Below are 57,671 nucleotides of genomic sequence, written 5' to 3'. Positions count from 1 at the left end.
GTGGTGCTGATCGGCGGGCTGTACCTGTACTTCGATCGCTCGATCTCCGGCAAGGCTTTGCGCGCGACGTCCGTGAACCGGCTCGGCGCGCGGCTCGTCGGCATCGGCACGACGCAAGCGGGGCGCCTCGCGTTCACGCTCGCGGCGGGCCTCGGTGCGCTGTGCGGCATCCTTGTCGCACCCCTGACCACCATCTACTACGACTCGGGCTTCCTGATCGGTTTGAAGGGCTTTGTGGGCGCGATTATCGGCGGCCTGGTCAGCTATCCGCTGGCAGCCGCGGGTTCGATCCTCGTCGGTCTTCTGGAGTCGTATTCGTCGTTCTGGGCGAGCGCCTATAAGGAAGTGATCGTGTTCACGCTGATCATTCCGGTGCTGTTGTGGCGGAGTCTGGCCAGTCCGCACTCGGAAGAGGAAGAGGAGTGACACGATGAAACGGATCATGCAAAACAAGTTCTTCTGGTTGTTCCTCGTTGTGCTGTTCGCGTTGCCGGTTCTGCCACATCCGATTCATGTGCCCGAGTACTGGGTGACGCTGCTCAACTACATCGGCCTGTATTCGATCGTCGCGATCGGTCTCGTGCTGCTGACGGGGATCGGTGGGATGACGAGCTTCGGGCAGGCGGCGTTCGTCGGCATCGGCGCGTATGCGACCGCGTATCTGACGACGGCGTACGGCGTGTCGCCATGGCTCGCGCTGATCGCGGGCGTGGTGGTGACGGCGCTGATTGCGCTGATGCTTGGGCTCGTGACGATGCGGCTATCGGGCCACTTTCTGCCGCTCGGCACGATCGCGTGGGGGCTCGCGCTGTTCTATCTGTTCGGCAACCTGGAGATGCTCGGCAAGTACGACGGCATCAATGGGATTCCGGTGCTGAATGTTTTTGGTATCAATCTGGAGTCCGGCCGCCATATCTATTACCTGATCTGGGTGGTGGTGCTCGGCGCGGTGATTTCTGTTCAAAATCTGCTTAATAGCCGGCCAGGGCGGGCGATCCGCGCCTTGCGCGGCGGCGGCATGATGGCCGAAGCGATGGGCGTCAACACGGGCTGGATGCGTGTGGTGATCTTTGTCTATGCCGCGGTGTTGGCGTCGATTTCAGGGTTCCTGTATGCGCACCTGCAACGTGCGGTGAATCCCACGCCGTTTGGTCTGAACCACGGCATCGAGTTTCTGTTCATGGCGGTGGTGGGGGGCGTGTCGCATGTCTGGGGCGCTGTGCTCGGTGCGGCGATCCTGACCGTGTTGCAGGATTATCTGCAAACGCTGTTGCCGAAGCTGCTCGGCGAGAACGGCAACTTCGAAGTGATCGTGTTCGGCATTCTGATGGTGCTGTTGCTGCAATACGCTCGGCAGGGTGTCTGGCCGTTTGTCGCGCGATTTTTCCCGAAGGGACCGCGCGCGCACCTGTCGGATCATGCGGAGCCGTTGCCGCAACGCAGCAAGCCGGACGCAGGTGAAGATCTGCTGACGGTGAATAAGGCGCGCAAGCAGTTCGGCGGGTTGGTCGCGGTGAACGATGTCAGCTTCGAGGTGAAAGCAGGACAGATCATCGGTTTGATCGGCCCGAACGGCGCCGGCAAATCGACCACCTTCAATCTGGTGACGGGCGTGCTGCAGGCGACGAGCGGCGAAATCACCTTTCGCGGCGAGCGTATCGACTCACTGAGTTCACGTGAAATCGTCAAGCGCGGCATTGGCCGAACGTTCCAGCACGTCAAGCTGCTACCGGGGATGACGGTCTTGGAGAACGTTGCAATCGGCGCGCATCTGCGCGGCCAGGCTGGCGTCTGGCGCAGCGTCGCGCGCCTGAACGGTGCGGAAGAAGCGCGCTTGATGGCTGAAGCGGCTCGCCAGATTCGTCGCGTCGGACTCGAACAGCATATGTATGACGAGGCGGGTAGCCTGGCGCTAGGACAACAGCGGATTCTCGAAATTGCTCGCGCGCTGTGCTGTGACCCGACCCTGCTACTGCTCGACGAACCTGCCGCCGGCCTGCGGTACCAGGAAAAACTGCAATTGGCAGACTTGCTGCGCCGCCTCAAAGCCGAAGGCATGAGCGTGCTGCTGGTCGAACACGATATGGATTTCGTGATGAATCTCACCGATCGACTGGTGGTGATGGAGTTCGGCACGCGTATCGCCGAAGGCTTGCCGCAAGATGTCCAGCAGGACCCGGCTGTGCTCGAAGCGTATCTGGGCGGGGTGGAGTAATGGAGAACACGATGAATGATGCTGCGCCGATTCTCGACGTGAACGGTTTGTCGGTCCGCTATGGCAAGGTCGAAGCGCTGCACGGCGCGGCAATCAGGGTGCGGCCCGGTCAGATCGTCTCGGTGATTGGTCCGAACGGCGCGGGCAAGTCCACGTTGCTGAACGCGATCATGGGCGCATTGCCGACGACGGGCCATGCGAAGGGCTCGGTCCTCTATCAGGGTGAAGACGTCAGCGCGGTTCCGGTTGAAAAGCGGGTCGCGCGCGGCATGTGCCTGGTGCCGGAAAAGCGCGAGCTGTTTGCGTCGATGACTGTTGAAGACAACCTCGTCCTCGGTGCGTATCGGCGCAAACGGGCAGGAGAGCGCAACTTTCTCGATCAGCTCGAGCCGGTCTTTACGCTTTTTCCTCGCTTGAAAGAGCGACGGAAGCAGGCGGCCGGGACGTTGTCCGGTGGCGAACGGCAGATGCTTGCGGTGGGCCGTGCTTTGATGGGCAAGCCCGATCTGTTGATGCTCGACGAGCCGAGCCTGGGTCTCGCGCCGCTGATCGTGAAAGAAATTTTCCACATTATTAGTGCGCTGCGGCAGACGGGTGTGGCGACGCTGCTGATCGAGCAAAACGCACGCGCTGCGCTGCAGATCTCCGACTACGGCTATGTGCTTGAAACCGGAGAGTTGGCGCTGGAAGGGCCGGCCGCGGATCTGGCGCAGAATCCGCGCGTGATCGAGACGTATCTGGGGTTGGCCAAGAAAGTGGCTTAGTTCTCCATTTTCGTTCTGATCGCTGCGCTTCAAAGCGGTGTGTTTCACGTGAAACACACCGCTTTTTTCTTGTCTGAGCATTCGGTCGAAATTCGGGCCTAAACCGAACCCGTTATAATTCGCCCATACATTTTCCTTTGAAAGGCTCACGCGACGATCTGGCGTGAGATCCGCGATGCTTTTTCCCACAGAATTTGACGTAATCGTCGTCGGCGGCGGTCATGCGGGCACTGAGGCCGCCTTGGCCTCGGCACGCATGGGCAATACCACCCTCCTACTGACGCATAACATCGAAACCCTCGGTCAGATGAGCTGCAACCCGTCCATCGGCGGGATTGGTAAAGGCCATCTGGTGAAGGAGGTCGATGCGCTCGGCGGTGCGATGGCGGCCGCGACGGACGAGGGCGGGATCCAGTTCCGCATCCTCAATTCGTCGAAGGGGCCTGCCGTTCGCGCGACGCGTGCGCAGGCGGACCGTCTGCTGTACAAGCAGGCGATCCGGCATCGGCTGGAGAATCAGCCGAATCTGTGGCTGTTCCAGCAAGCGGTCGACGATCTGATGGTGGAAGGGGATCGTGTGGTCGGTGCGGTAACGCAGGTGGGAATTCGTTTTCGCTCACGCGCAGTCGTGCTGACGGCCGGGACGTTCCTCGACGGCAAGATTCACGTGGGTTTGAACAACTACACCGGCGGCCGTGCTGGCGATCCGGCAGCGGTGTCGCTGTCCGGTCGTCTAAAGGAGCTGAAGCTGCCGCAAGGCCGCCTGAAGACCGGGACGCCGCCGCGCATCGACGGTCGGACGATTGACTTTTCGAAGCTCGAAGAACAGCCGGGCGATCTGGATCCGGTGCCGGTTTTCTCGTTCCTAGGCCGCGTCGAGCAGCATCCGCGCCAGGTGCCGTGCTGGGTCACTCATACGAATGAGCGCACGCACGACATCATCCGCGGTGGTCTAGACCGTTCTCCGATGTACACCGGCGTGATCGAAGGGGTGGGGCCGCGGTACTGCCCGTCGATCGAGGACAAGATTCACCGTTTCGCATCGAAGGAGTCGCATCAGATCTTCCTCGAACCTGAGGGGCTGACGACGAACGAGTTCTATCCCAACGGGATTTCCACCAGTCTGCCGTTCGACGTGCAGTTGGAACTCGTGCGTTCGATGCGTGGTCTGGAGCACGCGCATATCCTGCGGCCGGGCTATGCGATCGAATACGACTACTTCGATCCGCGTGGGTTGAAGGCATCGCTCGAAACCAAGGTGATCAATGGGCTGTTCTTTGCGGGCCAGATCAATGGCACGACTGGCTATGAAGAAGCGGCTGCGCAAGGCTTGCTGGCGGGGATCAACGCCGGCTTGCACGTGCAGGGCAAGGATGCATGGTGCCCGCGCCGCGATCAGGCCTACCTGGGTGTTCTGGTCGATGATCTGGTGACGCAAGGGGTGTCCGAGCCGTATCGCATGTTCACGAGTCGAGCCGAATACCGTCTGAGTCTGCGCGAAGACAACGCCGATATGCGTCTAACGGAGATTGGCCGCGAACTCGGAGTAGTCGATGACGTCCGTTGGGACGCATTCAGCCGCAAACGTGATGCTGTTTCACGTGAAACAGAGCGCCTTCGTACGACGTGGGTCAATCCTAAGACGTTACCGGCTGAAGAAGCGACCGCATTGCTCGGCAAACCGATCGACCATGAATACAGTTTGGCCGATCTGCTGCGCCGCCCGGGCGTGACTTACGACGGTGTCTGCGGTTTGCGCGAGGGTGCATGTGCTGCGCGTGAGACGCTGGCTGAAGACGGCGTTCTGCTCGCCCAGATCAAGGAGCAGATCGAGATCGGCATCAAGTATCAAGGCTACATCGACCGCCAGGCCGATGAGATCGAGCGGAATGAATCGCACGAAAGCACGCGTTTGCCTGAGGGGTTGGACTACGCCGAGGTAAGGGGACTGTCGTTTGAAGCGCGTCAGAAGCTGACGCAATTCCGCCCTGAAACCATTGGCCAGGCGTCGCGTATCTCCGGCATTACACCGGCGGCGATCTCCTTGCTGATGGTCCACCTCAAGCGTGGCTTGGGACGCCGTTCGACGAAACCCGCCGAGCCCGGCACCGACAACACGCCGGTGGTGCAATGACGGTGGGTCAGAAGGGAAGCACTAGTGAGGCATTGGCGCCGCTGTTAGCGGACGGCGTCCGAGAGCTCGGCCTCGATCTCAGCGACGCGCAGCTCGGCAAACTGCTCGACTACGTTGCGCTGCTGTCCAAATGGAATGCCGTCTACAACCTGACGGCGATTCGCGATCCGCGGCAGATGCTTATCCAGCACATCCTGGATTCGCTTTCGATCGTGCCGCATCTCGCTACGCGCGGTGCGTCTTCGGTGCTGGACGTGGGCTCCGGTGGCGGCTTGCCTGGCATCGTGCTGGCCATCGTCCTGCCTGAGTGGACCGTCACCGTGAACGACATCGTGCACAAGAAGACGGCTTTTCAGGCCCAAGCCAAAGCGGAGCTCGGCCTTGCGAATCTGTCGGTTGTCACGGGCCGGGTCGAGACTTTGCGGTCGGGCGCCGAAGTACCGGCAAAGTTCGACGTAATCGTGTCGCGCGCATTCGCAGAGCTCGCGGATTTCGTTACACTGGCCCGTCATCTCGTTGCGGAGCAGGGTGCGATCTGGGCGATGAAGGGTGTGCGTCCGGATGGTGAAATCGAGCGCCTGCCAGCGGGTGCCCAGGTGGAACAGATCATCCGGCTGAATGTGCCGTCGCTCGACGCTGAGCGGCATCTGATCAAGGTGCGGGTGGACGAGGGCCGCTGAGGGCCGCCTCCAGTAGGTGCCAGGTACGCACCGCATACCACGAGCGCTTTCTACTTTATTCAAGCAGCAAAAGGGACACACCAACGATGGCAAAAATCTTCTGCGTTGCGAACCAGAAGGGCGGCGTCGGCAAGACGACGACGGCAGTCAATCTGGCCGCGAGCTTGGCAGCGCAGGGACAGCGAGTCCTTCTCATCGATCTGGACCCGCAGGGCAACGCCACGATGGGCAGCGGTGTCGACAAGGCTGCGTGTGCGAATACCGTCTACGAAGTGCTTGTGGACGGCGTATCCGTGGCGGATGCGCGAGTGCGCCCGGAAGCCGTCGGCTACGACGTGGTGCCCGCGAACCGTGAACTGGCGGGTGCCGAAGTCGAACTGGTCAGCGTCCAGCATCGCGAGCGTCAACTGAAAGTCGCCTTGGCGGAGGTCGAAAGCGAATATGAATTCGTGCTGATCGACTGCCCGCCGGCTTTGTCGCTGCTGACGCTCAATGGTCTGTGCGCCGCCCATGGCGTAGTGATCCCGATGCAATGCGAGTACTTCGCGCTTGAGGGGCTGTCCGACCTTGTCAACACGATCAAGCAGGTGCACGCGAACCTGAATCGCGACCTGAAGGTGATCGGCCTGCTGCGCGTGATGTTCGATCCGCGCATCACCTTGCAACAGCAAGTTTCAGACCAACTGAAAGAGCACTTTGGCGACAAGGTGTTCGATGTGGTGATTCCGCGCAATGTGCGCCTTGCCGAGGCGCCTAGCTATGGGTTGCCGGGCGTCGTGTTCGATAAGGCCTCGCGCGGTGCGCAGGCGTATGTGCAGTTCGGTGCAGAGATGATTGAGCGGGTGCGCACATTGAATGACGCGCCCCAGGCGTCCTAAGCGGATCGAGGAAGCACGATGAACGCAGTAGCAAGAAAGAAAGGGTTGGGCCGGGGTCTGGAAGCACTGCTGGGTGGCAGTGCGGATATTACCGAGGCCGTCGTGATCGAGGGTGCGCCGAACGTGCTGCCGCTCAGTAAGCTGCAGGCCGGCAAGTACCAGCCGCGCACGCGCATGGACGAAGGCGCGTTGCAGGAATTGGCCGCCAGCATCCGTGCTCAGGGGCTCATGCAGCCTATCCTGGTGCGGCCGGTATCGGCGGATAGGTACGAGATCATCGCCGGCGAGCGGCGCTTCCGCGCGGCACGCATCGCCGGTCTGAATGAGGTGCCGGTGCTGGTGAGGGACGTGCCGGACCAGGCCGCCGCTGCGATGGCGTTGATTGAGAATATTCAGCGCGAAGATCTGAATCCGCTGGAAGAAGCGCAGGGTATTCAGCGCTTGCTCGACGAGTTCAATTTCACGCACGAACAGGCGGCCGAATCGGTTGGTCGTTCGCGCAGTGCTGTATCGAACTTGCTGCGTTTGCTGAATCTGGCGTCGCCGGTGCAGACGATGCTGCTGGCCGGTGACCTCGACATGGGGCATGCGCGCGCGCTGCTGGCCGTCGATGCCGCGACGCAGATCACGTTGGCCAACCAGGTCGTCAACAAGCGTATGTCGGTACGCGAAACCGAAAAACTGGTGACGACGACGACCAAGGTTGCGCCTGCGGTCAAAGCGCGAGCGAATCAGGACGGCGGCCGCGATACGCGACGGCTTGAGGAGGAATTGTCCGATCTGCTCGCCGCAACGGTTAAGATCAAGCTCGGCCGACGCGGCCGTGGTCAGGTGCTGGTGGACTTCGGCGATCTGGACGCGTTAGAAGGGATTCTCGTCCGGTTGCGTGGTAACGCTACGGCCTGATCGTGGCGGGTTGATTGTTGAGGGATGTTGAGCATGCTTGCGGGCTGGCTGGGGGTGGTTGTCGGTTCTCGCCTCTCGCTCGCAAGCCGTTTGGCGCGCCTGGTGTGTTTTTCGGCGGTAGCGGTGGGGCAGCGGTCGTATCCGCCGCAAACATGGCTCGTTTGATGGTCTCCCTGTTCGACCGATAGCCCATGTGGATATCAGTTGGATACCTAACTATATGTCGCGTGTAATAATAAGGATTGCGATGTATCAGCTTCTGCGGATATTTCCGTGGTGACGCAGACGAGGCCGGGTTGTGCGGTGAGTTGAGCTGCTCGTGCAGGCTTGGCCTTACTGCTGCGATGTTGCAACGGGTTCCGCATGCTCCGTCCTTTCACGTGCCCGGATTCGGCAGCGGGTGTTAGGTGCCAACGCGGGGATTGTTAAGGTGCGAGGGCAGGGCGGGATCGGCATGAAGTGGCAGGCGCCTGACTGCACGTTGCGTCGACCGTCAGGACCGAGGGTGGCCTCCGGTGATGTTTGGTCACCATAGGAAGGACCACGGCCTGCAGTCGCCGTTGCGCTTCTACCCGGCGCCGTCCTTCATGTCTACCAAAGGTGGTAAAAAACATCGTCTGTTGCATTTTTGAGACGTCCGTAGCAGCGTCGAAACGACACATCCACGCGCTTCAAGCGACCTGATTCATCGCGCATGTTTTGCCATCCCCCGACCGCCTTACATTTGCCGTGTACACACCGCCCGAGATCGCGGTCCCGCATCGTGGCGGCCGTTTTCATGCTGGTTATTGAACGGCCTAAAGTCTTGAATTGCCTGCAACTATCGCTTACAATCGCCCGGATTTAATTGCACGGCAACCCCGTAAGCGCAGCGTAAGCTCGCGGGCTGGAACAAGACTTTCGGAACACTGCGATGGCGGTTAAAACGTCGAATCAAGCGCCGAAGAATGGGCGTGACGACCACCGCGCTGAACGCACCGTTTCCGATGCGTCCACCGGTCAGCACGTTACAACTGACGATGCGTGGGATGTCGAGCAACAAGATAACAATATCGTTCCGCTCACGCGGGTCGAGGCCGAAAAGCTGTTTGGCCCGAATGTGAGTCGTCCATCGCGCGTCACGCCTTTCAAGGTCGTGGTGGCGCAAATGGTTTTGTCCCTGGGTGCTACGCTGGTGTGGTGGCTGTTCTACAAGCCGCCGGGCGCTGCTGCGCTGTCCGCGTTCCTGGGGGGAGCGATTTGCTGGGTGCCGAGCGCGTTGTTCGCGGCACGTCTTAGAACGCTGAGCGGCGCCGAAACAGCGATGAGCTGGATGATCGGCGAAGCGCTCAAGATGGGGACAACGATCGCGATGTTTGTAGCCATCGCCTTCTGGTATCACGACGTACGCTGGGTGCCGCTGCTCGTGACTTACCTCATCGCGCTCAAGACCTACTGGATCGCCCTCGCGTGGCGCTAAGGTAGGAGCAGAGAGTAGCAACACAAAATTCAGGCTGGCGCGCAGCGCTGGCGTAAGGAGTGCGGATATGACACGATCCGCACCCGGCGTGTTCCCGCAATACAGAATTGCGGCGGGAACGGCCTAAGACGATTTTCGACAATTTGGGTGGCATTAACGATATGGCAGCTAGCGAAGGCACGCGCGCTCTGGATCCGTCCGAGTACATCGCGCACCACTTGCAGAACTTTTCCACCGCGCACCAGACGTCGATTTTCGACATTCACGTGTGGAATCTGGACACCCTTTTCTGGTCGATCGTTTGCGGTCTGGCCACGATCGCCATCCTGCATCTGGCGGCTCGCAAGGCGACGTCCGGCGTGCCGGGTCGTTTCCAGTGCGCGATCGAAATGCTGGTCGAGATGGTCGAAGATCAATCGAAGTCGATGATCCACGGCACGCGTACCTTCATTGCACCGCTGGCACTGACCGTGTTCGTCTGGGTCGCGTTGATGAACTCGCTCGACTTCATCCCCGTCGATCTGCCGGGCCGCGTAATCGGCTGGCTGGGTTTGTCGGAAGCCATCCCCCACCATCGCATCGTGCCGACGGCCGACCTGAACGGTACGCTCGGTATCGCACTCGGCGTGTTCGCGCTGATGATTTACTACAACTTCAAGATCAAGGGCGCAGGCGGCTTCGTGCATGAACTGCTGTCGGCTCCGTTCGGCGCGCATCCGCTGCTGTGGATCCCGAACCTTGCATTGAACATCATCGAGTTCGTCGCAAAGACGGTTTCGCTCGGCATGCGGCTGTTCGGCAACATGTACGCGGGCGAGCTGTTGTTCCTGCTGATTGCTCTCCTCGGCAGCATGTGGGGTTTCGGCGCGGACGCGTCAGTGCTCGGCTTTATCGGCCACGTCATTGCAGGCACGGTCTGGGCGATCTTCCACATCCTGATCGTTCTGCTGCAAGCGTTCATTTTCATGATGCTGACGCTGGTGTACATCGGACAGGCACACGACAGCCACTAATCACGGCGTGTCGAACGACGAATTGTTTTAGTTTTGTTTTTATTAAATCCCAGTTCCAACCAGTTCTAAAAGACTTTTCACAAAGGAGTGATCATGCAAGCTTTCATCGCCAACATCCAGGGTCTGACCGCCATCGGTATCGGCATCATCATCGGCCTGGGTGCAATCGGCGCCTGTATCGGTATCGGCCTGATGGGTGGCAAGTACATCGAAGCATGTGCTCGTCAACCGGAACTGATGAACCCGCTGCAAACCAAGATGTTCCTGCTGGCTGGTCTGATCGATGCTGCGTTCCTGATTGGCGTTGGTGTGGCAATGCTGTTCGCGTTCGCGAACCCGCTGCTGTCGAAGCTGGCAGGCTGAGGTTCCTCGGAAGTTTGCGCCTGAGCTATAACTGGTAAAGGCGCAGGGCGGAACGGGCACTTGGGCGCTGATCGAATACAGAATCGATGAGCGCCTTGCCGTTTCACTTTCCGAACTAGCAACGTTTAAGGAAACACCGTGAATCTCAACGCAACCCTGTTTGCGCAAATGGTCGTGTTCCTGATCCTCGCGTGGTTCACGATGAAGTTCGTGTGGCCGCCGTTGATCAACGCCCTCGACGAGCGCTCAAAGAAGATTGCTGACGGTTTGTCTGCCGCTGAAAAGGGCAAGGCTGAACTCGAAGCCGCCCACAAGCGCGTCGACCAGGAACTGGCTCAGGCACGCAACGACGGTCAGCAACGTATTGCTGAGGCAGAAAAGCGCGCAGTGACAGTCGCCGACGAAATCAAGGCTCAAGCACAAGCTGAAGCCGCTCGCATCATCGCGCAAGCGAAGGCCGACGCGGAACAGCAAGTCGTGAAGGCCCGCGAAACGCTGCGCGGCGAAGTTGCCGCGCTGGCAGTGAAGGGCGCTGAACAGATCCTGAAGCGCGAAGTCGACCAGGCAGCTCACGCTGACCTGCTGAATCAACTGAAAGCCGAGCTCTGATCATGGCCGAACTTGCAACCATCGCCCGTCCGTACGCAGAAGCGCTGTTTGGCGTGGCCGAAGCTGGTGACATCGCCGCCTGGTCCACGCTCGTGCAGGAGCTGGCACAGGTTGCGCGTCTGCCCGAAGTGCTGTCGATCGCCTCGAGCCCGAAAGTGAGCCGCGCACAGGTCAGCGATCTGCTGCTGTCCGCGGTCAAGTCGCCGCTCAAGGACAATGCGCAAGCGAAGAATCTGGTGCAAATGCTGGTCGATAACCATCGTCTGCAATTGCTGCCGGAAATCGCCACGCAGTTCGAAGAGTTGAAGAACGCCCGCGAAGGGGCGGCAGATGTGCTGATCGTCAGCGCATTCCCGCTCGAAGGCGCGCAGTTGAACGAACTCGTCGCAGGTCTCGAACGCAAATTCAAGCGCAAGCTGAAGCCGACGGTCGAAGTCGACTCGTCGCTCATCGGCGGCGTGCGCGTGACGGTCGGCGACGAAGTGCTCGATACCTCGGTCCGCGCGCGGCTTGCCAGCATGCAGACGGCTCTGACGGCCTGAAGCGCCCAAGGCGCTGAAGCGGCTGGCACGCAACAGAATTGACTATCAGGAGCGAATAATGCAACTCAATCCCTCTGAGATCAGCGAGCTGATCAAGAGCAGGATCCAGGGCCTTGAAGCGAGCGCAGACGTTCGCAACCAGGGCACTGTGATCTCCGTGACCGACGGTATCGTGCGTATCCACGGCCTGTCGGAAGTGATGCAGGGCGAAATGCTCGAATTCCCGGGCAACACCTTCGGTCTCGCACTGAACCTCGAGCGCGACTCGGTCGGCGCCGTGATTCTGGGTGAGTACGAACATATTTCGGAAGGCGACATCGTCAAGACGACGGGCCGTATTCTCGAAGTGCCGGTGGGTCCGGAACTGCTCGGCCGCGTGGTCGATGCACTCGGCAACCCGATCGACGGCAAGGGCCCGATCAACGCGAAGAAAACCGACGCAATCGAAAAGATTGCTCCGGGCGTGATCTGGCGTAAGTCGGTTTCGGAGCCGGTTCAAACCGGTCTGAAGTCGATCGACGCGATGGTGCCGGTTGGCCGTGGCCAGCGTGAGCTGATCATCGGCGACCGCCAGTGCGGCAAGACCGCAGTCGCAGTCGACGCGATCATCAACCAGAAGGGCAAGAACCTCTTCTGTATCTACGTCGCGATCGGTCAGAAAGCTTCGTCGATCATGAACGTGGTCCGCAAGCTGGAAGAAACCGGCGCGCTGGAATACACGATCGTCGTGGCCGCTTCGGCTTCGGAATCGGCTGCGATGCAATACCTCGCACCGTACGCCGGCTGCACGATGGGCGAATACTTCCGCGACCGCGGTCAAGACGCCCTGATCGTTTATGACGATTTGACCAAGCAAGCTTGGGCATACCGTCAGATCTCGCTGCTGCTGCGCCGCCCGCCGGGCCGTGAAGCGTATCCGGGTGACGTGTTTTATCTGCACTCGCGTCTCCTGGAGCGTGCTGCTCGCGTCTCGGAAGAGTACGTCGAGAAGTTCACGAACGGCGAAGTGAAGGGCAAGAGCGGTTCGCTGACGGCACTGCCGGTCATTGAAACGCAAGCAGGCGACGTGACCGCATTCGTTCCGACGAACGTGATCTCGATTACCGACGGCCAGATCTTCCTGGAAACCGACCTTTTCAACGCAGGTATCCGCCCGGCAATTAACGCCGGTGTGTCGGTCTCGCGCGTGGGTGGTGCGGCTCAAACCAAGGTTGTGAAGAAGCTGTCGGGCGGTATCCGTACCGACCTGGCGCAGTACCGTGAACTCGCAGCGTTTGCGCAGTTCGCATCTGACCTCGACGAAGCAACCCGCAAGCAACTGGAGCGCGGCCGCCGCGTGACGGAACTGCTGAAGCAGCCGCAGTATCAGCCGCTGCAAGTGTGGGAACTGGCTGTCGCGCTGTTCGCTGCGAACAACGGTTACCTCGACGACCTCGAAGTCGCGCAAGTGCTGCCGTTCGAAAAGGGCCTGCGCGATTACCTGAAGTCGAAGCACGCAGACCTGATCAAGCGCATCGAAGACACCAAGGAACTCTCGAAGGACGACGAAGCCCTGCTGCACACGGCTCTCAAAGACTTCAAGAAGTCCGGCGCTTATTGATCCGCGAGTGACCCGCAAGGCATAAACGGACCTTGAAGCGGCGCGGGCCGCAGGCAACTGAACTCGCGCTGCTTCGATCGCTTTGCATGGGACCCGAGTAACCGCTAAAGCGCTGACTCGGGCCGACAAGGAGTAAGCAATGGCTGGAATGAAGGAAATTCGCGGCAAGATCAAGAGCGTGCAAAACACGCGCAAGATCACGAAAGCGATGGAGATGGTGGCCGCATCGAAGATGCGCCGCGCTCAGGAGCGCATGCGCGCTGCTCGCCCGTATGCCGACAAGGTCCGCGATATCGCTGCGCACATGAGCCGTGCGAACCCGGAGTATCGTCACCCGTTCATGGTGTCGAACGAAGGCGCGAAAACGGCCGGCATCATCCTCGTCACGACCGATAAAGGTTTGTGCGGTGGTATGAACACCAACGTGCTGCGTGCGTCGCTGCAGAAGTTCAAGGAACTGGAAGGCCAGGGCAAGACGATCGAAGCAACTGCGATCGGTACCAAGGGTCTGGGTTTCCTGAATCGTCTGCGCGCCAAGGTGGTGTCGAATGTCGTGCATCTGGGCGACACGCCGCATCTGGAAAAGTTGATCGGCGCGGTGAAGGTGCAGCTCGACCTGTACTCGGAAGGCAAGGTTTCGGCGGTGTACCTCGCGTACACGCGCTTCGTCAACACGATGAAGCAGGAGCCGGTGATCGAGCAACTGCTGCCGCTGTCGGCAGACCAGTTCGAGCGCAAGGACGAAGACGGCACGACGCCGAGCACGCAGTGGGACTACATCTACGAGCCGGATGCACAGGCAGTGGTGGACGAACTGCTGGTGCGTTATGTCGAAGCGCTGGTCTATCAGGCCGTCGCGGAAAACATGGCATCGGAGCAGTCGGCACGGATGGTCGCAATGAAGGCCGCTTCGGACAATGCGAAGACGGTCATCAACGAACTACAGCTCGTGTACAACAAGAGCCGTCAGGCCGCGATCACGAAAGAACTGTCGGAAATCGTCGGTGGCGCGGCGGCAGTCTGACCATAAAGGTCAGGTACGCCGCTTCGTGTGCGCCCTGTGAGGCGCACCCGGCTGGGCGCCCCCACCAAAACTGCGCCTTTGCGCGAGTGAAGAATTGAGTATCTAAAGGAAAAGCGATGAGTACTACTGCTTTGGTAGAAGGCAAGATCGTACAGTGCATCGGCGCGGTGATCGACGTGGAATTCCCGCGTGACCACATGCCGAAGATTTACGACGCGCTCATTCTCGAAGGTTCGGAACTGACCCTCGAAGTCCAGCAGCAGCTGGGCGACGGCGTCGTCCGCACCATCTGTCTGGGTGCATCGGACGGTCTGCGCCGTGGTACGACGGTGAAGAACACCGGCAAGCCGATCAGCGTGCCGGTTGGCAAGCCGACCCTCGGCCGGATCATGGATGTGCTGGGTCGCCCGATCGACGAAGCCGGCCCGATCAACTCGGACGTGGTTCGCGGTATTCACCAGAAGGCCCCGGCGTTCGACGAACTATCGCCGTCGACGGAACTGCTCGAAACCGGCATCAAGGTTATCGACCTGATCTGCCCGTTCGCCAAGGGCGGTAAGGTTGGCCTGTTCGGTGGCGCCGGTGTGGGCAAGACCGTGAACATGATGGAACTGATCAACAACATCGCTAAGGAACACGGTGGTTACTCCGTGTTCGCCGGTGTTGGTGAGCGTACCCGCGAAGGGAACGACTTCTATCACGAAATGAAGGACTCGAACGTTCTCGACAAGGTCGCGCTGGTGTACGGCCAGATGAACGAGCCGCCGGGCAACCGTCTGCGCGTCGCGCTGACCGGTCTGACGATGGCTGAGCACTTCCGTGACGAAGGCCTCGACGTGCTGTTCTTCGTCGACAACATCTACCGTTTCACGCTGGCAGGCACGGAAGTGTCGGCACTGCTCGGCCGTATGCCGTCGGCAGTGGGCTATCAGCCGACGTTGGCTGAAGAAATGGGTAAGCTGCAAGAGCGTATTACGTCGACCAAGACCGGCTCGATCACGTCGGTTCAGGCCGTGTACGTCCCTGCGGATGACTTGACCGACCCGTCGCCGGCTACGACTTTCGGCCACTTGGACGCAACCGTCGTGTTGTCGCGTGACATCGCTTCGCTGGGTATCTACCCGGCAGTGGACCCGCTCGATTCGACCTCGCGTCAGATCGACCCGAACGTGATCGGCGAAGAGCACTACGCAATCACGCGCGGCGTGCAGCAAACGCTGCAGCGCTACAAGGAATTGCGCGACATTATCGCGATTCTGGGTATGGACGAACTGGCGCCGGAAGACAAGCTCGCCGTGGCGCGCGCTCGTAAGATCCAGCGTTTCCTGTCGCAGCCGTTCCACGTCGCTGAAGTGTTCACGGGTTCGCCGGGCAAGTACGTGCCGCTGAAGGAAACCATTCGTGGCTTCAAGATGATCGTTGAAGGCGAGTGCGACCACCTGCCGGAACAAGCGTTCTACATGGTCGGCACGATCGACGAAGCCTTCGAAAAGGCCAAGAAGATCCAGTAAAGGTCGGGTGTAACGAAGCGGGTGCCGCTCCGCGCTGAAATGCTACCTGCGGGGTAGTATTTCGCGGAAACGGCGCCTCTCACTACACTCAATCCAGCCTTGCATGGGACCCGAATAAGCGCCAAAGCGCTAACTCGGGTCGCCACAGGAGTCGATATGGCAACCATTAAAGTAGACGTCGTCAGCGCGGAAGAGCAGATCTTCTCGGGCCAGGCGAAGTTCGTCGCGCTGCCGGGCGAAGCAGGTGAACTCGGCATTTTGCCGGGCCACACGCCGCTCATCACGCGGATTCGTCCGGGTGCGGTGCGCATCGAAGCTGAAAACGGCGAAGAAGAGTTTGTGTTCGTCGCCGGCGGTATCCTCGAAATCCAGCCTGGCGCTGTGACGGTTCTCGCCGACACGGCGATCCGCGGCAAGGATCTCGACGAAGCCAAGGCCGAAGATGCACGCAAGCGCGCAGAAGAAGCGCTGCAGAACACGGGTTCGAACCTTGAATACGCTACCGCGCAAGCGGAACTGGCGTACGCGACGGCTCAGCTCGCTGCGATCCAGCGTCTGCGCAAGCTGCGCGGTCAGAACTAAGCACCACGTATCAGAGAGAAAGCAGCCTTCGTGGCTGCTTTTTTTTGACCTTCACTTGACGTTTACGGAAAGGTCAGCAAAATCGTGCATTCCGAGCGAACAATGAGCGGTTGCGGCGCCCCCAGCAGCAGTCGATGCGGTGCGGGTAAGACTTGATGCCGTACAGACACACGCCGGTGGCACAATCGATTTCAATTTCATTTCAATAGACTGGGCGAGCTTCCGCTCACGGAGACAACACCATGGCAACCCACCTGTCAGGCGAAGGCGCACTCATCGAACCCAAGGACAACCTGTCGTATGTTCGCGGGTCGACCGAGATCCCGTTGAGCGAAGCACCGGTAGGCCAGTTTCTGCGCGACACCGCGGCGCGTTTCCCTGAGCGCCCGGCCGTGGTGTTTCGTGAGCAAGGAATCAGCTGGACATGGAAGGAGTTCGCCGAAGAAATCGACGTGCTGGCGGCCGGTCTTCTCGCACTCGGCATCGTGAAGGGCGACCGCGTCGGCATCTGGTCGCCGAACCGGGTGGAATGGCTGCTTACGCAGTTCGCGACGGCACGCATCGGCGCCGTGCTCGTCAACATCAACCCGGCTTACCGGCTCGCCGAACTTGAGTACGCCTTGAACAAGGTGGGCTGCAAGGCGATCATTGCCGCAGAGCGTTTCAAGACATCGATGTACCTCGAGATGCTGCAGGAGCTCGCGCCGGAGCTGGCGACCCAGGCGCCGGGCGAACTGCACGCCGCACGCCTGCCCGATCTGCGCTACGTGATCCGCATGTGCGACACGGAAACGCCCGGCATGCTGACCTTCTCCGACGTGATCGAGCAGGGCCGCGCAACACTCGACGTCGCCAGGCTCGACGCCATCGGCGCGACGCTTTCCTCCCACGACCCGATCAACATTCAGTTCACCAGCGGTACGACCGGCAATCCGAAGGGCGCGACGCTGACCCACAGGAACGTCGTCAACAACGCGCGCTATATCGCGATGGCGATGCGCCTAACGGAGCAGGACGGCCTGTGCATTCCCGTCCCGCTCTATCACTGCTTCGGCATGGTGCTGGCGGTGCTGGCCTGCGTATCGGTCGGCGCGAATATGGTGTTTCCAGGTGAGGGCTTCGATCCAGCTGCCACCCTGGCGGCCGTCGCCGAAGAGCAGTGCACCGCGCTGCACGGGGTGCCGACCATGTTCATCGCCGAACTCGATCATCCGAATTTCGCCACTTATGACTTTTCGCGGCTGCGCACCGGAATCATGGCCGGTTCGCCGTGCCCGATCGAGACGATGAAGAAGGTCGTCTCGAAGATGCATCTGAACGAGATCACGATCGCATACGGCATGACGGAGACCAGCCCGGTGTCCTTCCAGAGTTCGACTACCGATCCGCTCGACAAACGCACCACGACGGTCGGGCGTATCCAGCCGCATCTGGAGGTGAAGATCGTCGACCCGCTCGGCGCGATCGTGCCGATCGGCGAGACGGGCGAACTGTGCACCAAAGGTTATTCAGTGATGCAGGGCTATTGGGGGGACGAAGCGAAGACGCGGGAAAGCATCGTCGACGGCTGGATGCATACCGGCGATCTGGCGACGCTCGATGCCGAAGGCTACTGCAACATCGTCGGCCGCCTGAAGGACATGCTGATTCGCGGCGGCGAAAACATCTACCCGCGCGAGATTGAGGAGTTTTTGTTCCGCCACCCGAAAATCCAAAGCGTGCAGGTCTTCGGCGTGCCCGACGCGAAGTACGGCGAGGAAGTGTGTGCGTGGATCGTATTGCGCTCAGGAGAGCAGGCCACAGCGGAGGAAATCCAGCAGTTCTGTCAGGGCCAGATCGCGCACTACAAGGTGCCGAAGTACATCCGCTTCGTCGACGAACTGCCGATGACGGTGACCGGCAAGGTGCAGAAATTCGTCATGCGCGAACGGATGATCAGTGAATTGAAGGTGCAGGAAGACAAGACGGCCTGATGGCCAAGCGGGTTCGGCGCCGCGCGAAGATTCGCGCGGCGCCGGCCGACATCTTGGGGAAAACCGTTTGCCATCGAATGAATCCGTGGGCCGCAAATTGACCCGCCCGGCAGCTCGCAAACGTTTGACCAGACGAAAAAAAAGCGGGCCTGGAGCCCGCTAAAAACCACACGCTACGGGGTTAGCGCGAGGAGACCAAAGATGGAACCAACTGAGACGACGACCCTGCGTCGACTACGGCCCCAGCAGGGATGCCCCTTCACAGGGCTTCGGCAAACGCCGACCGGCAAGTGCATCGTATCCGCTCACACCACGCACCCAGCCACATCCTTGTTGAAACCGTTGAGGGCATTGTGGGCGAATTAACCTACGAGCGCGGTAACAAAGTGTTTCAGGTTGTAACGCCCGCCAGATAAGGCGTTGCGGGACTTATTTCCAATCCGAAACGTTTTAAACGTAATTTTTACCGATGACTGTAACGCAATTTCATACGCTTGATTGATGCTATTCGCGACGCATATTGCGGCGTAATCCATTCAGTCGATTCCGCATGAAATGGTTGCATGCTCATCTTTTTCTGCATGAATCGGCTGTATTACAGGCGCTTTTCCAGCGTTACGAAGTCCGTCTGTGTGCGGACAAGTATGTGCGCTGCGCTGCAACACCCCGCACATGAGGGTAATCGTGCAAGCGGCCGGTTCGTTGGACCCTTGTTCAACGGCATTGTTCGGGTTTTGCGTAGCGCCTTGGGGTCTGGTTACACGATTGTGTCAGCCATACGGACCTATTAATCGTTCAAGCCGCTTGCCTTTTCCAATTAAGCGCGACGCAGGCCGCACCTCACAACCTTCACTTCAGCCACTTATCCGAGATCGCCTGATATTCCCCGGTCGCTCGCGCAAGGTGCAACCATTGATCGACGTATTGCTGGAAGGCCACATCGCCGCGCGGCAGCAGCCAAGCCTTCTCGCCATACTGGAAGGGCTTGTCCGGATGCACCGAGCAAAGGCCCGGATTCAGCTTTTGTTGCAGCAGGGTCTCCGATGCATCGGTCACCATCACGTCGGCCTTACCGGCGAGGATTTGTTTGAAGATCGTCACGTTGTCCGGATAGACGGTCAGGTTCGCATGCGGGAAATACTGCTTGGCGAAACGCTCGTTGGTACCGCCCGGATTGACGATCACGCGGGTCGCCGGTTGATCGATCTGCGCCACCGTTTGATACTTGTTGACGTCGTCACACCGAACGATCGGCGTCTTGCCGTCGATCATGTACGCCTGCGTGAAAAACGCGCGCTTCTGGCGCTCGAGCGTCGGCGAAACACCGCCCACGCCGACGTCGCATTTCGCCACGAAGTCGTTCATCAGGTTCGGCCACGATGTCTTGACGAATTCCGCCTTCACGCCGAGCGATTTGGCGAGCGACTCGGCCATGTCGATATCGATGCCTTCGAATTGGCCGTCTGCCTTGTAAAACGAGTACGGCTTGTAATCGCCGGTCGTACAGGCGCGCAGCGTGCCGCGCGCGAGAATGTCGTCTAGCCGCGAGGGCGCCGCGGCGGTGGCGGCGCTCTGCGCCTGGGCCACGCCTGCGTGCATCAAAACACCGGCCAGAACGCCGAGCAGTGCGAGTGCTGCCTTGTTCATCGAGTCTCCTTGATTGCGCGTAATTGTTTGGTAAGGCCGTCGGATGATAGCCCGGCAATTCACGCTTGAACATTGGCCGTTCAGCCGAGTCATGGCGCCGCACCGGGCTGCAAAAAAGCCGGCCGCAAGCAAGGTGCGCCACAGTTATTGCCCGCATCAAGCGCGATGCGGCCTGCCGGGTCCGGTAAAATGCTTCTTTGCCTTCAGTCGTACGCAACGTGGCCCATAAACTCCTGAACGATACTTTCCTGCGCGCGCTGCTGCGCCAGCCGACCGACTACACGCCGATCTGGCTGATGCGGCAGGCTGGCCGCTACCTGCCGGAATACAACGCGACGCGGGGTCGCGCGGGGAGTTTCCTCGGTCTGGCGAAGAACCCGGCGTACGCAGCGGAAGTCACGCTGCAGCCGCTCGAGCGCTATCCGCTCGACGCCGCGATCCTGTTCTCCGATATCCTCACCGTGCCTGACGCCATGGGCCTGGGTCTCGAGTTCGTCGCTGGCGAGGGCCCGAAATTCGCTCGTCCGGTGCGCACGGAAGACGATGTGGCGCGCCTGGCCGTCCCCGATATCGACGCCACGCTGCGCTACGTGACCGACGCGGTGCGCGAAATCCGCACCGCGCTGACCGACGCGCAAGGCCGCCAGCGCGTGCCGCTGATCGGCTTTTCGGGCAGCCCGTGGACACTGGCGTGTTACATGGTGGAAGGCGGCGGTTCAGCGGACTTCCGCACGGTCAAATCGATGCTGTACGCGCGTCCGGACCTGATGCACCGAATTCTCGACGTCAATGCGAAATCGGTTGCGGCGTACCTGAATGCGCAGATCGAAGCCGGCGCGCAAGCCGTGATGATCTTCGACACGTGGGGCGGGGCGCTCGCGGACGGCGTCTACCAACGCTTCTCGTTGCAGTACATCCAGCAGGTCGTGAGCCTACTGAAACGCGATCACGACGGAGAAAAAGTGCCGGTGATCACCTTCACGAAGGGCGGCGGGTTGTGGCTCGACGAGATCGCCGATATCGGCGTGGATGCGGTGGGTCTCGACTGGACCGTGAACCTGAGCAAGGCGCGCGAGCGCGTGGGTAGCAAGGTGGCGCTGCAAGGCAATATCGATCCTTCGGTGCTGTTTGCGCCGCCGGCCGCAATCCGCATGGAAGCGCGTGCCGTGCTCGACAGCTTCGGTAATCATCCTGGTCACGTTTTCAATCTCGGCCACGGCATTTCGCAGTTCACGCCGCCGGAGAATGTTGCTGAGCTCGTGGATGAAGTCCATCGTCATAGCCGCGCGATTCGCAGTGGCGCGCATGCACCAAGCTGACGCCGAAAACGTTGCCATTTTTGCTGCAGCGCAGCGAACTGGGCTCTCGGCCTAAGGGAATATTTGTAGTCGGCAGGCCGTCAGATGGCGGTCTTGCGAAAGTCAAGACTTGACTTATGCACATTGTTCACGCTGCGGCGCGGTAGAAGCTTTCGTCGTGCCCTAGCCCTTGCACATTGCAGGCGCATTTGATCTAAGCCTTGTCTGGCAAGGGTTTCAAGGGGGCACGGCAAAATGTGCGGAAACCCACAGAAGGCCGCTGCAGCGCGGTTCCCGGCCTATCTGAACGAAGTTCTCAACAAAGTTATCCACAGGCAAGCGGACCGATTGCAATTGTTCAGCCGAATCCAAAACTTAGCGCCGAAATTGAAGTTTTACTTTAACTTCGACGGACTCGTCGTTTGCTCAATGTGCACCGTGACGCGGCGTCATGCCGCATCCGTTCACTCGATCCACATCGCCGCGTGAGTGAAGTGTTCGTCCGCGTCGCGCTGGATCATCCGCTGCCGACCTTGTTCGACTACCGCTGCGACACGCCCGAGCGTGTCGCGCCGGGCATGATGGTGAGCGTGCCGTTCGGCAAGCGTCACGTGGTGGGTCTCGTCTGCGAAGTGACCACTCACAGTGACGTACCCGCTGACCGCCTGCGAGCGGTTACCCATGTCTGTACCGCCTGCCCGCCAGTGTCGACCGAATGGCTGCGGCTCGCAGCCTTCGCCGCCGACTACTATCAACGCGGTCTCGGTGAGGTGGCACTGCCCGCTTTGCCGCAAGCCCTGCGTGACGCTTCGCGCTGGTCGCGCCTTTTCGCACCTGAGGAGCGCTACAGCCTGACCGCTGAGGGTCGCGCCGCGTTGCCGGAAACATTGCCGGCGCGTGCAAGCGCATTGCGCAAGCTTGCCCAAGCCTTGGCGGAGGCCGAATTTCTGAGCGTCGCCGACGCTCGCGCGCTTCATCCCAAAGCCATCGCAACCCTGGACGCATGGCAAGCCGAAGGCTGGGTCGCGCTTGAGGTGATCGAAGCCGCCGAAGTGCTCGCCACTCCCGCATCACCGGATACGCCCGCACCCATCCTGCCCACGCTCACAGACGAACAGGCGACTGCGGTCGAAGCGATTCGCGACGCGAACGGGTTCGCGCCCTTCCTGCTGCACGGCGTGACGGGCAGCGGCAAAACGGAGGTGTATCTGCGCGCGCTCGCCGAGATTCTGGCGGCGAAGCCCGACGCGCAGGCCCTCGTCCTCGTTCCTGAAATCAATCTGACGCCGCAGTTCGAGTCGGCCTTCCGTGCGCGTTTTGCCGCGCTCGAAGGCACCTCGATCGTCACGCTGCACAGCGGTCTCGCGGAAGGCGAACGCGCCCGCAACTGGTTCGCGGCGCACACCGGGCGCGCTCGCATCGTGCTCGGTACGCGGCTGGCGGTGCTTGCCTCGCTGCCGAAACTCGCGATCATCGTCGTCGACGAAGAACACGATCCGGCCTACAAGCAACAGGAAGGCTTGCGCTATTCGGCACGCGATCTGGCGATCTATCGCGGCAAGCAACTCGGTTTGCCGGTTGTGCTCGGCTCGGCTACGCCGTCGCTGGAAAGCTGGTGGCAGGCGGATCAGGGACGCTACAAGCGTCTCACGCTGTCGCGCCGTGCAGTTGCCGAGGCCGTTCTGCCGACCGTCAGGCTGATCGATCTCGAAGAAGAGCGGCGGCGCGGGCGGGCCTCGGTGGAGGGTTTGTCCGGGCCGTTGATTGCGGCGTTGAAGGCGCGGCTCGAGCGCGGCGAGCAAAGTCTCGTGTTCCTGAACCGGCGCGGTTACGCACCACAGCTCTCCTGCGACGCCTGCGGCTGGGTGGCCGGTTGCCCACGCTGCAGCGCCTACGTCGTCTTGCACAAACCGGAGCGCGCGCTGCGCTGCCACCACTGCGGCTGGGAATCGCGCATTCCGCGCTCGTGCCCGGACTGCGGCAATGTCGACATCGCGCCGATGGGACGCGGCACGCAACGCGTCGAAGAAACGCTGGCGAGCGCGGTGCCCGGCGCCCGCGTGCTGCGCATCGACGCCGACAGCACACGCCGCAAAGGCAGCGCGCAGGCGCTGTTTTCCGATGTCCACGCCGGCGAGGTCGACATCCTCGTCGGCACGCAGATGATCGCAAAGGGCCACGACTTCCAGCGGGTGTCGCTGGTCGGCGTGCTGAACGCCGACACCGCCTTGTTTTCACACGACTTCCGCGCGAGCGAACGCCTCTTCGCGCAATTGATGCAAGTGAGCGGCCGCGCAGGCCGCGCCGGTTTGCCGGGTGAAGTGCTGGTGCAGACGCGCTATCCGCGCCATGCGCTGTATCACGCGCTGGGGCGACATGACTACGTCGGCTTTGCCAATTCGACGCTGGCCGAGCGGCGCGACGCTCATCTGCCGCCGTTCGCCTATCAGGCTTTGCTGCGCGCCGAAGGCCGCACACTCGAAGCCGCGCTCGCGTTCCTGCAGCAGGCGGCCGCCGCGCTGACGGAGATCCCGGCCGCCGGGCGCGTGACAGTCTATGACGCCGTGCCGCTCACCATCGTCAAGGTGATGCACGTACATCGGGCGCAATTGCTGATCGAAAGCGCGTCGCGGGCCGCGTTGCAGGCCACTTTGCGCGCATGGCAACCGATGCTGCGCGGCCTGAAAGGCGTGCTGCGCTGGAATCTCGAAGTCGATCCCCTCGACATCTGACGCCCGCTGCCGGCCGCTTTGCGACAACTTCGCAGCATTACTCCTTTAAGTCATATTCATAGAGCGAATGGTCGTTTCGTTTTGGGACGTCGCTCGCCTATATTTCGCCGAATCGGCGCACCTTCAGGCAAAACTCAAAAATACCGCGCCGATGCACCTCAACTTCCTCGGGGCATTTGCGATGAGCGATACCAACCAGACGTTGCCGACCGGCGCCGCGCCCGGCAAACCGCGCAGTGACCATAGCGCACACGGCGGCGGGCTCTTTTCAACTGAAGACTGGTGGGCCGTCTGGATCGGCCTGCTGGTGATCGTGATTGCCTGGGCGCTGTTCGCCTCGGGCAGCAGCATCAAGTGGCTGGCGGTGGCGCCCGCCAAATGGGCGAGCGTGGGACAGGCCGCGCAGGACATCGGCAAGCATCTGCCGAACTATGTCGCGCTGTTCGTCGTGTTCGCTGTGCTGTTCGGCGTGAGCCTTGCCGCGCTGAAGCAGCGGGTCGGCATTTTCCTTGGCTCGTTCCTGATCCTGTTCATCGCATCGGCGCTGATCTTCACGCTGGGCGCGTGGGTCAATGCGTCGAAGTACAACCTCGAGCCGCCGTTGGTGGCACTGGCGCTCGGCCTCCTGATTTCCAATGTGTTCACGTTGCCCGAGTGGTTTTCAGCGGGCTTGCGCGTGGAGTTTTATATCAAGGTCGGCATCGTGTTGCTCGGCGCGACGCTGCCGTTCACCTTGCTGGTGTGGGCGGGGCCGGTTGCGGTCGGGCAGGCGACCATCGTCTCGCTCGTGACGTTCTTCGTGATCTTCTTTGCCGCCAAGGCGTTCGGTCTCGACCGGCGGTTTGCGGCCGTGCTGGGCGTGGGTGGCGCGGTGTGCGGCGTGTCGGCGGCGATCGCGATTGCCGGTGCGGTGCGCGCCAAACGCGAGCAGGTGTCGGTAGCGATTACGCTGGTGGTCTTGTGGGCGATCGTGATGATTTTCGTCCTGCCCTTTGCGTCGCGCTCGCTGGGACTCTCGACAGCAGTGGCGGGCGCATGGATCGGCACGTCCGAGTTCGCCGACGCCGCGGGTATTGCCGCCGCGCAAGCTTACGGCGACTTCGCGAAACACGCGGGCGGTGCGATTGCGGGCGCCCCCGAGGCATCGCTGCAGGCGTTCACGCTGATGAAGGTGGTCGGCCGCGATATCTGGATCGGTATCTGGGCGTTCGTGCTCGCCATCGTCGCGACGACGCGCTGGGAGTCGCAGGACAGCGGCGTCAAAGCGAAGGCGAACGCCGGTGAAATCTGGGCGCGTTTTCCGAAGTTCGTGATCGGCTTCGTAATCGCTTCAGCGCTGGTGACGTGGATCGCCAGCCACTACTCGCTGGCCGACTACCGCAAGGTCGTCACGCCCGAATTCGTCGCGCCGATCACTGCCTTGCGCACGTGGGCGTTCACGTTCTGTTTCCTGAGCATCGGGTTGACCACACGCCTGCGCGCGCTCTCGGCCACCGGCCTGAAACCGTTCCTGGCCTTTACGGCGGGCGTGGTAGTCAATATCGCCATCGGCTACGCGCTGTCCGCGCACGTGTTCGCACCGTACTGGAATAGCTTGGGGCAGGGCACGTGATGAGCGAGGCGGTCCGCATCGCCGGCACGGCCCACGCACGCTTCGATGCGTGCGCGCCGCGCTGCGCAAGCTGCCGGTATCGCGCCGAGGATCGGCATTCACTGGAGCAGAGCATTCCGGGCCTCGCCGTGTTCAGTTCCGGGTTTGGCGCGAGCGTGGCGGATAGCCGGCTATGCCGTCTGCACGACCAGCTCGTTTCGCCTGACGACACCTGCGCGCAGTACGACCCCATTCCACGGCATTGACGCGTGCGTCTGCATCGCCGCCCGGTGTGAGCCGTGCGGCGCGTACCTGCTTTGCGGTGTCAGTCGAGGAGCGGCGTCTTGATGTCCATCATTAACCGTCCGGCTTAGCCCCTCAATCGTTCAAAGCTGCCCGCGCATCGCCAGCCGATGCGCGCGATGCCGGACGCGCCCGTCTTTCTTCCGTCTCACGTCTGCCCGGGCCGCGCGTCGCGCCGCGGATGAAAAGCACGCCACACGTGGCGCACATCGCCCAGATGCCCAATATCACTAACCACTTTTCCATTTCGCCAGTCCTCTAAAACCCCGTACCGTTTTTATGTGCGTGCCTTGCGGCCGCGACCATCCATATTCTGTATAACGGCGCGCCGAGCAATCTGATAAGGGTAAAAGCGAAAAGAATCACGCCAGGGAAAGTACTGATCGCAACCGCCGTCGCCACGCGCAGCGCCATTCGGCGCAAACCCCCGCCGTACAGGGCTTTTAAAAAGGTGCAACCATGCTCAGCGCATGGTTGCACCTTTTTATTTGGAGGCGTACGATTCGCCCAACTTTTAGTCTTTCCCAGCGAATTCGTTTGGTATCCGAAGAAGGAAACATGGCTAGCACCACCCTTGGCGTCAAGGTCGACGACCTCCTGCGTTCCCGGCTGAAAGACGCCGCCACCCGGCTCGAACGCACTCCGCACTGGCTGATCAAGCAGGCGATCTTCGCGTACCTCGAAAAGATCGAGCACGGCCAATTGCCGCCGGAATTGTCGGGCCACACCGGCTCGGCCGATCTGGCTGACGGCGCCGCGGTGGAGCACGAGGAAGACGGTGCGTCGCATCCGTTCCTCGAATTCGCGCAGAACGTGCAACCGCAATCGGTGCTGCGCGCGGCGATCACCGCTGCGTACCGCCGTCCCGAGCCGGAATGCGTGCCGTTCCTGCTCGGCCAGGCGCGTTTGCCGGCCAACCTCGCGGGCGACGTACAGACGATGGCCGGCAAGCTGGTCGAAACGCTGCGCACCAAGAGCCGTGGCGGCGGCGTCGAAGGGCTGATCCACGAGTTCTCGTTGTCGAGCCAGGAAGGCGTCGCGCTGATGTGCCTCGCCGAAGCGCTGCTGCGGATTCCCGATCGCGCCACGCGTGACGCGCTGATCCGCGACAAGATCAGCAAGGGCGACTGGAAGTCGCACGTCGGCCAGGCGCCGTCGCTGTTCGTCAACGCCGCAACGTGGGGCTTGATGATCACCGGCAAACTGGTGGGGACCAACAGTGAGGCGAGCCTCTCGTCGGCGCTCACGCGTCTGATCGGCAAGGGCGGCGAGCCGCTGATCCGCAAGGGCGTCGACATGGCGATGCGCCTGATGGGCGAACAGTTTGTCACGGGCGAGAACATCTCCGAAGCGCTGGCGAATAGCCGCAAGTACGAAGCACGCGGCTTCCGCTACTCGTACGACATGCTCGGCGAAGCGGCGACCACCGAAGCCGACGCGCAACGCTACTACGCCTCGTACGAACAGGCGATCCACGCGATCGGCAAAGCGGCCGGCGGCCGCGGCATTTACGAAGGCCCGGGCATCTCGATCAAGCTGTCGGCGCTCCACGCACGCTACTCGCGTTCGCAGCAGGAACGCACGATGAGCGAACTGCTACCGCGCGTGCGCTCGCTGGCGATCCTCGCGCGCCGCTACGACATCGGCCTGAACATCGACGCTGAGGAAGCCGACCGCCTCGAAATCTCGCTCGATCTGCTTGAAGCGCTGTGCTTCGATCCGGAACTGGCTGGCTGGAACGGCATCGGTTTCGTGGTGCAGGCGTATCAGAAGCGCTGCCCATTCGTAATCGAATACCTGATCGATCTGGCGCGCCGCAGCCGCCACCGCATCATGGTCCGTCTCGTGAAGGGCGCGTACTGGGATACCGAAATCAAGCGCGCACAAGTGGACGGCCTCGAAGGCTATCCGGTCTACACGCGCAAGATCTACACGGACGTCTCCTACCTTGCCTGCGCGAAGAAGCTGCTCAGCGCGCCGGATGCCGTCTATCCGCAGTTCGCCACGCACAACGCGCACACGCTGTCGGCGATCTATCACCTCGCGGGCAATAACTACTACCCCGGCCAGTACGAGTTCCAGTGCCTTCACGGCATGGGTGAACCGCTGTATGAGGAAGTCACCGGCCGCGACAAGCTGAACCGTCCGTGCCGCGTGTATGCGCCGGTTGGCACGCATGAAACGCTGCTCGCGTACCTCGTGCGCCGCCTGCTGGAAAACGGCGCGAACACGTCGTTCGTGAACCGCATCGCCGACGAAAACGTCGCGATCAAGGACCTGATCGCCGACCCGGCCGACGAAGCCTCGAAGATCGTCCCGCTCGGCGCACCGCACGCGAAGATTCCGCTGCCGCGCAATCTGTTCGGCGCCGAGCGTCTCAATTCGATGGGCCTCGATCTGTCGAACGAACATCGTCTGGCCTCGCTGTCGTCGGCGTTGCTGGCGAGCGCGCATCATCCGTGGCGCGCCGCGCCGATGCTCGAAGACAACGAGATCGCCGTGGGCGTCGCACGTGATGTGCGCAACCCGGCCGATCATCGCGACCTCGTCGGTACTGTGGTGGAAGCGACCTCGGAACATGTGAGCGCCGCAATGGCCCACGCAGTCGCCGCCGCACCGATCTGGCAAGCGACGCCGGTCGATGCCCGCGCCGATTGCCTCGCGCGTGCGGCCGATCTGCTCGAAGCCCAGATGCACACGCTGATGGGTCTTGTGGTGCGTGAAGCCGGTAAGTCGCTGGCGAACGCGGTCGCGGAAATCCGCGAAGCAATCGATTTCCTGCGCTACTACTCGACGCAGATCCGCAACGAGTTCTCCAACGACACGCACCGCCCGCTTGGTCCGGTGGTCTGCATCAGCCCGTGGAATTTCCCGCTGGCGATTTTTATGGGCCAGGTGGCTGCAGCTTTGGCGGCTGGTAACACCGTGCTCGCGAAGCCGGCCGAACAAACGCCGCTGATCGCCGCGCAAGCCGTGCGTATCCTGCGCGAAGCCGGCGTGCCGGCGGGCGCGGTGCAACTGCTGCCGGGCAATGGTGAAACGGTCGGCGCAGCGCTGGTGGCCGATCCGCGCACCCGTGCGGTGATGTTCACCGGTTCGACCGAAGTCGCGCGTCTGATCAACAAGACGCTCTCGAACCGTCTCGATCCGGAAGGCAAACCGATCCCGCTGATCGCCGAAACCGGCGGCCAGAACGCGATGATTGTCGATTCGTCGGCGCTCGCTGAGCAGGTGGTCGCGGACGTGCTGCAGTCCTCGTTCGACTCCGCCGGTCAACGGTGTTCCGCGTTGCGCGTTCTTTGTCTACAAGAAGATGTTGCGGACCGCACGCTCGAAATGCTGACGGGCGCGATGCGCGAACTGTCGGTGGGCAATCCGGATCGCCTGTCGATCGACGTCGGCCCGGTGATCGACCTCGACGCGAAGCGCGGTATCGACGCGCACGTCGCGGCAATGCGCGAGAAAGGCCGCAAGATCGAGCAACTGCCGATGCCGGAAGGCACGGGACAAGGCACGTTTGTTCCGCCGACGCTGATCGAACTCGACAGCATCGACGAATTGAAGCGTGAAGTGTTCGGCCCGGTGCTGCATGTGGTGCGTTACCGCCGCAGCCAGCTGGACAAGCTGCTCGAACAGATTCGCACGACTGGCTACGGCCTGACGCTTGGCATTCACACGCGGATCGACGAAACGATCGCTCACGTGATCAGCCGCGCGCATGTCGGCAACATCTACGTGAACCGCAACGTGATCGGCGCGGTGGTGGGTGTTCAGCCATTCGGCGGTGAAGGTCTGTCGGGCACGGGTCCGAAAGCAGGTGGCGCGCTGTATCTGCAGCGTCTGCTGGCGACGCGTCCGGCTGGGTTGCCGAAGTCGCTGGCCGATGCGTTGATCGTTGATGTGCCGCAAGCGGGTGTGAACGGGGATAATCCGTCCGCTGCCTTGACGGCGCTGCGCGACTGGCTGATCAGCGAACAGCAGCCGGTGCTGGCCGCACGCTGCGACGGTTATCTGTCGCATGTGCCGGCGGGCGCAACTGCGGTATTGTCTGGACCGACCGGCGAGCGCAACACGTACACGCTGGGCGCACGCGGCACGGTGCTGTGCATTGCCTCGACGGCGAGCGGCGCACGCGTGCAGTTCGCTGCGGCGCTGGCTACGGGAAATCACGCCTTGTTCGAGGGCGCGGCTGGTGAACAATTGGTGGCGCAGCTTCCTGCCGCGTTGAAGTCCCACGCAAGCGTGAAGAAGAGCGCCGATACGCCGTTCGACGCCGTCCTGTTCGAAGGCGATAGCGACGAACTGCTGGCGCTGGTGAAGGAAGTTGCGAAACGTGCGGGGCCGATCGTCTCGGTGCAGGGCGTCGCGGCTCGCGCGCTGGAAAGCGGCGATGAGGACTATGCGCTCGAGCGTCTGTTGACGGAACGCTCGGTCAGCGTGAATACGGCAGCAGCAGGCGGTAATGCAAATTTGATGACGATCGGTTGAGCGAACCTCATCGATTACTTCAAAAAAACGGAAGCGGTACGGCGACCCCGAAAAACCGCTCCATCCACACCTGGTACCAAGGAGAAGCTATGCAACACAAAATGAAACAGCTGGCAGGCGCAGCGCTGGTTGCAGCAATGTCGCTGGCGGGGACGGCCAACGCTCAATCGACCGAAGACGTAAAGATCGGCTTTGCCGGTCCGATGACGGGCGCACAGGCGCACTACGGTAAGGACTTCCAGAACGGCATCACGCTGGCTGTGGAAGACATGAACGCAACCAAGCCGGTGATCGGCGGCAAGCAGATTCGCTTCGTGCTCGATTCGGCCGACGACCAGGCTGACCCGCGCACCGGCACGACCGTTGCACAAAAGCTGGTGGATGACGGTATCAAGGGCATGCTCGGCCACTTCAACTCGGGCACCACGATTCCGGCTTCGCGCATTTACGCGAACGCGGGCATCCCCGAAATCGCAATGGCGACGGCGCCTGAGTACACGCAACAAGGTTTCAAGACCACGTTCCGCATGATGACGTCCGACACGCAGCAAGGTTCGGTCGCCGGCACGTTCGCTGTGAAGACCCTGGGCGTGAAGAAGATCGCGATCGTCGACGACCGCACGGCCTACGGCCAAGGTCTGGCTGATCAGTTCGAAAAGGCAGCGAAGGCAGCGGGCGGCTCGATCGTCGATCGTGAATACACGAACGACAAGGCTGTCGACTTCAAGTCGATCCTGACCAAGCTGAAGTCGGTCAACCCTGACCTGATCTATTACGGCGGCGCGGATTCGCAAGCGGCACCGATGGTCAAGCAGATGAAGGCACTGGGCATCAAGGCACCGCTGATGGGCGGCGAAATGGTCCACACGCCGACCTTCCTCCAGATCGCGGGTGACGCAGCGAACGGTACGGTGGCATCGCTCGCCGGCCTGCCGCTGGAAGAAATGCCGGGCGGCAAGGACTATGTCGCGAAGTATAAGAAGCGTTTCAACGAAGACGTGCAAACGTACTCGCCGTACGCTTACGACGGCGCAATGGCCATGTTCGACGCCATGAAGAAGGCTAACTCGACCGATCCGGCCAAGTATCTGCCGCTGCTCGCGAAGACCTCGATGCCGGCAGTGACGGCAGCGAACCTCGCGTACGACGGCAAGGGCGACCTGAAGAACGGCGGCATCACGCTGTACAAGGTTGTCGACGGCAAGTGGACGACGCTGCAAAGCGTGGGCGGGAAGTAAGCGGTTTTTCGCTGCTTGCTTGGATGTCAGGAACCCCGCTTCGGCGGGGTTTTTTTATGGCGCTTTGAGTTTGTGCTGCTGGCGTGAACTCGATTAGTTAGCCTTCTCCCGAAAAAAATTTCATCGACAATCCTCACGGGTGGCGCGAAATCAGTGAGGCGCTTTTATATCTTATGGCTGGTACGTGAAGTTCTACTTCGTGGGCAATCCGGAGACCGTGTTTATCAGCGTGCACCAGTGAGCGAAGCTGTGAAGATGAAACTCTACGATGAAGGCGAGAAGAGCAAGGCAATCTGCCACCACTGCCAGCAGCTTGTGAGCACGACCTTTGCGCGGCGCGACGTACCGTTCAGGGACGGCAAAGGTGAGGTGAAGAATATTCTCGCGGCGGTGTGCGACGTCTGTGACCACGTGGTCGCCATTCCAGCGCAATCCACGCCGGCTGTCCGCGAAGCTCGGCAGAAGGAAGTCAGGCCGATTGAGGCGCAACTGCCGGCCATCTATCTGGATGTTCTCGACCTGGCCGCCTATATGGTCGACAGCGCGAGCTCGACCGAATTCCGCAAGGTGCTCATGACGCTCTATCTGCACCGGTTTGCATCCGGTGAATATCCGCGGGCACGGTTGATTAAGGCGCACCGATCAGCGTCGGAGCGTTTCAAGGAACGCAGAGGCGCTGCACGGCGACGACTGTCGATGAAGGTGACACCTCGCATCGCCGAAGATATCAAGACGCTGATGCATGACACGGATATGAGCCAGACTGAGGTCATCAAGTCCGTGATCTATCAAATCCAATCCGACGTGATTGAATCTCACAAGCCTGCTCTGATGAAGGAGCTTGGCGCTTTATCGGTCATATACGCTTGAGTCATGTGCTCGTGGCGCACAAAAAAGCCCCGCATTGATGCGAGGCTTTTCTCATGGAGAGCCTTGCATAAACCGGGGTTTTTACTCCATCTTCTGCCTGATGACTGCAAGCGTCTTGGTGTCGTAGTTCAATTCCACCTTTCTGCCGTCCTTGTTGTAGGCTTCGACCTCATAGCAGTTGTCGTCGACCTTGAACTTCGCGATCTTGTAGCCTTGCGCTTCGATCTGCGCACGGGCGTCACTCTCCTTCATCCATTCTGCCGTGGGATGAACTGGACAGGACACGTCCATCGCGAACACGGCGCTCGACAATCCCAGCGCACTTGCAAATACCGCAGCCTTAAGCATATTGACTCCCTGAATCGTTCAGACGAATGGCTACCCTAGCCGATTCGTCAAACGGTGCACAAGGTGATCGCATGGTAAGTCTGCTGTATGTCAAAAATTCGACTTAAGACGCATCGGCGCAGAGGGACGTTGTCCACAAACCTTCTACGCTAAGCCGTCTCGCCTCGCAGTTTCCTTCCCTGCTCGCGAATCTGCTCCAACGTTGCGCCCGGCGTGCTCGCCTCCTGCGGCATGCGAATCTCGATCACTGCCGCGCGCTTCGCCTCAAGAGAACGCTGCAACGCCGGCAGGAAATCTTCAGTTCGCTCCACCGTCTCTCCATGTGCGCCGAACGACTTTGCGAATGCCGCAAAATCCGGATTCGTGAGACCGGTGCCATGCACGCGATTCGGATAGTGCCGCTCCTGATGCATCCGGATCGTCCCGAAGTGGCTGTTGTTCACGACGATGAAAATCACATGCAGGTCGTATTGCATTGCCGTCGCGAGTTCTTGCGCGGACATCATGAAGCAGCCGTCGCCGGCTAACGCGACTACTGCGCGTTGCGGATACATCGACTTCGCCGCAATCGCCGCGGGTACGCCGTAGCCCATCGCGCCACTGGTCGGCGCGAGTTGCGAGCGGAAATGCCGATATGAAAAATGCCGATGCAGCCAGGTTGCGTAGTTGCCCGCGCCGTTTGTGAGAATCGCGTCCTCCGGTAGATGCGCGCGCAACTGCTGGATCACTTCGCCCATTTGCACGTCGCCAGGAATCGGGCGTGGCTTGCGCCAGTCGAGATATGCGCGATGCGCTTCGTCCGCAGCGCCGGTCCATGTGAGCTTGTCGGAAGACGGCCTCAACGCTGCAAGCAATGCTGCAAGTTCTGGCATGCCCGAGACAATCGGCAGATCTGCCGCATACACGCGCCCCAGTTCTTCCGCGCCTTGATGCACGTGCACCAGCGTTTGTTTGGTCTTCGGAATGTCGAGCAGCGTGTAGCCGTTGGTCGTCGCTTCGCCTAGCCGTGGACCGAGCGTGAGGAGCAGGTCCGCATCGCGGATACGCTGAGCAAGCGCCGGATTGATACCGAGACCAACATCACCCGCATAGTTCGGATGCTCGTTGTCGAGCGTGTCCTGGAAGCGGAATGCGAGGCCGATCGGCAATTGCCAATCCTCGACGAAGCGTTGCAGGTCGGCACATGCTGTTGGTGTCCAACCACTGCCACCGGCAATCACCATCGGCCGTTGCGCGCCTTCCAGCAATCGACGCAACTCTTCTATCTGCGCTGCGGACGGCGACGCCGCCACACGCTTGTATGCGGGCGCGCCGGCAACAAGGTCGCACGCATCGCTCAACACATCTTCCGGCAACGACAACACGACCGGCCCCGGACGTCCCGACGTCGCCGTGTGAAACGCATGGCTCAGATATTCGGGAATACGCTTCGGGTCGTCGATTTGCGCGACCCATTTCGCCATCTGCCCGAACATGCGCCGGTAGTCGATTTCCTGGAAGGCCTCGCGATCGAGATGCTCGCGGGCGCATTGGCCGATCAGCAGGATCATCGGCGTCGAGTCCTGAAACGCGGTGTGCACGCCGATCGATGCATGCGTCGCGCCCGGTCCGCGCGTGACGATGGCGACACCCGGACGCCCGGTCAATTTGCCGACGGCCTCCGCCATGTTCGCGGCCGCCGCCTCGTGCCTGCAGACGATAGTCTGGATGCGGTCTGTTTCATCGTGCAGCGAATCGAGCACGGCGAGAAAGCTCTCGCCGGGAACACAAAAAACACGTTCGACGCCGTGCGTCAGCAAAGCGTCGACGACGAGACGCGCGCCTGTGGTTTGAGCGGTGGAAGAAGATTCAGAAGCGAGCGGCATTGCGATGAAGCCTCCAGGCGTTGCGATGGGTGCGGTCGGGTCGTTGTGTTCTCAACACTCCACAATATTCACCGCCAACCCACCGCGCGACGTTTCCTTGTACTTCGTTTTCATATCCGCGCCGGTCTGCATCATCGTCTTGATCACAGAGTCCAGCGACACGTAGTGAGTACCGTCACCGCGCAGCGCCATTCGCGCCGCATTCACCGCTTTCACCGAGCCCATCGCATTGCGTTCGATACACGGAATCTGCACCATCCCGCCGACCGGATCGCACGTCAGCCCGAGGTTGTGCTCCATGCCGATCTCGGCCGCATTCTCGACTTGTTCAGGCGTGCCGCCCATCACCGCCGCGAGCGCACCCGCGGCCATCGAGCAGGCCACGCCCACTTCACCCTGGCATCCCACTTCCGCGCCTGAAATCGACGCGTTCAGCTTGTACAGAATGCCGATTGCCGCCGCCGTCATCAGGAAGTCGATCACACCCTGCTCGTTCGAGCCGGGCATGAAGCGAGTGTAGTAATGCAGCACGGCCGGGATGATGCCGGCCGCGCCGTTGGTCGGCGCCGTGACCACGCGCCCGCCCGCAGCGTTTTCTTCGTTCACGGCGATGGCGTAGAGATTGATCCAGTCGACCATCGACAGCGGATCGCGCAGCGCCAGCTCAGGATTGCTCGACAGCGCACGATACAACTGCGGCGCGCGGCGCTTTACATGGAACGGACCGGGCAAGTTACCGTCCGCATCCGGATTGTTGATACCGCAGCCGCGCGACACGCACGACTGCATCACATTCCAGATCTTCAGCAGACCCGCACGCGTTTCTTCTTCCGTGTGCCAGACGCGTTCGTTTTCCCACATCAATTGCGCGATGCTCTTGCCGGTCGATTTGCACAGCGCGAGCAATTCGTTGCCGCTGCGGAACGAATGCGGCAATTGTTCGACCGCGCTCAGCACCTTCGTGTTCGGCGCGCCCGCCGTCACCACAAAACCGCCACCGACCGACAGATACGTCGACTCACGCAGCGTCTCGCCTTGCGCATCGAACGCGCGCAGCTTCAGCCCGTTCGGATGCTCGGACAGCGCCTGGCGATAAAACGAAATGTGATCTTTCTGGACGAACGGCACGTCGTGCGTGCCGAGCAAAGCGAGCTTGCGCGACGCCTTCACCGCTTCGAGTCGCTGTGCGATCGTATCCGGATCCACCGTGTCGGGTGCATCGCCCATCAGGCCGAGCATCACGCCGCGATCGGTGCCGTGACCCTTGCCGGTCGCGCCGAGTGACCCATACAGATCCACTTTCACAGATGCCGTCGCGCCAAGCAGCCCGTCGCGTTCGAGCCCTTGCGCGAACATCAGCGCCGCACGCATCGGCCCGACCGTATGCGAACTGGACGGACCAATGCCGATTTTGAAGAGGTCGAACACGCTGACTGCCATTTACTGCTCCCTGCTGATAAAGGTTAGTTTAGCGCGCCGGCAGCGGTAAGCACACGGCGAGCCATGCGGGCGGCGTCGGTGCGAGCTGCAGCGCGATCGGCGTATAGCGTCCGTCGAGACGCGCCGCCAGGTGAAACAGTTCCGTCGCGTTTTTCGGATCCCATTGACCCGAATAGCCGGGCAAACCGGCCTCGCGACGTTTGGCATCGAACGGAACGTTCGAATGCACGAATTCTTCATGCGTTTTGCTGCCATCCGCGTACGGCGTGAGCCAGTTCAGCGCGCCTTGTAACGACGCGCCGTTCGCACCCTTTTCCGGCAACCAGTTGCGGTTGTGGCGGCGCGCGGCGAGCGCGGCGGTCACGAGCGGCTGCAGGTCGTAGGTGACGTAGTGCAGCGCGTCGCGCTCGCCGAAGTCGAACGTCGAGCCGTCCGGCGCAATGTTGTCGCCGATATGCTCGTCGAACAGGCGCTGCGCCGCGTTGATCATCTTGCGGTTATCCAGCGTAAACGCGGCCATCGAGATCAGCTTGATCCGGTGGCTTTGCCAGTTGTTCTTGAACGTGCCCGTGAGCGGCCGCGGCTGCGCGTCGATCTGCGCGATATAGCCGCTCGCGAGCTTCGTCAGGAACGCCATCGAAGCATTGCGCGTCTTCACCGGCAACGCGCTCGCGGTCATGTCGTAGGCGAGGATCAGGCCCTCAAAATGGGTTTCGTCGATCGGATTGAAACTGGGTTGATAAGTCGTGACCCACGCATACAGCAGGCGGTCGACCAGTTTCAGATAACGGTCGTCACTGGTCGCGCGCCAGGCGAGCGCGGCGTCGCGCAGCAGATCCAGATCCTTCTCCGCCTCGACGCTTTGATCGTAGATGCCCTCGTGCGGCAACGTGCCTTCGGTATGCAGTTTCGCCAGCGCATGCGGCGGGTCGTTCAGATGTGCCAGTACATTGCTCACCAGTGCCTTGACGCCTGGGTCGGCATTCGTGCGCTCGCTGGTTTGCAACGCGGGCGCCGCGCAAAAATTCATTGCGGCCTGCGCCTGCCGTAGCGGCAGCAGCACCGCCGCGCCAGCCAGCAATAGCGTGCAAGCCTGTTGCCATGTTTGGGTTCGCCTGATTTCGGTCCGGCTTTGCATCAATCGCACCTGTCGTGCCATGCGAAACTCCTCGTTAGGCTGATTCGGTGTGTGATGTTAGCCGTTTGCGGACACAAGCGACAGAACCGCGCAACGCCTGCTTACAACCTTCAGGCGCTGCGCGGTTTGCGGGCCGGCTTACTCGTAGTCGGCGATCGGCACGCAGGAGCAGAACAGATTGCGGTCGCCGTACACGTTGTCCGCACGGCCGACCGGCGGCCAGTACTTCTTGGCGATCAGCGTGGGCAGCGGATACGCGGCGGTTTCGCGCGCATACGCATGTTTCCAGTCGTTCGCGATGACTACCGCCGCCGTGTGCGGCGCGTGCTTGAGCGGATTGTCTTCGCGGTCCGAGCGGCCGTCTTCCACAGCGCGGATTTCCTCGCGGATCGCGATCATCGCTTCGATGAAGCGGTCGAGTTCTTCCTTCGATTCCGATTCGGTCGGTTCGACCATCAACGTGCCCGGCACCGGGAAGCTCATGGTCGGTGCGTGGAAGCCGTAGTCGGCGAGGCGCTTGGCGACGTCGTCGACGGAGATGCCGCTGGTTTCCTTGATCGGACGCAGATCGAGAATGCATTCGTGCGCGACCAGTCCGCCTGGGCCCGAGTACAACACTGGGTAATGCGGCGCGAGTTTGTTCGCGACATAGTTTGCGTTGAGGATCGCGGTTTCGGTGGCGGCCGTGAGGTTCTTCGCGCCCATCATCGCGATGTACATCCACGAAATCGGCAGGATCGACGCGGAACCGTACGGCGCGCCCGACACAGCGCCGATACCGTTCGGTGCGCGCTCGTAGCCCGACGAAATCTGATTCGGCAAGAATTGCTCGAGATGCGCGCCGACCGCAACCGGACCGACGCCCGGTCCGCCGCCGCCGTGCGGAATACAGAAGGTCTTGTGCAGATTCAGGTGCGAGACGTCGCCGCCGAACTGACCCGGCGCACAGAGGCCGACCATGGCGTTCATGTTCGCGCCGTCCACATAGACCTGGCCGCCGTGCGCATGCACGATCTCGCAGATTTCGCGGACGTTCGATTCGAACACGCCGTGTGTGGACGGATACGTGATCATGATCGCCGCGAGCTTGTCGGCGTGTTGCTCGGCTTTCTTTTTCAGGTCTTCGATATCGACGTTGCCTTGCGCGTCGCAAGCCACTACGACCACCTGCATGCCGGCCATCTGCGCCGATGCCGGGTTCGTGCCGTGCGCCGAAGCGGGAATCAGGCAGACGTTGCGGTGGCCTTCGCCGCGCGATGCGTGGTACGCGTGAATGATCAACAGACCCGCGTACTCGCCTTGCGAGCCGGCGTTCGGCTGCAGCGACACCGCTGCGTAGCCGGTGGCCGCGACCAGCATCTGTTCGAGCTGATCGATCATTTCGCGGTAGCCGACCGTTTGCTCAGCCGGTGCGAACGGGTGAATCTGACCGAACTCGGGCCACGTGACCGGCAGCATTTCGGAGGTCGCGTTCAGCTTCATCGTGCAGGAGCCGAGCGGGATCATCGAGCGGTCGAGTGCGAGGTCCTTGTCGGAGAGGCTGCGCAGGTAGCGCAGCATTTCCGTTTCCGAATGGTGGCGGTTGAACACGTGGTGCGTAAGGTACGCGCTGGTGCGTTCGAGCGCAGCGGGCACGGTGTTCTCGGCGGGGAGTTCTGCGTCGAGGGCGTCGATTTGCGGGACTTCGTCGACAAATGCCGCTTGCGCAAACGCTGCGAGCAGATCGGCCAGATCGCTGCGCGTGGTGGTTTCGTCGATCGAGATGCCGACGCGCGTATCGCTCACGCGGCGCAGATTGATGCGCCGCGCCGTTGCCGCGTCATGCAGCGCCTGGGTGCGTGCGCCGGTTTCGAACGTGAGCGTGTCGAAGAACGTGTCGTTGACGAGCGTGTAACCGAGCTTCTTCGCGCCGGCTGCGAGCAATGCAGCGATGCGGTTCACGCGCAGCGCGATCGTCTTCAGACCGTGCGGGCCGTGATAGACGGCGTACATACTGGCCATGATCGCGAGCAGCGCTTGCGCGGTACACACGTTCGAGGTCGCCTTCTCGCGGCGGATATGTTGTTCGCGCGTTTGCAGCGCGAGACGCAGTGCCGGATTGCCTTGCGCATCGACAGTCACACCGACCAGACGGCCCGGCATCTGACGCTTGAATTCGTCGCGCACGGCGAGGTAAGCCGCGTGCGGGCCGCCGAAACCAACCGGCACGCCGAAACGCTGCGTGTTGCCGACGGCCACGTCCGCGCCCCATTCGCCCGGCGGCGTCAAAACGGTCAGCGCGAGCAGATCGGCAGCGACTACCACGTGGCCGCCTGCGGCATGGATCGCTTCAGCGAGCGCGCGGTAGTCGCGCACGTCGCCGTTTACGCCCGGGTATTGCAGCAGCACGCCGAACGCATTCGCGTTCGCCGCCTCCGCAGCCGGGCCCACTTTCACTTCGATGCCGACCGGCGTGGCGCGCGTCTTCACCACTTCGATGGTTTGCGGCAGCACGTCGTCGGCGACGTAAAACACGTTCGACTTCGGCTTGCCGACGCGTTGCAGCAGCGTCATCGCTTCAGCGGCCGCGGTGGCTTCGTCGAGCAGCGAGGCGTTCGAGATCGCGAGACCCGTCAGGTCGACGATCATCTGCTGGAAGTTCAGCAGCGCTTCCAGACGGCCCTGCGAGATTTCCGGCTGATACGGCGTGTACGCGGTGTACCACGCCGGATTTTCGAGCACGTTACGCAGGATCACCGTCGGGGTGTGCGCGTTGTAATAACCCTGCCCGATGTACGAGCGGAACACCTGGTTCTTGTTCGCCAGTTCACGCAGCGCGGCGAGCGCTTCCGCTTCGCTTTTCGGCTGGGCGAAGGGGCCGAGCGGCAGCGTTTCGGTGCGGCGGATCGTCTTCGGAATGACCGCGTCGATCAGCGCGGCGCGCGACGCGAAGCCGAGGGCTTCGAGCATCGCTTGCTGGTCGGCCGAATCCGGGCCGATGTGCCGTTCAGCGAAGGCGTCATGCACTTCGAGCGCGGCGAGCGAGAGAGGAGTGCGGTTCATCAGACGATCCGGGTGTTCGAGCTTCATGAGGTGTTCCTGGCGGTGCGGGCGTCCGTTCGACTGTCGAATCGGACGCGCCGCGCCTGTCGGGTTTAAACGTAATGGTGCAAGTTGCGGTGAATCAGGCGCCGACGGCCTTGGCGTACGCGTCCGCGTCGATCAGGCGATCCTGCGATGCGTCCGCGGCCGGCTTGATCTTGAAGAGCCAGTTCTCGTACGGCGCGCTGTTGACGCCATCCGGCGTGTCGGCGACGGCCGGGTTCGCTTCGATGATTTCGCCCGAGACTGGCGCGTAGATATCGGAAGCGGCTTTCACCGACTCGATCACGGCGACGGTGTCGCCAGCGTTGACGGTCTTGCCCAGTTCCTGAACTTCGAAGAAGACGATGTCGCCGAGCGCTTCCTGCGCGTGGTCGGTGATGCCGACCGTCAGCGTGCCGTCCGCTTCGGTGCGGACCCACTCGTGCGATTCGGTGTATTTCAGATCGGCCGGGATGCTCATCGGATGCTCCTATGCGGTGTTATTCGGTATGAACTTAAAAAGGTAAACGCACGCGCCGGCTGCTTAAACTGCGAGCACTTTGCCGTTGCGTACGAACGGCAGTTTTACCACGCTTGCGGGTACGTTTTTGTCACGAATCTGGACGTGAACGGTGTCGCCCGGCTGCACGCCTTTCGGCACGCGCGCAAAGGCGATCGATTCCTGCATCGTGGGTGAAAAAGTGCCGCTGGTGATTTCGCCTTCGCCGTGCGGCGTGACGACTTTCTGGTGAGCACGCAGCACGCCTGCCGCCTTGCCGTTTTCCTTCAGCAGGATCAGACCGACGAACGAGGCCTGCGAGCCGTCGGCTTCAAGCTTGGCCTTGCCGACGAAATCGCGCGGCGAATTCAGATCGACAGTCCAGGCGAGGCCGGCGTCCAGCGGCGAGACGTTGTCGTCCATATCCTGGCCGTACAGGTTCATGCCGGCTTCGAGACGCAGCGTGTCGCGCGCGCCGAGACCCGCAGGGCGCACACCTTGACGCACCAATGCGTCCCAGAACTCGCAGACGGACGTTGCAGGCAGGACGATTTCGAAGCCGTCTTCGCCGGTGTAGCCGGTGCGGGCAATCATCAATTCGCCAAACGGCGTGTTGTCGACGATCGCGGCGTTAAATGGCTTAAGGAGTTCGGTCGAGGTACGGCTGGACGGCGCGACTTGCCAGACCTTATCGCGGGCGTTCGGGCCCTGCACGGCGACGATCGCCAGATCGCGGCGCGGCGTGATGGTCAGGCCGTAGCTGCCTTCGGCGTTGAGCTTGCTGAACCAGGCGACGTCTTTCTCCGCGGTGCCGGCGTTGACGACCAGGCGGAAGTGCGTCTCGCTGAAGTAATAGACGATCAGATCGTCGATCACACCGCCATTCGGGTTCAGCAGACAGGAGTAGAGCGCGCGGCCCGGCGTTTGCAGCTTGGCGACATTGTTGGCCAGCGCGTGTTCGAAGAAGGCGCGCACGCGTTCACCGGTGAAATCGACGACGCACATATGCGAGACGTCGAACATGCCGGCGTCGGTGCGCACGGCGCGGTGTTCGTCGATCTGCGAGCCGTAGTTGACGGGCATGTCCCAGCCGCCGAAATCGACCATGCGGGCGTTGAGCGCACGATGGGTGGCGTTGAGCGGGGTGTGTTTGAGTTCGGTCATGGGGCCTCAGGCGTCTCGCGAAACAAAAAAGGCCATGCGGCGCTACGCCTCGCGGCTGATGCCTGCGAGCGATTGCGTTGCATGACCCCTCTGTCCTCGATACCTGAGAGATTGCGCTGCCGTGCGATGGTGAAGCCGTGATCGCTACGGTGAAACGCGCGCCCCTTCGGTGGGCAGCTTGCCAGAATCTGCTCGATTAAACGATGCAGACGGCTACTGCCGCTCTCCAGAGTGCGAAAAACCGGTGCCTTGATGTTGCCTGGGCGCGGGTTCTTCGACGCAGTCGGTCCTTTTGCCTGAGAGTTTGCGGGTGTGCCCCTTCGGCGGCGCGGCCTGCGATTTTCTGCGGCCAGCACGCTCTCCCGACGCGTGCGGCGAATGTACGCGAGGGCCGGGGGCTTGTCAAATAAAGGCCCGCAAGGGGCATGGGGGTTGGCGCTGCGGGTTCGCGAATGTCAAAAAAAGCGCGGGACGTGATGCCCGCGCTCCTTTGCTTCAGTGCCAGAACTGGCGCGATTATTCGCCGATGGCGTGTGCCGCGTTGTCCAGTTCCTGGTTCAGCACGTGCTGTTCGTCGCCGGACAGGCCGCCGCCGTGTTGCGCCGCCATGTCGTGAGCTTCCTGACGGATCACGTCGAGGCGATGGTGCAACGCACCGCCTTGCGGGGGCGGGTAGTAGCCTTGGTTGACGCGGGCGTCGATGCGGCGGCTCAGGTTGTCGATCCGGCCGTTGACCTGGTTGAAGCGCTGATCCGCGATTTGTTGCGGGTTAGGGCGCGGCGCCGGCGCGGGTTGCTGAGGAGCCACCACGCAGGCGGCGAGGGAGCTGAGCAAAGCGCATGCTGCTAGTGCGCGGACGATACGAGGCATGGACTCTCCGGGAAGTCGTTGTCGTTTTGTGGTGCTACTGGGGTAGCAACGGATTGCCGGGGACTCACGCTGACCGCGGAGGCGGGGTTATTTGTAACGTTATGTTCCTTTCGGGGTTGTCAGGCGTTTTGCCATTGGCGGCGGCATGGTTCGCGTGCCGTCGCCAAATGGCCAAAAAGCGCCCCGTGGCGCTGGGAAAGTCAGCGAATGCGTTCAAACGGCAACCGGACGCCTTCCTCCGAGCTCCGGGCTGCAAGCTCGATGATCGTCATCACGTCGACCGCGTCCTGAGCGCTGACGGGAAATTTCATGCCGTTCTGAATGGCATCCGCCAAGGCAATATAAAAGCCGACGTATTCGCCGTTGCGCGTAGGCACCTCCCGCTCGACTTCCTGGCCCTCTTCGAGCACACGCAACACACCAGGCGCATTGCCGGCGCCGAACCCGTCATCGCCCGGCCGCAAGCCGGCTTTCAACTGATCTTCCTGCGTATCGAGCCCGTATTTGACGTAGCTCCCCTGCGTGCCGTGGATCGTAAACCTCGGCGCGACGTACGCAGTCAACGCGCTGGCATGCAACACCACTTCGAACTCGCCGTAGCCCAACTGAATATGCACGTAGTCCGGCGCGCTGGCCTGATCGCGATGCGTCCGAACCGTCGCCGACACGGTCTGCGGTGCGCCGAACAGCGCCAGCGCCTGATCGATCAGGTGCGGTCCGAGATCGAATAGCAAACCGCCGCCGCGCGAAGCTTCCTCGCGCCAACGCTGCCGAACCTCCGGCCGGAATCGGTCGAAATGCGATTCGTATTGCGTGATACGCCCCAATTCTCTGCTGGCGAGCAGATCCCGCACGGTCAGAAAATCACCGTCCCAGCGGCGGTTATGAAAGGGGACGAACCGCTTGCCCCGGGCGAGTGCAATGTTGGCGAGCGTGTGAGCATCTGCGGCAGTCAGCGTGACCGGCTTGTCGACCACCACGTGCTTGCCCGCTTCCAGCGCGCGGCGCGCCAGGTCGAAGTGCGTGTCATTGGGTGTCGCGATGACGACGCAGTCGATTTCTTCGAGCGCCAGCAGGGCGTCGAGATCGGCCACCACCTTTGCGTGCGGGTAATCGGCCAGCGCGTGCTCGGGCTGGCTCGTCGCGATGGCCGCGATGCTCGCTCGCCCGCAGTGCTCGATCACCGGCGCATGAAAGGTCGCGCCAGCAAAACCGTAACCCATCAATCCAATCTTCAGCGATGCGGACATGCGTGTCTTCCTGCAAAAACGGCGCGCCGCTTTGCCACCGCGGCGACGGCGCGCAACAACGTAATTGTGGCATGTCCCGAAGGCGGACTGTCGGCATCGTCGCAGGCGCTTGTCGGCGGTGCCTGTCCGGCGGCGCTCGGACGGCAGTTGCAGCCGCGTTCGGGCCAGCTCACTCGAACGTCCGTTTTTCGTCGTCGGGCGAGCTGCCATCGCGGGCCCCGTTCCTGGCCATCCGACAGCGCGCCTGTCACGGCATCCGCTCCAGGCATCCGTGTTAACATCGCTCCTCTCGCGCGGATCGCTGCGAGCCGGAACGCCCCTCTCACTGAGGCACGCGCGCCAGCCACCCGCCCCGCGCAGCATGCCCCCGGGCCTTCGGTCTCGCGATTCCGCACCCAAGCGCCCTCAACCGCATTACCCATCCACTGACGATGTCCGCAGGCCTGAACCCCGCTCAAAATGAAGCGGTCCGTTATCTTGACGGCCCGTGTCTCGTGCTCGCCGGCGCAGGCAGTGGCAAGACGCGCGTGATCACGCAGAAGATCGCCCATCTGATCGAGGCCAAAGGCTTCGAGCCGCGCCACATTGCCGCCGTCACGTTCACGAACAAGGCCGCGTTGGAAATGCGCGAGCGCGTGGGCAAGCTGCTTGAAGGCAAGACGCTCACCACGCCCGGCAAGGAAGGCCGCAAAGTGCCCGTCAACCAGTTGACGGTTTGCACCTTCCACTCGCTCGGCGTGCAAATTCTGCGGCAGGAAGCGGAACACGTCGGTTTGAAGCCGCAGTTCTCGATCATGGATTCGGACGACTGCTTCGGCATGATCCAGGAGCAGGTCGGCTCGACAGACAAGGGTTTCATCCGCAAGATCCAGTCGATCATCTCGCTGTGGAAGAACGGCATGGTCATGCCCGAGCAGGCGATCGCGATCGCCGCAAACGAGGACGAACATCAGGCCGCGATCGTCTACCGCAATTACGTGGCGACGCTGCATGCGTATCAGGCGGTCGATTTCGACGACCTGATCCGTCTGCCCGCCGAACTCTTCGAGAAGAACGAGCAGGTGCGCGACCGCTGGCAGAACAAGCTGCGCTATCTGCTGATCGACGAGTATCAGGACACTAACGCGTGCCAGTACGAACTGGTGAAACTGCTGGCCGGCAAGCGCGCGGCGTTCACGGCGGTCGGCGACGACGATCAGGCAATCTATGGCTGGCGCGGCGCGACGCTCGAAAATCTCGGGCAGCTCAGCAAGGATTTTCCGAAGCTGCATCTGATCAAGCTCGAGCAGAACTACCGTTCGACGGTGCGCATTCTGACCGCCGCGAACAACGTGATCGCGAACAACCCGAAGCTGTTCGAAAAGAAGCTGTGGTCCGAACACGGCATGGGCGACACGATCACCGTCACGCCGTGCAACGACGAAGAGCACGAGGCCGAGTCCGTGGTGTTCCGCCTGTCCGCGCACAAGTTCGAGCGGCGCGCGAATTTTCGCGACTACGCGATCCTGTACCGCGGGAACTTCCAGGCGCGCATCTTCGAACAGGTGCTGCGTCGCGAGCGGATTCCGTATGTGTTGTCGGGCGGCCAGTCGTTCTTCGACAAAGCCGAGATCAAGGATATCTGCGCGTATCTGCGCCTGATCGCCAACGCGAACGACGACCCGGCGTTCATCCGCGCGATCACCACGCCGCGTCGCGGCGTCGGAAATACGACGCTCGAAGCGCTCGGCTCGTTTGCGGGTCAGGCGAAGGTGTCGTTGTTCGAAGCGGTGTACATGGGTGGCATCGAGGCGCGCCTGTCGCCGCGTCAGATCGAACCGATGCGCGTGTTCTGCGACTTCATGCAGCGCCTCACCGATCGTGCCGAGAAGGATGCCGCCGGGACCTTGCTCGACGAACTGATGGACGCAATTCACTACGAAGCCTATCTGTACGACGCGTTCGACGAACGTCAGGCGCAGTCCAAGTGGCAGAACGTGCTCGAGTTCATGGAATGGCTGAAGCGCAAGGGCACCAAGGCTGAACCCGAAGGTTCGGAGAAGAGCGAGGCAACCGGCTACGACACCGCCGACGGCTTCGGCGACACCGGTAAGAGTCTGCTCGGCCTGATTCAGACCGTCGCGCTGATGTCGATGCTCGAAGGTCGTGAAGAAGATCCGGACGCCGTGCGGCTTTCAACGGTGCACGCGTCGAAGGGGCTGGAATATCCGCACGTGTTTCTGGTGGGCGTCGAAGAAGGCATCATGCCGCACCGTGGCGGCCCGGACGACGAGCCGATCGACGACGCGCGCATCGAGGAAGAGCGTCGTCTGATGTACGTCGCGATTACACGGGCGCAGCGCAGTCTGCATCTGAACTGGTGCAAGAAGCGCAAGCGCGCGAGAGAGACCGTGGTGTGCGAGCCGTCGCGCTTCATCCCCGAGATGCTGCTCGACGACGCCCCGCCGCCGACACCCGAAGAAGCGCCGATGTCGCCGAAGGATCGGCTTGCGAGTTTGAAGGCGTTGTTGCAGAAGCCTTGAGTGATGGAGCGAACGCGTGTGCGTTGCGTTCGCTTGATCGCAAGCGCACGCTTGGCTCGGAGGCGCCGTGCGTAGGCAACCGCAATTCGTTTGCATTCCCCGACTTGCCCACATAACCCGCGCGCGGCAGGTGCATCGGCGGTTTTTCCACGGACGCACGCTACAGTGGCACGGCCCGTTGATCGGGCGTCGATCAGGCATCAATCGGAGACCGCTCGCATGCACACGCCGCCGCTCGCGCACTATCGCCGCGCGCTCGAAACCTACATCGACGCAAAAGACAACACGCGTGCTAATCGCATTGCCGAGGCCTTCGCACCGGATGCGGTCCTCACCGTTTCGCTCGCTACGTCGAATATCGCGTTTCCGGCGCGCACAGTCGGGGCTGGTGCGATCACGAAAACGCTCGTCACCGATTTCGGCGCGCAGTACGCGCAGTGCCGCACCTATTACGTGTGCGATTCGCTCGCGGTGGACAACGGCACGATCGACGCCTTACCCTGGCTGGTGGTGATGCGCGAACGGGCAACCGGCGCATTGCGCGTGGGCCACGGAGTGTATCGGTGGACTTTCGACGCGGCGCCGGCCGTCACTGGGTTCCATATCCACATCGCACGCATGGACGTCGTGCCGGACGTCGACGGCAAATTGCTCGAAGCGTTGCAAGATGGGCTGAGCTATCCGTGGCTAGTGCCTGCCGACCTGCACACGCATTTGACGTCGCTGGCTCGTACCACGCCGGCGTTGGCATTTGTCGAGGCGTTCAGCCGCACCGCGGTTGCATCGGCAGGCGCCTGGGCCGACGGCGCATAAAGCGCATTTCGGATAAAAAAATCCCTGCCCGTGTCGCCACGGTGCAGGGATTTTTTGTCCTGCGACAACCGCCAGAAGCGCCTTATTTCGCCGCGCTGACCATGTAGTCGACGGCCGCCTTCACGTCCGCGTCGGAGGCAGTCGAGCCACCCTTGGGCGGCATCGCGCCCTTGCCGTGCAGCGCATAGTTGTAGACCGTGTCGATCGGGTCTTTCAGGCGCGACGCCCATGCTTCCTTGTCGCCGAACTTCGGTGCGTTCAGCACGCCGGCCGCGTGACAGGCCTGGCAAACCTGCTGATACAGCGCCTTGCCGGCTTGAGAGGCGTCCGCGCTTTGGGTTCCGCCCGCTGCTGGCGCAGCCGCTTGCGGCACGCTGGCCATGGCCGCCATTGCTGCAGCGGCTTGTGCGGCGCCAGCGTCCGAAGCACCCGCCGGCGCGGCGGCAGCAGCGCCAGACGCGGCGGCCGCCGCGCCCGCTGCCGGTTGCGCCGGTTCAGGGAAGCTCGCACCGGAATTGTTCGCCATGTAAGCCACCGCGCGGGCGATTTCGAAGTCGCTGTAGTCGTCCGGGCTGGTGCCGCCACGCGCGGGCATCGCGCCCTTGCCGACGAGCGCCGTGTGCCACAGCGTGTCGAAGCCCTGCGCGATGCGCGGCGCCCAGTCGGCGGTATTGGTGAATTTCGGCGCGCCTGCCGCACCCGACGCGTGACACGCAGAGCAAACGGCCTTGTAGACCTCTTCGCCGGACTTGTAGACGCGCGGCGCATTGGCGTCGCGAATGTCGACTTGCGCGAGCGGCTTGATGCGCGCGCTGACCTCGGCGTCGGAAAGACTGTCCGTGCCGGCGCCGGTGCGCGTCGAATTATCGACGTAGATCACGAGCAGAACGATGATGACGATCGGTACCGCAAAACTGGCAATGATCGCGGCGATGAGCTGCCCGGGGGTTTTGATTGGGGCTCCGTGTGGTGCTTCGCTCATGCTTGTCTCGTCTCCGTGGGTATGTGAGCGGTACAGCGTGACGGCAACTTCTTGTTCTTTAATCAGGCACGGACGATTATAGACGCAACATTTCGGCGGCGGCGAGGGGCGCGGCGAGGTGTTCAGCAGGCGTTTACCCGCATCGAAAGGTGCGGCCGGTGCCCCCTGGATGGCGGGCAGGAGGCGCCCAATCCCGCCATATAGGCCGTCCGGTGGACGGTTTGGCCGAAACCGGGTATCCTTTCGGTCTCGCTTTGGCGTCGCTCCTGTTCAGGTTGCCGCGCTTTCGTGTTGAAGCGCCCGTAGCTCAATGGATAGAGTACTGCCCTCCGAAGGCAGGGGTTGCTGGTTCGATCCCAGCCGGGCGCACCAATAGCCGTAAGGCTTTCAGCGGTTTCTCTGCTTCACCGTTTCCCCCAGCACAGTGAAAATATAGTCGGCCGGCAGTCATCTGTAGGTCGACGACGGTGTGTGCAGCTGAACCCAACGTGCCAGGCGATCGGCTGACAGGTGCGCGTAGCGTTGCACCATTTCCAGCGTTTCCCACCCTCCCGACTCCTTTAGCACCTCATGCGTGGTGTGTCTTGAGCCAGTCGCGCAGTGCGTCGTTCATGCGCGTTTGCCAGCCTTCGCCGCTTGCTCTGAAACGCTCCACTATCTCAGCGTCGTATCGAATCGTCACCGCGACTTTCGGGTGCGCAAGCTTAGGTCGGCCGCCGCGCGGCTTCATCTGTGCGAACTGTTCATCGGTCGGTTCGAACGTGTCAGGGTCGGCCGCGATGCCGCGAGCAATCGCGGCTTCTTCTTCGGGCGTGTTACGGATCAATTTGGGTTGCTTTTTCATAGCGGTCTATCTCCCGGTTGTTCGCCTTGCGCAGACTAATAACCCGAAAGGTTTCGCCGCGCTGCGTGAACACGACGCAATAGAGGCGGGCGTCGATCACGGCATAGCCAATTTCGCGCAACTCGCCGTAATCCTTGCGGTCGTCGGGTGCGCACCATACGGACGACCAATCAATCGCTTCGGCGATTGACAGAGATACGCCGTGCTTCTGCTCGTTGGCGTTGCTCTTGGTTTGGTCGTGAGTCGTTTTCATATGGTTATTGTAGTTACAAAAACAAAGGGCCGTAACAGGTTTTTGTAACTACGTTTACTTGCCTAGCTTGCGAAAGTGGTCTCGGTGTCGGTCGCTCGTCGGGTCGTCGCGCGTTTCCAGTTCTTCCTGATGGATGCGCGGCATGAATCCGTCCTCCGTCTAAAAACCAATCAAGAGGGTTTTGATTAACAACAACTCGATTGTGGAGTACTCCATTATGATGTAAATCAACCTATTAACTCACAATCCAGAGCTACAATCATGGCTGGACTTTCACCGCTGAGCTTAGCCATGAACCCAAAGGACGAACAGTTTTTCAAGGCGCTGGGTGCGCGTATCGCCAGCGCCCGCAAGGCCCGCGAGTTCACCCAACAGCAACTCGCCGAGCAGCTCGGCATTGCCCAGCAGACCCTCGCTCACTACGAAGGTGGGCGGCTGCGGCTGCCTGCCTCACTGCTACCGGAGTTGACCAGAACGCTTGGGCTTTCATCCGATGAACTGCTGGGGCAGAACGTCACCCCAGACGGCAAACGCGGTCCGTCCTCTAAGCTGCAACAGCAGATCGAGGCGATCAGCCGGCTACCGAAGGCGCGGCAACGCTTCGTGTCCGAGATGCTTGATACGGTGCTGGCACAGAGCCAGCGGTAAGGAAGGAGATTTGATGCAGTAGAAGAAGCGCGGGCCGCATGGGCGGCAACCCATACGGCCCGCTGACCACCACCAACTCACCGAAGGAGTTGACCATGGCTGATGCCAATCTTAAACCACGTCGCGCACGCGACGAACACGTCACGCGCATTTCCGTTGCGCTTGAAGCAGACCGCACGCACGAACGCGGCAAGCGTACTGCCTTTCCCTGGATGCAGGTTACCGATGCCATGCTCGAACACGCCGGCTTCCTGCCCGGACACCAGGTCCGGTTCACCATCGACTACCGGCTCGGACAGATCACCATCACCCCGGACTATGACTACAGAGTTGCCGGCAGGTACATGACCGCGCCAGAGACCGAGGCCATGCTGCAAAGACGCAGCAAACGGAAATAAACAATCCACAAACGACAACCCCGGCCAGCGTCGGGGTTGTCGTTCAGGAACTCACACCTTCATACCCTCACCAGCAGCTTCCCAAGATTCTTCCCCTCAAACAGGCTATTCAGCGCGTTCGGCAACGCGTCAAACCCATCGACGTAAGTCTCCTGATAAACGATTTCACCGTTCTTCACCCACGGCGCAACCGTCTGCAGCATCTCATCCATCCGATGCGTAAAATCGCGCGCCAGAATCCCCTGAATCGTCGCGCGCTGAAACAGCATGTGCTGCAGGAAGCGCGGCGCGAGGTCCGGCGTGTCGAGACCGCCGTCGTATTGAGCGATCGCGCCGCAGATCACGATCCGTGCGCGGCGCTTGATGAGCGGAATCACCGCATCTGTGACCATGCCGCCCACGTTGTCGAAATAGACATCGACGCCGCCGGTCGCCGCCTGCAGCGCTGACTGCAAGCCTTCAAGCGTCGGATGCGCCCGATAGTCGACCGCGCCGTCGAGCTTCAGCGTGTCGGTCAGAAACGCGCACTTGTCCGGACCGCCCGCTATCCCAATGACGCGACATCCGGCGCGCTTGCCGAACTGCGCGACCAGCGAGCCGACTGCGCCCGCCGCACCGGACACGACCAGCGTGTCGCCCGGACGCGGCTTGCCCGCTTCCATCAAACCGAACCACGCGGTGCGTCCCGGCATGCCGAGCACGCCGAGCGCGGTCGAAACCGGCGCCGCGGCGGGGTCCAGTTTGGCCAGTTCGCTGTGATGGCACTTGGCATACAACTGCCAGCCGCTATAGGCCGACACCCAGTCGCCCTGCTTGAACAGCGGGCTCGCCGACGCCACCACTTCACCCACCACGCCCGCTCGCTGCACGATGCCGAGTGGATGCGGCACATCGTAGGTATTGCGTTCGTGCTGCTGGATGCGAATGTACGGATCGACGCTGATAATGCGCGCCCGGATGAGCACCTCATTGGATGACAATTTGTCGTCGAGTTCGCTTTCGCGTAACTCGTAATGCTCATCGCCAACGCGTCCTTCAGGACGCTTGACGTAAAACCACTGGCGGTTTTGATAACTCATGTGAACACTCACTGCGGTCGTAAACGGTGAGTGATCTTACCAGTGGGGCCATCGCACGCTTGCGAGGCTGATGTCGCATCACCGGACGGCCGTAGCAAAACCAGAGGGCGCCGGCCCACGCGCCCGATTCCAAGCTTGTTGAAAGCCGCCCGTCCCGTTAGAATCCCCCGGTCACTGGGGAGTAGCCTTCCTTCATCCTTTGAAGGAGAGCGCGTCAACATACTTGGCCTGCGGGTCATGGCGCGTTCGACCGGGTCGGTTTGGCGAGACCATTGGCGCACTGCTTCGTTCTGGTCGGACGGGTCGCGGTGCGTCATTGGTTCGTTACTTTCGTCCGACCGCGGAGTTGCCCTGTGAAACATCGTTGTGCCCTGCCAGTCTCCCCACTTGCCGGTCCGTTGTGCCGCTTCCCCTTTGCATTTGCAGGGAGCCACGCATGACCGGTCTCCTGTTCCAACTCGCCATCATGCTGGTCGTCATTCTCGTGGCGGCCGAGCTCTTCACCAATGCCCTCGAGCATCTCGGCGAGCGTCTGAAAATCTCCGAGGGCGTGACGGGTTCGCTGTTCGCGGCGGTCGGTACCGCCTTGCCCGAAACCCTCGTCCCGCTGCTCGCGATTGCGGGCGGCACGACCGATAGCGCGGTCAATCAGGAGATCGGCGTCGGCGCGATTCTCGGCGCGCCGCTCATGCTCTCCACCCTCTCCACCTTCCTGATGACGCTGGCGATTCTCGGTTCGCGCGGTGCCGGCGGCTGGGTCACGCCGGAACGCACGGGTTTCACGCGCGATCTGAACTACTTCCTGTGCGCCTTTGTGCTGGCCGCCGCGGCAATGTACGTGCCGCATGAAGAGATGATCGTACGGGGGCTGTTCAGCGCGGCGCTGGTCGGTGTGTACATCGCGTATGTGGTGATGACGTTCCGTGCATCGAACAAACTGGTCGACGCCGGTCACGGCACTGAAGCGCCGGGCAGAATGCTGCTGTCGCGTCTTGGCTTGCCCACCAATCTCGCGACCATTGCCGTGCAGTTGGTGCTGGCGGTTGCGTTGCTGGTGTGGGGCGCGGAAGGCTTCATCCACGGTGTGCGGGGCGTGTCGCAGGTGCTCGGCGTCTCGCCATTGCTGCTGTCGCTGCTGATCATTCCGATCGCCACCGAGTTGCCGGAGAAGGTCAACAGCATCCTGTGGATTCGCCGTGGCAAGGACACGCTGGCGTTCGGCAACATCACCGGCGCGATGGTTTTCCAGGGCACGCTGCTGCCCGCCATCGGGATTCTGCTGACACCGTGGACGCCGCGTATCGAAGTGGTGACCGGTATCGTGATCACGCTCGCCGCCGCCGCGTGGCTGCGGATCAACGTGCGCGCGCGCGGCGTGCCGGTGTGGGCGCTGCTGGTGTGCGGCGTGCTCTACGCCGCTTATCTGGCGATCACGCTGAGCCGCTGAGCGCGTGATGAAAGACCGGGAAGGCCGCAGCGAAGCGCGGCCTTCCCAACCAGCCGCCCTTAATTGGACGGCGCCGCCGCAGCCGTTGCTGTGCTATCCGTCTTGAAGACCGTCTTCCAGTCATCCTTCACATCGACGACGAGCCAGCCTTTCGCGCCGGCTTCGTCCAGACCCTTGTCGAGCTTGCCGCTTTTCGCCGTGCGATCGTACGCATACTCCCGTTCGCCGTCGGTGTGGTGCAGCAGCGCCGCGAGGCGCGGACCGTCGCCAGCCGAGGTCCATTCGAGCATCGGCACGTCGCCGTCCGCGTTGCCGAACGCGATCACCGGACGCCGGCCGATCGCGCGGTCGATGGCAAGCGGTTTGGCCGCGCCATCGACGAGCGTGTCGACTTGGGCAAGCCGGGTCAACGCTACGGCGCCGTTCGTCTGGCTGTACTTGTATTTGACGGTGCTGCCGATCACCTGCTCGGGCGGAATGCCGTACACGCGCTGCGCGATCTCACGGACGAACTCGACATCGCTGCCCGTCACCAGATAGGTCCTGAAGCCGTTGGCGCGCAGATAGGCGAGCAACTCGAGCATCGGCTGATAAGCGAGGTCGGCGTACGGGCGATTGAAGCGCGGGTCGCTCGCGGAGTCGAACCATTCGTGCACGAGCGCGGCGAATTGATCGCTGGTCATGCCGGCATGCGCCGCCGCCAGCAGCCTCATCGAACCGGCGTCGCCGCTCGCCGCGATGCTCTTCAGATTTCCTTTCAGAATCGAGCGGAACGGGTCCTGCCGTTTCCATTCCGGATGCCGGCCGGCCACCGTCTTCACCCGTTGCAACGCGAACACCAGTTGTACCGAGGCGGGTTGCTCCGGCCACAACGTGCCGTCGTTGTCGAATACGGCGATCCGGTCGGCGCGCGGGATGAAGTCTTTCGACTCTGGCGTCGTGACCAGCGTGACGAAATCGACAATCGAGCGTTTGCTCGCAGTATCGTTCCACGACGCGAGAGTTGCGGCGGTCGACGCGCCGGTCGGCGACTCGCTTGCGTCGTGGTGCGGCGTAACGGTACAAGCTGAAAGAACCATAACGGTCAAAGCAATGCAGTACCGGTGCATCGTGCGAATCATAAAAGCCTCATCAAAAGCGGTGGGTCAAACTTTAAGCGAGCGCAAGTCTAATGGGACACGGCGCTTGTTGCAGCCCATTTTGTTGCTTTTTTGGACGACGGCGTGAATGCCGGTAATTGTCAAATGGCGTATGCCGCTATGCAGCTTTTTATGCAACAAGCAAACAAATGCTCAACGTAGTGGCAAAAGTGTGGAATAAGAATGGCGGCCAAAATTTAACTCCGTCCGAAATTGCGTAGATTTCTATCGCGTTACAAATTTATCTCTGTAATCTCCTGAAACGTTTGCTACTATTCCGCCACAACACTCCCGGATTGTGAATTTTTTACCTCCGCATGCGTCGTTTGGTGCGGCGTCTCTTGAGTCTGAAAGGAGCGTCCATGCAAGCCCTGTATCCGGCCGTACCGTCTTTCCAGCTTGCTCGAAAGACTTAGTGCGAATTAATCGCGCATCTTATCCGCTTTGCATATTTCCCCGGTTGCGCGTGGCCACCGGGTGAGGTGAACTTACGCCTGCGATTAGTTTGCGTTAGTTCGACCTAATTCGAAAATACGAATGCCATTGCTCCTGCTTTATTTGCATCGGGCAAAAGAATGCGTTCGCCTATAAGAAATGCCCATAGACGAGGTGCGCGAATGGGTTGTAAAAGCGTGGTTGGGTCGGTAGCGTTATACGCCGCCTCGGTGGTGTTGTCGCCGGCGTTCGCTCAGGCATCGGCCGACGAAGCCAATAAGAGTAATAACCCGCTTAATCTGGCCGCCTCATTCAACATCCAGAATTACTACACGCCGAGCGTGTTCGGCGCGAGCGCACACACCAACGATCTGCTCTTGCGCCCCACCGTGCCGATCGGCCCGAACAGCCTGATCGGCGTGCCGGAAATTTTCCGCGCCACGGTGCCGGTCAGCACGCGGCCCGATCCAAGCGGCGGCTATAACACCGGCCTCGGCGACCTGAATCTATTCGACATCTTCCTGCTCTCGCAAGGCGACGTGCAGGTCGGCGTCGGCCCGCTCGTGACGATGCCGACCGCCACCGACCCGAGCCTCGGCACCGGCAAGTGGCAGGCCGGTCTTGCCGCGGTCGCCGTCAGCGCGACGAAGGCGCGGCTCCTCGGCGCCCTGGTGCAGTGGCAACACTCGTTCGCGGGACAAAGCAGCCGGCCCACCACGCAATCGCTCACCGCGCAGCCGTTCGGCATCTTCAACCTGCCGGGCGGCTGGTATATCCGCTCGACCGGCACCTGGACTTTCGACCTGCAGCATGGCAGCTATTACATCCCGGTGGGTCTGGGTGCGGGCAAAGCGTGGAAAGGCGGCTCGACCATCTACAACGCGTTTATCGAGCCGCAATACTCGGTAGCGCATTCAGGCGCCGGCGTGCCGAAGTTCACCATCTTCGCCGGGCTGAACATGACGTTCGGCAAATAAGCACAAAAAACTGAGTACAGAAACAGAGGACTTAACCATGACCTTATTCAAACGCCTGCCGACCTGCGCAGTCATCGCGGCCTTGTCACTGATCACGTTACCGCATACGCAAGCCGTCGCTCAAGCGAGCGCCCCCACGGCGGCGACAGCGGCCGTCACCGCCTCGCCTGAAGAAGCGCGCGCGATCGCCAAAGACGCGTTCCTCTACGCGTATCCGATGCTGTTCAACTACAAGACGCTTTATGAGCAGGCGCTCGATTCCAGCTCGAAGTCTTATGTGGGCGGCTTCGGCAAGTTCCGCAACTACTCGCATCCGTACGGTCCTGAGAACAAGGACATCGTCACGCCGAACAACGACACGCCGTACTCGTGGGCGTGGCTCGATCTGCGTCGCGAGCCGTGGGTGCTGACGGTGCCCCCGGTGCCGAAAGAGCGCTACTACGTCTTCCAGTGGATCGACCTGTACACCTACAACTTCGCGTACGTCGGTTCGCGCGCCACGGGCAACGGCGCGGGCCACTATCTGTTCGCCGGCCCGAACTGGCACGGTGATACACCCAAGGGCATCGACAAGGTGTTCCGCTCCGAGACGGACCTGATCCTGACGCTCGGCCGCACGGCGCTCAACGGCGCGAGCGACGTCAAAAACGTCGAGGCGATCCAGAAGCAATACAAGCTCACGCCGCTGTCCGCCTTCGAACATACGGCTGCGCCGCCGCCCGTCGCGAAGCTCGATTTTCCGAAGTGGGATGAAGCGAAGGCGACTTCGGTCGACTTCATCGCCTATCTGAACTTCATGCTGCAGTTCACGCAGCCGCCGGCGCCGTCCGAGCAGGAATTGATGGCGCGCTTCGCGAAGATCGGCATTGCGCCGGGCGCGCCGTTCGATCCGGCCACCGTGACGCCGGAAACGCGCGCCGCGCTCGAAGCCGGTGTCGCAGACGGCAAAGCCGCATTGGCCGACGCGGAAAAACACACCACTGGCTCGTTCAGCCTGTTCGGCAGCCGTGCGGATCTGAAGGACGACTACACCACGCGCGCCGTCGCGGCGGCGATGGGGATTTACGGCAATACCAAGGAAGAAGCGGTGTACGTCGGCACACGCGTGAACGGCGAACGCGCGCAACTGCTCGGCTCAGAGCCGTACGTGCTGCACTTCGACAAGAAGGACTTGCCGCCCGCGAAATTCTTCTGGTCGATGACGCTGTACGACCTGCCCGCGCGCCATCTGGTTGCGAATCCAATCAACCGTTACTCGATCGGCGATCGCACCAAAGGCCTGAAGTACGGCGCCGATGGCTCGCTGGATATCTACGTGCGGAACACGTCGCCGGGTGCGGACAAGACGTCGAACTGGCTGCCGGCGCCCACTGGTGCGTACACCCTCGTCATGCGCATCTATGGCCCGGATGAGAAGGTGCTCGACGGCGACTGGAAATTCCCCGAGCCCCAAAAGCGCTAAGCCGCGCATGGACGAACCTGAGGACAATATGAATAAGAAAACAGCGACATGGGTCACGGCCGCCGTGCTGGCGTCGGTTGCTGCACCCATTCTGGCGAAGACGCAGCAGGACCAGCCTGCCCACGCAACGGCCACTATGGCGTCCGTGCCGGGCCCGGTGGCCGGCTACGCGATCTCTGAAGAATACGCACGATTGGTAGCGCGCCAGACCTACTTCTGGGCGTGGCCGATGGTGAACGTCTACGGCCGTCTGCTGGCGATGAAGCAGGTCCCACAGCCGGGTCTGAACGGCGGCATCGTGCCGGTTGCGCCGCCCAATCATCTGTCGATGCTGCGCGACTACATTCAGCCGCAGGAGCGATTTGTTGCGTGTCCGAATCAGGACGTGGTCTACGGCTCCTCGATCCTCGATCTGAATCAGACGCCGGTGGTCGTGCAGGTGCCCGATTTTGGCAAACGCTTCTGGGTCTATCAGGCCGTCGATCTGCGTACCGACGGTTTCGCGAGTCTCGGCAAGATGTACGGCACACGTCCGGGCTTCTATCTCCTAGCGGGCCCTGACTGGCACGGCCAGGTGCCGAAGGGCATCCGCCAGGTGTTCCGCTCGTCGACCGG

General features: G+C 61.6%; 47 protein-coding genes, 1 tRNA gene, 1 pseudogene and 3 riboswitches (2 of these 52 only partly in view). Of the genes and pseudogenes, 33 read left to right on the top strand and 16 right to left on the bottom strand.

Going from position 1 to position 57,671, the window contains the following annotated elements:
• The 17 genes from M0D64_RS19730 to M0D64_RS19650 all read left to right on the top strand — a co-directional run.
• On the top strand, window positions 1–426 hold the end of the coding sequence (locus tag M0D64_RS19730; protein WP_054038592.1) for a branched-chain amino acid ABC transporter permease. The gene continues 630 nt to the left of window position 1, outside the view; 426 of the gene's 1,056 nt are visible here — the last part of the coding sequence; its start codon lies beyond the left edge, outside the window; it ends in the stop codon at window positions 424–426.
• A gap of 4 nt (window positions 427–430) precedes the next feature.
• Window positions 431–2,215 (top strand): ATP-binding cassette domain-containing protein, encoded by a 1,785-nt coding sequence (locus M0D64_RS19725; RefSeq protein WP_154558731.1) that lies wholly within the window; start codon window positions 431–433, stop codon window positions 2,213–2,215.
• Between the two features lie 11 nt (window positions 2,216–2,226).
• Window positions 2,227–2,979: an ABC transporter ATP-binding protein gene (locus M0D64_RS19720; protein WP_154558730.1), complete on the top strand. Its 753-nt coding sequence runs from the start codon at window positions 2,227–2,229 to the stop codon at window positions 2,977–2,979.
• Window positions 2,980–3,154: 175 nt separating this feature from the next.
• Window positions 3,155–5,113, top strand: a complete 1,959-nt coding sequence (mnmG, locus tag M0D64_RS19715; RefSeq protein ID WP_171925294.1) for a tRNA uridine-5-carboxymethylaminomethyl(34) synthesis enzyme MnmG — start codon at window positions 3,155–3,157, stop codon at window positions 5,111–5,113.
• On the top strand, window positions 5,110–5,793 hold the full coding sequence (rsmG, locus tag M0D64_RS19710) for a 16S rRNA (guanine(527)-N(7))-methyltransferase RsmG (RefSeq protein ID WP_154558728.1): 684 nt from the start codon (window positions 5,110–5,112) through the stop codon (window positions 5,791–5,793). Before mnmG ends, rsmG begins: the two co-directional genes overlap by 4 nt.
• A gap of 86 nt (window positions 5,794–5,879) precedes the next feature.
• Window positions 5,880–6,671 (top strand): ParA family protein, encoded by a 792-nt coding sequence (locus tag M0D64_RS19705; RefSeq protein WP_154558727.1) that lies wholly within the window; start codon window positions 5,880–5,882, stop codon window positions 6,669–6,671.
• Window positions 6,672–6,689: 18 nt separating this feature from the next.
• Window positions 6,690–7,577: a ParB/RepB/Spo0J family partition protein gene (locus M0D64_RS19700; RefSeq protein WP_154558726.1), complete on the top strand. Its 888-nt coding sequence runs from the start codon at window positions 6,690–6,692 to the stop codon at window positions 7,575–7,577.
• Between the two features lie 913 nt (window positions 7,578–8,490).
• Window positions 8,491–9,036 (top strand): ATP synthase subunit I, encoded by a 546-nt coding sequence (locus M0D64_RS19695; RefSeq protein WP_154558725.1) that lies wholly within the window; start codon window positions 8,491–8,493, stop codon window positions 9,034–9,036.
• A gap of 161 nt (window positions 9,037–9,197) precedes the next feature.
• Window positions 9,198–10,049, top strand: a complete 852-nt coding sequence (gene atpB / locus M0D64_RS19690) for a F0F1 ATP synthase subunit A (protein ID WP_093634487.1) — start codon at window positions 9,198–9,200, stop codon at window positions 10,047–10,049.
• Window positions 10,050–10,142: 93 nt separating this feature from the next.
• Window positions 10,143–10,412: a F0F1 ATP synthase subunit C gene (atpE, locus tag M0D64_RS19685; protein WP_007180033.1), complete on the top strand. Its 270-nt coding sequence runs from the start codon at window positions 10,143–10,145 to the stop codon at window positions 10,410–10,412.
• Between the two features lie 138 nt (window positions 10,413–10,550).
• Window positions 10,551–11,021, top strand: coding sequence for a F0F1 ATP synthase subunit B (locus tag M0D64_RS19680; RefSeq protein WP_168435572.1), 471 nt, complete (start codon window positions 10,551–10,553; stop codon window positions 11,019–11,021).
• A gap of 2 nt (window positions 11,022–11,023) precedes the next feature.
• On the top strand, window positions 11,024–11,563 hold the full coding sequence (locus M0D64_RS19675) for a F0F1 ATP synthase subunit delta (RefSeq protein WP_054038574.1): 540 nt from the start codon (window positions 11,024–11,026) through the stop codon (window positions 11,561–11,563).
• A gap of 58 nt (window positions 11,564–11,621) precedes the next feature.
• Window positions 11,622–13,163 (top strand): F0F1 ATP synthase subunit alpha, encoded by a 1,542-nt coding sequence (gene atpA / locus M0D64_RS19670; protein ID WP_054038572.1) that lies wholly within the window; start codon window positions 11,622–11,624, stop codon window positions 13,161–13,163.
• A 139-nt stretch (window positions 13,164–13,302) separates the two neighbouring features.
• Window positions 13,303–14,187 (top strand): F0F1 ATP synthase subunit gamma, encoded by an 885-nt coding sequence (atpG, locus tag M0D64_RS19665; RefSeq protein WP_115781412.1) that lies wholly within the window; start codon window positions 13,303–13,305, stop codon window positions 14,185–14,187.
• A gap of 116 nt (window positions 14,188–14,303) precedes the next feature.
• Window positions 14,304–15,698: a F0F1 ATP synthase subunit beta gene (atpD, locus tag M0D64_RS19660; protein ID WP_007180028.1), complete on the top strand. Its 1,395-nt coding sequence runs from the start codon at window positions 14,304–14,306 to the stop codon at window positions 15,696–15,698.
• 156 nt (window positions 15,699–15,854) lie between these two features.
• A complete protein-coding gene (locus tag M0D64_RS19655; protein ID WP_012434800.1) occupies window positions 15,855–16,280 on the top strand; it encodes a F0F1 ATP synthase subunit epsilon in 426 nt (141 codons plus the stop codon).
• A 242-nt stretch (window positions 16,281–16,522) separates the two neighbouring features.
• On the top strand, window positions 16,523–18,253 hold the full coding sequence (locus tag M0D64_RS19650) for an AMP-binding protein (protein ID WP_171925296.1): 1,731 nt from the start codon (window positions 16,523–16,525) through the stop codon (window positions 18,251–18,253).
• Window positions 18,254–19,102: 849 nt separating this feature from the next.
• Here M0D64_RS19650 and M0D64_RS19645 read toward each other — a convergent pair.
• The gene (locus M0D64_RS19645) at window positions 19,103–19,900 is read right to left on the bottom strand and encodes a transporter substrate-binding domain-containing protein (protein WP_154558723.1); all 798 of its coding nucleotides are present in this window, start codon (window positions 19,898–19,900) and stop codon (window positions 19,103–19,105) included.
• Between the two features lie 218 nt (window positions 19,901–20,118).
• Between M0D64_RS19645 and hemE the strand changes: the two genes are divergently transcribed.
• From hemE to M0D64_RS19610, 7 genes are all read left to right on the top strand, one after another.
• Window positions 20,119–21,219, top strand: coding sequence for a uroporphyrinogen decarboxylase (gene hemE, locus M0D64_RS19640; RefSeq protein ID WP_171925297.1), 1,101 nt, complete (start codon window positions 20,119–20,121; stop codon window positions 21,217–21,219).
• 464 nt (window positions 21,220–21,683) lie between these two features.
• Window positions 21,684–23,930, top strand: a complete 2,247-nt coding sequence (locus tag M0D64_RS19635) for a primosomal protein N' (RefSeq protein WP_171925324.1) — start codon at window positions 21,684–21,686, stop codon at window positions 23,928–23,930.
• Window positions 23,931–24,111: 181 nt separating this feature from the next.
• The gene (locus M0D64_RS19630) at window positions 24,112–25,542 is read left to right on the top strand and encodes a YeiH family protein (RefSeq protein ID WP_171925298.1); all 1,431 of its coding nucleotides are present in this window, start codon (window positions 24,112–24,114) and stop codon (window positions 25,540–25,542) included.
• The gene (locus M0D64_RS19625) at window positions 25,542–25,787 is read left to right on the top strand and encodes a hypothetical protein (RefSeq protein ID WP_171925299.1); all 246 of its coding nucleotides are present in this window, start codon (window positions 25,542–25,544) and stop codon (window positions 25,785–25,787) included. Before M0D64_RS19630 ends, M0D64_RS19625 begins: the two co-directional genes overlap by 1 nt.
• Before the next feature lie 595 nt (window positions 25,788–26,382).
• On the top strand, window positions 26,383–30,312 hold the full coding sequence (gene putA / locus M0D64_RS19620) for a trifunctional transcriptional regulator/proline dehydrogenase/L-glutamate gamma-semialdehyde dehydrogenase (RefSeq protein WP_171925300.1): 3,930 nt from the start codon (window positions 26,383–26,385) through the stop codon (window positions 30,310–30,312).
• Between the two features lie 89 nt (window positions 30,313–30,401).
• Complete coding sequence (locus M0D64_RS19615; RefSeq protein ID WP_266258904.1) at window positions 30,402–31,550, top strand: branched-chain amino acid ABC transporter substrate-binding protein; 1,149 nt, start codon at window positions 30,402–30,404, stop codon at window positions 31,548–31,550.
• 255 nt (window positions 31,551–31,805) lie between these two features.
• The gene (locus tag M0D64_RS19610; protein ID WP_266258903.1) at window positions 31,806–32,420 is read left to right on the top strand and encodes a hypothetical protein; all 615 of its coding nucleotides are present in this window, start codon (window positions 31,806–31,808) and stop codon (window positions 32,418–32,420) included.
• Window positions 32,421–32,501: 81 nt separating this feature from the next.
• Here M0D64_RS19610 and M0D64_RS19605 read toward each other — a convergent pair whose 3' ends face one another.
• The 9 genes from M0D64_RS19605 to M0D64_RS19565 form a co-directional block, all read right to left on the bottom strand.
• On the bottom strand, window positions 32,502–32,768 hold the full coding sequence (locus M0D64_RS19605) for a PepSY domain-containing protein (RefSeq protein WP_154558717.1): 267 nt from the start codon (window positions 32,766–32,768) through the stop codon (window positions 32,502–32,504).
• 149 nt (window positions 32,769–32,917) lie between these two features.
• Window positions 32,918–34,633 carry a thiamine pyrophosphate-binding protein gene (locus M0D64_RS19600; RefSeq protein WP_171925301.1) on the bottom strand — a complete coding sequence of 572 codons (1,716 nt, stop codon included), beginning with the start codon at window positions 34,631–34,633 and terminating at the stop codon, window positions 32,918–32,920.
• A 51-nt stretch (window positions 34,634–34,684) separates the two neighbouring features.
• A complete protein-coding gene (locus M0D64_RS19595) occupies window positions 34,685–36,073 on the bottom strand; it encodes an L-serine ammonia-lyase (protein WP_154566475.1) in 1,389 nt (462 codons plus the stop codon).
• Window positions 36,074–36,101: 28 nt separating this feature from the next.
• Window positions 36,102–37,232, bottom strand: coding sequence for an alginate lyase family protein (locus M0D64_RS19590; RefSeq protein ID WP_154566474.1), 1,131 nt, complete (start codon window positions 37,230–37,232; stop codon window positions 36,102–36,104).
• Window positions 37,233–37,349: 117 nt separating this feature from the next.
• On the bottom strand, window positions 37,350–40,280 hold the full coding sequence (gene gcvP, locus M0D64_RS19585; RefSeq protein WP_266258902.1) for an aminomethyl-transferring glycine dehydrogenase: 2,931 nt from the start codon (window positions 40,278–40,280) through the stop codon (window positions 37,350–37,352).
• 94 nt (window positions 40,281–40,374) lie between these two features.
• Window positions 40,375–40,755 carry a glycine cleavage system protein GcvH gene (gene gcvH, locus M0D64_RS19580; protein ID WP_154566472.1) on the bottom strand — a complete coding sequence of 127 codons (381 nt, stop codon included), beginning with the start codon at window positions 40,753–40,755 and terminating at the stop codon, window positions 40,375–40,377.
• A gap of 63 nt (window positions 40,756–40,818) precedes the next feature.
• Window positions 40,819–41,937 carry a glycine cleavage system aminomethyltransferase GcvT gene (gene gcvT, locus M0D64_RS19575; protein WP_171925303.1) on the bottom strand — a complete coding sequence of 373 codons (1,119 nt, stop codon included), beginning with the start codon at window positions 41,935–41,937 and terminating at the stop codon, window positions 40,819–40,821.
• Window positions 41,938–42,017: 80 nt separating this feature from the next.
• Window positions 42,018–42,177: riboswitch (glycine riboswitch) on the bottom strand.
• 33 nt (window positions 42,178–42,210) lie between these two features.
• Window positions 42,211–42,312: riboswitch (glycine riboswitch) on the bottom strand.
• 141 nt (window positions 42,313–42,453) lie between these two features.
• Complete coding sequence (locus M0D64_RS19570; protein WP_154566470.1) at window positions 42,454–42,807, bottom strand: hypothetical protein; 354 nt, start codon at window positions 42,805–42,807, stop codon at window positions 42,454–42,456.
• Between the two features lie 200 nt (window positions 42,808–43,007).
• Complete coding sequence (locus M0D64_RS19565; protein ID WP_266258901.1) at window positions 43,008–44,057, bottom strand: oxidoreductase; 1,050 nt, start codon at window positions 44,055–44,057, stop codon at window positions 43,008–43,010.
• Window positions 44,058–44,488: 431 nt separating this feature from the next.
• On the opposite strand from M0D64_RS19565, the gene M0D64_RS19560 reads away from it, so the two are divergent.
• Together M0D64_RS19560 and M0D64_RS19555 are read left to right on the top strand one after the other, a co-directional pair.
• On the top strand, window positions 44,489–46,579 hold the full coding sequence (locus M0D64_RS19560) for a UvrD-helicase domain-containing protein (protein WP_171925305.1): 2,091 nt from the start codon (window positions 44,489–44,491) through the stop codon (window positions 46,577–46,579).
• 219 nt (window positions 46,580–46,798) lie between these two features.
• Window positions 46,799–47,392, top strand: a complete 594-nt coding sequence (locus M0D64_RS19555) for a hypothetical protein (protein ID WP_266258900.1) — start codon at window positions 46,799–46,801, stop codon at window positions 47,390–47,392.
• Between the two features lie 82 nt (window positions 47,393–47,474).
• Here M0D64_RS19555 and M0D64_RS19550 read toward each other — a convergent pair whose 3' ends face one another.
• Window positions 47,475–48,374, bottom strand: a complete 900-nt coding sequence (locus tag M0D64_RS19550; protein WP_171925307.1) for a cytochrome c5 family protein — start codon at window positions 48,372–48,374, stop codon at window positions 47,475–47,477.
• Between the two features lie 296 nt (window positions 48,375–48,670).
• Here M0D64_RS19550 and M0D64_RS19545 point away from each other — a divergent pair.
• Window positions 48,671–48,746: transfer RNA gene (locus M0D64_RS19545), tRNA-Arg, on the top strand.
• 75 nt (window positions 48,747–48,821) lie between these two features.
• On the opposite strand, the pseudogene M0D64_RS19540 reads toward M0D64_RS19545, so the two are convergent.
• From M0D64_RS19540 to M0D64_RS19530, 3 genes and pseudogenes are all read right to left on the bottom strand, one after another.
• Window positions 48,822–48,944: pseudogene (locus M0D64_RS19540) on the bottom strand (site-specific integrase); the annotation flags it as partial.
• Window positions 48,943–49,218 carry a BrnA antitoxin family protein gene (locus tag M0D64_RS19535; RefSeq protein ID WP_154566466.1) on the bottom strand — a complete coding sequence of 92 codons (276 nt, stop codon included), beginning with the start codon at window positions 49,216–49,218 and terminating at the stop codon, window positions 48,943–48,945. The gene M0D64_RS19535 and the pseudogene M0D64_RS19540, both read right to left, overlap by 2 nt.
• Complete coding sequence (locus M0D64_RS19530; RefSeq protein WP_154566465.1) at window positions 49,190–49,471, bottom strand: BrnT family toxin; 282 nt, start codon at window positions 49,469–49,471, stop codon at window positions 49,190–49,192. The genes M0D64_RS19535 and M0D64_RS19530 overlap by 29 nt, the downstream gene beginning before the upstream one ends.
• Window positions 49,472–49,762: 291 nt before the next feature.
• On the opposite strand from M0D64_RS19530, the gene M0D64_RS19525 reads away from it, so the two are divergent.
• Together M0D64_RS19525 and M0D64_RS19520 are read left to right on the top strand one after the other, a co-directional pair.
• A complete protein-coding gene (locus M0D64_RS19525) occupies window positions 49,763–50,119 on the top strand; it encodes a helix-turn-helix domain-containing protein (protein ID WP_266258899.1) in 357 nt (118 codons plus the stop codon).
• Window positions 50,120–50,214: 95 nt separating this feature from the next.
• Entirely contained in the window at window positions 50,215–50,517 is a 303-nt protein-coding gene (locus M0D64_RS19520; protein WP_171925308.1) for a hypothetical protein, read from the top strand.
• Between the two features lie 59 nt (window positions 50,518–50,576).
• On the opposite strand, the gene M0D64_RS19515 is transcribed toward M0D64_RS19520, so the two are convergent.
• Window positions 50,577–51,596 carry an NADP-dependent oxidoreductase gene (locus M0D64_RS19515; protein ID WP_171925309.1) on the bottom strand — a complete coding sequence of 340 codons (1,020 nt, stop codon included), beginning with the start codon at window positions 51,594–51,596 and terminating at the stop codon, window positions 50,577–50,579.
• Between the two features lie 164 nt (window positions 51,597–51,760).
• A riboswitch (yybP-ykoY riboswitch) is annotated at window positions 51,761–51,932 on the top strand.
• Window positions 51,933–52,032: 100 nt separating this feature from the next.
• Between M0D64_RS19515 and M0D64_RS19510 the strand changes: the two genes are divergently transcribed.
• Window positions 52,033–53,043, top strand: coding sequence for a sodium:calcium antiporter (locus tag M0D64_RS19510; RefSeq protein ID WP_171925310.1), 1,011 nt, complete (start codon window positions 52,033–52,035; stop codon window positions 53,041–53,043).
• A gap of 59 nt (window positions 53,044–53,102) precedes the next feature.
• On the opposite strand, the gene M0D64_RS19505 is transcribed toward M0D64_RS19510, so the two are convergent.
• Entirely contained in the window at window positions 53,103–54,164 is a 1,062-nt protein-coding gene (locus M0D64_RS19505) for an HAD family phosphatase (protein ID WP_266258898.1), read from the bottom strand.
• A 635-nt stretch (window positions 54,165–54,799) separates the two neighbouring features.
• Between M0D64_RS19505 and M0D64_RS19500 the strand changes: the two genes are divergently transcribed.
• The 3 genes in view from M0D64_RS19500 to M0D64_RS19490 are tightly spaced (at most 37 nt apart) and all read left to right on the top strand, a layout consistent with a single transcriptional unit that may run on beyond the window.
• Entirely contained in the window at window positions 54,800–55,594 is a 795-nt protein-coding gene (locus tag M0D64_RS19500) for a hypothetical protein (RefSeq protein WP_171925312.1), read from the top strand.
• Window positions 55,595–55,631: 37 nt separating this feature from the next.
• Complete coding sequence (locus M0D64_RS19495; protein WP_171925313.1) at window positions 55,632–57,056, top strand: DUF1254 domain-containing protein; 1,425 nt, start codon at window positions 55,632–55,634, stop codon at window positions 57,054–57,056.
• Between the two features lie 28 nt (window positions 57,057–57,084).
• Window positions 57,085–57,671, top strand: partial view of a DUF1254 domain-containing protein gene (locus tag M0D64_RS19490; protein ID WP_266258897.1) — the start only. It continues 901 nt past the right edge of the window; the window shows 587 of its 1,488 coding nt (coding positions 1–587); the start codon lies at window positions 57,085–57,087; its stop codon lies beyond the right edge, outside the window.

Origin of the sequence: Paraburkholderia sp. WS6 (assembly GCF_030464835.1) — a bacterium.
GTDB lineage: Bacteria > Pseudomonadota > Gammaproteobacteria > Burkholderiales > Burkholderiaceae > Paraburkholderia > Paraburkholderia madseniana.
The sequence above is the reverse complement of the archived record's forward strand: the minus strand, read 5'-3'. Positions and strand labels throughout refer to the sequence as shown.

Coding starts and splice junctions, on each gene's coding strand:
- rsmG (WP_154558728.1), top strand. CDS start 5,110: ATGACGGTGGGTCAGAAGGGAAGCACTAGTGAGGCATTGGCGCCGCTG.
- M0D64_RS19595 (WP_154566475.1), bottom strand. CDS start 36,073: ATGGCAGTCAGCGTGTTCGACCTCTTCAAAATCGGCATTGGTCCGTCC.
- M0D64_RS19525 (WP_266258899.1), top strand. CDS start 49,763: ATGAACCCAAAGGACGAACAGTTTTTCAAGGCGCTGGGTGCGCGTATC.
- M0D64_RS19590 (WP_154566474.1), bottom strand. CDS start 37,232: ATGGCACGACAGGTGCGATTGATGCAAAGCCGGACCGAAATCAGGCGA.
- M0D64_RS19655 (WP_012434800.1), top strand. CDS start 15,855: ATGGCAACCATTAAAGTAGACGTCGTCAGCGCGGAAGAGCAGATCTTC.
- mnmG (WP_171925294.1), top strand. CDS start 3,155: ATGCTTTTTCCCACAGAATTTGACGTAATCGTCGTCGGCGGCGGTCAT.
- gcvT (WP_171925303.1), bottom strand. CDS start 41,937: ATGACCGAACTCAAACACACCCCGCTCAACGCCACCCATCGTGCGCTC.
- M0D64_RS19565 (WP_266258901.1), bottom strand. CDS start 44,057: ATGTCCGCATCGCTGAAGATTGGATTGATGGGTTACGGTTTTGCTGGC.
- M0D64_RS19725 (WP_154558731.1), top strand. CDS start 431: ATGAAACGGATCATGCAAAACAAGTTCTTCTGGTTGTTCCTCGTTGTG.
- M0D64_RS19555 (WP_266258900.1), top strand. CDS start 46,799: ATGCACACGCCGCCGCTCGCGCACTATCGCCGCGCGCTCGAAACCTAC.
- M0D64_RS19720 (WP_154558730.1), top strand. CDS start 2,227: ATGAATGATGCTGCGCCGATTCTCGACGTGAACGGTTTGTCGGTCCGC.
- gcvH (WP_154566472.1), bottom strand. CDS start 40,755: ATGAGCATCCCGGCCGATCTGAAATACACCGAATCGCACGAGTGGGTC.
- M0D64_RS19560 (WP_171925305.1), top strand. CDS start 44,489: ATGTCCGCAGGCCTGAACCCCGCTCAAAATGAAGCGGTCCGTTATCTT.
- atpE (WP_007180033.1), top strand. CDS start 10,143: ATGCAAGCTTTCATCGCCAACATCCAGGGTCTGACCGCCATCGGTATC.
- M0D64_RS19500 (WP_171925312.1), top strand. CDS start 54,800: ATGGGTTGTAAAAGCGTGGTTGGGTCGGTAGCGTTATACGCCGCCTCG.
- M0D64_RS19675 (WP_054038574.1), top strand. CDS start 11,024: ATGGCCGAACTTGCAACCATCGCCCGTCCGTACGCAGAAGCGCTGTTT.
- atpD (WP_007180028.1), top strand. CDS start 14,304: ATGAGTACTACTGCTTTGGTAGAAGGCAAGATCGTACAGTGCATCGGC.
- M0D64_RS19510 (WP_171925310.1), top strand. CDS start 52,033: ATGACCGGTCTCCTGTTCCAACTCGCCATCATGCTGGTCGTCATTCTC.
- M0D64_RS19605 (WP_154558717.1), bottom strand. CDS start 32,768: ATGCTTAAGGCTGCGGTATTTGCAAGTGCGCTGGGATTGTCGAGCGCC.
- M0D64_RS19515 (WP_171925309.1), bottom strand. CDS start 51,596: ATGAGTTATCAAAACCGCCAGTGGTTTTACGTCAAGCGTCCTGAAGGA.
- M0D64_RS19700 (WP_154558726.1), top strand. CDS start 6,690: ATGAACGCAGTAGCAAGAAAGAAAGGGTTGGGCCGGGGTCTGGAAGCA.
- M0D64_RS19600 (WP_171925301.1), bottom strand. CDS start 34,633: ATGCCGCTCGCTTCTGAATCTTCTTCCACCGCTCAAACCACAGGCGCG.
- M0D64_RS19530 (WP_154566465.1), bottom strand. CDS start 49,471: ATGAAAACGACTCACGACCAAACCAAGAGCAACGCCAACGAGCAGAAG.
- M0D64_RS19625 (WP_171925299.1), top strand. CDS start 25,542: ATGAGCGAGGCGGTCCGCATCGCCGGCACGGCCCACGCACGCTTCGAT.
- M0D64_RS19650 (WP_171925296.1), top strand. CDS start 16,523: ATGGCAACCCACCTGTCAGGCGAAGGCGCACTCATCGAACCCAAGGAC.
- M0D64_RS19505 (WP_266258898.1), bottom strand. CDS start 54,164: ATGATTCGCACGATGCACCGGTACTGCATTGCTTTGACCGTTATGGTT.
- M0D64_RS19520 (WP_171925308.1), top strand. CDS start 50,215: ATGGCTGATGCCAATCTTAAACCACGTCGCGCACGCGACGAACACGTC.
- M0D64_RS19695 (WP_154558725.1), top strand. CDS start 8,491: ATGGCGGTTAAAACGTCGAATCAAGCGCCGAAGAATGGGCGTGACGAC.
- M0D64_RS19535 (WP_154566466.1), bottom strand. CDS start 49,218: ATGAAAAAGCAACCCAAATTGATCCGTAACACGCCCGAAGAAGAAGCC.
- M0D64_RS19610 (WP_266258903.1), top strand. CDS start 31,806: ATGAAACTCTACGATGAAGGCGAGAAGAGCAAGGCAATCTGCCACCAC.
- M0D64_RS19645 (WP_154558723.1), bottom strand. CDS start 19,900: ATGAACAAGGCAGCACTCGCACTGCTCGGCGTTCTGGCCGGTGTTTTG.
- M0D64_RS19495 (WP_171925313.1), top strand. CDS start 55,632: ATGACCTTATTCAAACGCCTGCCGACCTGCGCAGTCATCGCGGCCTTG.
- gcvP (WP_266258902.1), bottom strand. CDS start 40,280: ATGAAGCTCGAACACCCGGATCGTCTGATGAACCGCACTCCTCTCTCG.
- M0D64_RS19570 (WP_154566470.1), bottom strand. CDS start 42,807: ATGCCTCGTATCGTCCGCGCACTAGCAGCATGCGCTTTGCTCAGCTCC.
- M0D64_RS19705 (WP_154558727.1), top strand. CDS start 5,880: ATGGCAAAAATCTTCTGCGTTGCGAACCAGAAGGGCGGCGTCGGCAAG.
- M0D64_RS19615 (WP_266258904.1), top strand. CDS start 30,402: ATGCAACACAAAATGAAACAGCTGGCAGGCGCAGCGCTGGTTGCAGCA.
- atpB (WP_093634487.1), top strand. CDS start 9,198: ATGGCAGCTAGCGAAGGCACGCGCGCTCTGGATCCGTCCGAGTACATC.
- putA (WP_171925300.1), top strand. CDS start 26,383: ATGGCTAGCACCACCCTTGGCGTCAAGGTCGACGACCTCCTGCGTTCC.
- atpA (WP_054038572.1), top strand. CDS start 11,622: ATGCAACTCAATCCCTCTGAGATCAGCGAGCTGATCAAGAGCAGGATC.
- M0D64_RS19630 (WP_171925298.1), top strand. CDS start 24,112: ATGAGCGATACCAACCAGACGTTGCCGACCGGCGCCGCGCCCGGCAAA.
- M0D64_RS19550 (WP_171925307.1), bottom strand. CDS start 48,374: ATGAGCGAAGCACCACACGGAGCCCCAATCAAAACCCCCGGGCAGCTC.
- atpG (WP_115781412.1), top strand. CDS start 13,303: ATGGCTGGAATGAAGGAAATTCGCGGCAAGATCAAGAGCGTGCAAAAC.